Here is a 57,137-nt window from a genome sequence, read left to right as displayed (position 1 = left end):
TGCGCGCGGAACTGCTGGCGCGGGCGGCGGGCTTCGCCCCGGAGACCGCCCACGAGGTGGGCGAGGCGCCCTCCCAGCAGATGCTGCGGGTACCGCCGGGCGTGCTGGCCGTCTCGCTGCTGTTGACCGCGGCGACCTGGGTCTGGCTGCTGGTCGCCGCCGTCGCCCTGCCGCTGCTGTGGACGGCCACCCACAGCCTGTGGACGGTGCTCGCGGCCGGCATCCCCATGCTCGGCGCGGCGGGCGCGAGCAGCGTGGGCCGCTTCGTCGCCGAGTACGACTGGACGCTGGGCGAGTCGCCCGACGGCCTCCGCATCGACCACGGGCTGCTGGACCGGGCGCACGAGACGGTGCCGCCCGGCCGGGTGCAGACCGTGCGGCTGGTCGAACCGCTGCTGTGGCGGAGGCGCGGCTGGGTGCGCGTGGAGCTGGACGTGGCCGGGTCGTCCAACTCCCTGCTGCTGCCGGTGGCCCCGCGCGCGATGGCCGAGTCGGTCGTCGAACGCGTCCTGCCCGGGGTGACCGTGCCCCCGCCCGACGCGTTCTCCCGCCCGCCGCGTGGCGCGCGGTGGTGCGTGCCGGTGTGGTGGCGGGGCCACGGGCTCGCCGTCACGGACGCGGTGTTCGCCTCCCGGCACGGCCTGCTGCGGCGCAGCCTCTCGCTGGTGCCGCACGCGAAGGTGCAGAGCGTACGGCTGGCCCAGGGGCCCTGGCAGCGGGCGCACGGGGTCGCCGACGTCCACGTGGACACCGGCGCCAACGGCACCGTGACCGCCCGCCTGCGCCCCGCCGAGGAGGCCGCCGACCTGCTGCACGCCCAGGCGGAACGGTCCCGCACCGGGCGCAGGGACGCCCTGCCGGACCGCTGGATGGCCTGACCGGCGCAGACACGGGAGAGGGCCCCGCCTGGGCGGGGCCCTCTCCCACGACGGCCGCCGGTTCAGGACACCGCGCTGCGCAGTCCCTGGACGTCGATGTGCTCGGTCTCGTCGTGGGCCGTCAGGTCGATGACCTGACCGGCGCGCGGCTCCTCGGCGGCCGGCTTGTACCGCGCCTCGGCCTCCGCCTTGTGCAGCGCGAGCGCCTCCTGGCCGACGACGTCGGCGAGGTCCTCGTTCTGCACGGCGTCCAGCGCCTCGCGCCGGGCGTTCTTGGTGCCGAAGAAGTCGAACCCGTCGTCCTGCACCGGCCGCCGCACGGGCCGCGTCGGCGGGACGACCGCCACCGCGGTCGGCACCGTGAAGTGCCCGGCGGGCCGGTGCGGGGCAGGGGCGGCGGAGGCGGCCGGTGCGGTGGGGGCGGCCGCGCGCTCATGGTCGCCGGCCGCCCGGGGCTGCCCCCCGGCCTCGTCCTCCTGCGCCGGGTCGGGCTTGGGCCGCTTCGTCGGCTCCGGCCCGTCGTCCTCGGGGGTGCCGCCGCCCTGGCGAGCGGTGGTCCTCGCGGCGGGGCTCTTGGGGGCGTTCCCGGTCTTCTCGGCTCCGGGGCCGCTCTCCGCGCGTGCGGCCGGCACGGAGGTGCGCGCGGCCGTCTCCTTCGGCGCGTCGGAGTCCGCCTCGCTCTCGGTCTCCGACTCGGCCCGCGCGTCGGTGGCCGGCTTCTCCGCGAACCGCGCCAGCGCCGCGTCGGCCTTCAGGTACAGCTTCGAACCTTCCGGGGAGAAGACGCCGGAGGTCCTCTCACCCTGCTTCTCCTCCTGCCCGGCGTCCTCCGTCCGCTCCACGTCCGCCGTCACCTCGGGGGCCGTGGGTTCCGGCTCAGGCTCCGGCTCGGGCGTCGCGGGCGCGCCCGCGGGCAGGGCGCGTACCGGGACGGCCGCCTCGATCTCCAGCACCCGGCGCTCCTCGAGGACGTTCGCGCGCTCCGCCTCGGCCGCCGCGTACCGGCGCAGCAGCGCGGCGTGCTCGTTGCGCAGCCCCGCCAGTTCCGCGCGCTTGGCGCGCAGCCGCTGCTCCAGCTTCATGCGCAGTTCACGCGACTCCTCGAGGTCCGACTCCAGTTCCGCGACCCGCTCCTCGAAACGCCACTCGTCGCCGGCCCGCGCGCGCGTGAGGTCGGCGACGCGTTTGCCCGCCTGGGCGTCCCAGTGGCGCATCACGACGGCGCCCACGATCGCCGTGACCGCGGCGGCCGCGGCCAGGAGACGGAGCACCACCGGTTGGGTGAACACCCACGGCGCCAGGGCGCAGACGACGGACACGCCTGCGATCGCCGACGGGGGCAGCATCCTGTGCAGAGGCGGGGAATGACGGTGACGTCCACGTGGCATGGCCAGAAACTTACCGCGCGTAGGCGAATGATGGTGCCCCGCCCCGTAAAAAGAAAGCCACACACGATGTTTCACAGGCCGTCAGCGATCCGGGCCGCGCGTGAAAGGACAGGTCATTGAATCTTCGTCAAGATCTTTTATGAGCGCGCCCCGCGGACAACTCGCCCCCCGTGTATTCCGGTTAGCCCCTTCGCGGCCCCCGCCGGACACCCGCCCCGAGGCCCCGGCCATCCCCGCCCCCCGCGCGCCCCGGGCCCGTCCCGCCCTCCGGTTCCCCCCGCCGGCGTCCTTCCCTCCCGCCCCTTCCGAGCCGTTTCGGCGCCTCTCCCGCGACCGCTCGCCGCAGGGCGCGTCTCCCGGCGGAGATCCGCTTCTCCCCGACCCGCCGGGACCCCGTTTACGCCCCTTTCCCGCTCTCCCCGATCTTCCACGCGTCTCCTTCACAGCAATACGGTCCGAAAGGTGCCGCCAATGTCGGCGCGCGGCGTTTCCCGTGCGGCGCTTCCGCGCGGCGGGCCCGTGCGGCACCAGGCACCCTCCCTGGGCCTACGCTGAACGTATGAGCACTCACAGCGGACGCCGTCAGATCGCGGGCCTCCCCCACTGGGACCGGTGCGCGGTCATGGGAGTCGTGAACGTCACCCCCGACTCCTTCTCCGACGGCGGGCGCTGGTTCGACACCTCCACGGCCGTCAAACACGGCCTCGACCTGGTGGCACAGGGCGCCGACCTGGTGGACGTCGGCGGCGAGTCCACCCGCCCCGGCGCCACCCGCGTCGACGAGGCCGAAGAGCTCAGGCGCGTCATCCCGGTGGTCCGCGGGCTCGCCGCGGAGGGCGTCACCGTCTCCGTCGACACCATGCGCGCCTCCGTCGCCGAGCAGTCGCTCGCGGCCGGCGCCGCCCTGGTCAACGACGTCAGCGGCGGCCTCGCCGACCCCGCCATGATCGGCGTCGTCGCCGCCGCCGGAGCCCCGTTCGTCGTCATGCACTGGCGCGGCTTCCTGGAGGGCGGCAACGTCCGGGGCGTGTACGAGGACGTAGTCGCCGAGGTCGCCGAGGAGCTCCACGCGCGCGTGGAGGCCGTCCTGGAGGGCGGCATCGCCGCCGACCGCGTGATCGTCGACCCGGGTCTCGGTTTCTCCAAGGACGCCGAGCACGACCTCGCGCTGCTCGCCCGCCTCGACCGCCTGCTGGGCCTCGGCCACCCCCTGCTCGTCGCGGCGTCCCGCAAACGCTTCCTCGGCCGGGTGCTGGCGGGCCCCGACGCCCCGCCCCCGCCCGCCCGCGAACGCGACGCCGCCACCGCCGCCGTCTCCGCCCTGTCGGCCCGGGCCGGCGCCTGGGCGGTGCGCGTGCACGAGGTCCGGGCCAGCGCCGACGCCGTACGGGTGGTCCGCGCGATACAAGAGGCGCGCCCCGACGACGACCCCACATCCCCCGAGCACGGTGCGGAAGGAGCCCGGTGACCGCACCCCACACCGACGTCGAGCAGGTCGAGGCCGCCAACACCGCCTTCTACGAGGCACTGGAGCGGGGCGACTTCGAAGAGGTCGCCTCGGCCTGGCTCACCCCCGCCGACCTCGGCGTCGACGAGGAGTACCACGACCCCGCCGACGCGGGCGTCGTCTCCTGCGTGCACCCCGGCTGGCCGGTGCTCACCGGACGCGGCGAGGTGCTCCGCTCGTACGCGTTGATCATGGCGAACACCGACTACATCCAGTTCTTCCTCACCGACGTGCACGTCTCCGTCACCGGGGACACGGCCGTCGTGACCTGCACGGAGAACATCCTCAGCGGGGGACCCGCCCCCGAGGAGGGCGAGGAGCTGGGGCCGCTGGTCGGGCAGCTCGTCGTCGCCACCAACGTGTACCGGCGCACCCCGTCCGGCTGGAAGCTCTGGACCCACCACGCCTCCCCGGTCCTCGCCGAGGAGGACGACGACGAGGACGACGACACCCCGACCCCGCCCTGACCCGCACGTGGCGGAACTCACCCCACCCGTCACCGCCGCCCCCTCCGGCCCGTGAGACCCCGTTCACGCTGGGCAGACGGACGGAAGGGCCGGAGGGACCCGTCCGGCGGCCACCACCCCGGACCGCAGGGCCCGGCGCCCGCCGCGGGTAGATTCGAGAGCGGGCCGGTGTGCCGTCCGCACAGGGCACCGACCGGCCGGACCGACGACAGCAGGAGTGATTCGCGTGGATCGTGTCGCGCTGAGCGGCCTGAGGGCCCGCGGGCACCACGGCGTGTTCCCGAAGGAGCGCGAGGAGGGCCAGACCTTCCTCGTGGACCTCGTCCTCGGCCTGGACACCCGCCCGGCCGCCGCCGACGACGACCTGACGAGGACCGTGCACTACGGAATCGTGGCCGAGGAGGTGGTGGCCGTCGTCGAGGGCGAGCCCGTCAACCTCATCGAGACCCTCGCCGAGCGCATCGCCCAGGTCTGCCTGAAGCACGACGTCGTGCAGGAGGTCGAGGTGCGCGTCCACAAGCCGGACGCGCCGATCACCGTGCCCTTCGACGACGTGACCGTCACCATCATCCGGAGCCGCGCATGACCAGGCCGACCACCACGGGCCACACCGACCCGACCGTGCAGCCCGTCCCCGCCTCCGTGGTCGAGCAGGTGGACGCCGCCGACACCACCCTCCAGAACCCGAAACGGGCCGTGGTGTCCCTCGGCGCCAACCTGGGCAACCGCCTGGAGACCCTCCAGGGGGCCGTGGACGCCCTGGAGGACACCCCCGGCATCCGGGTCAAGGCGGTCTCCCCCGTGTACGAGACGGAGCCGTGGGGCGTCGATCCCGGCAGCCAGCCGTCCTACTTCAACGCGGTCGCCGTCCTGAGGACGACCCTGCCGCCGTCCTCCCTGCTGGAGCGCGCCCAGGCGGTCGAGGAGGCCTTCCACCGCGTACGGGACGAGCGCTGGGGCCCGCGCACCCTGGACGTCGACATCGTCTCCTACGCCGACCTCCACTCCGACGACCCGCAGCTCACCCTGCCGCACCCGCGCGCCCACGAGCGCGCCTTCGTGCTCGCCCCCTGGCTGGACGTCGACCCCGCCGCCGAGCTCCCCGGACGCGGTCCGGTGGCGGAGCTGCTGGACGCGGTCACCCGGGACGGAGTCACGCCGCGCGCCGACCTGGAACTCCGGCTGCCCGAGTAGCCGTTAAGGTCGAGGACGGCCACAACCCGGGCCACCGGCCGGGGGAACGCGAAGGGACACCGTGAAAGAGCTGCGCATCAGGGTGCTGGCCGGCGTCTTCGTCGTCGCCGGTGTCCTGTCCTGGGCCGGCGCCCGCCTGTGGAACTCGCTGGGGACCCTCCCGAGCGTCCCCGTGGCCGCGCCGATCGTCCTCGCCCTGATCGCCACGGTTCTCGCGGCCACCGCGCTCTCCCTGCGCGCCCGCCTCAAGGCGCAGCGCGAGCGCCGTCCGGACGCCAAGGGCGTGGACCCGCTGCAGGCGGCCCGCGCGGTGGTCTTCGGACAGGCCAGCGCCCTGGTGGCGGCCCTCGTCGCCGGCCTCTACGGCGGCACGTTCGTCGTGCTGCTGGGCTCCCTGGACATCCCCGCCCGCCGCGACCAGGCCATCTACGCCGGATTCTCCGTGGTGGCGGGCATCGCCGTGATAGCGGCCGCCAAGTGGCTGGAGCACGTCTGCAAGCTCCCGGAGGACGAGGACGACGACCACCCGGGCACGGCTCCGGCGAGCTGAGACGCCCGCACACGGAAGGGGCACGGTCCACCCGGACCGTGCCCCTTCCCTTTCTGTCTCTTCGGCGTCAGCTTCCGTCTCTTCGCCGTCAGCGCGCCATGATCAGGCTCATCGCCTCGTTGCGGGTGGCCGCGTCCCGCAGCTGGCCCCGCACCGCCGAGGTGATCGTCTTGGCGCCGGGCTTGCGGATGCCCCGCATCGACATGCACATGTGCTCGCACTCCACGACCACGATGACCCCGCGCGGCTCCAGAATCTCCATCAGGGAGTCCGCGATCTGCGTGGTGAGTCGTTCCTGCACCTGCGGGCGCCGCGCGTAGACGTCCACCAGGCGGGCCAGTTTGGACAGGCCCGTGATCTTCCCACTGGTCGACGGGATGTACCCGACGTGCGCCACGCCCCGGAACGGCACCAGATGATGCTCACATGTCGAGTACACCTCAATGTCCTTGACCAGCACCATCTCGTCGTGGCCGAGGTCGAACGTCGTCGTCAGCACGTCCTCGGGCTTCTGCCACAGCCCCGCGAAGATCTCCCGGTAGGCACGGGCCACGCGCGCCGGAGTCTCCTGCAGTCCCTCACGGTCCGGGTCCTCGCCCACCGCGATCAGCAGCTCGCGCACCGCGTTCCGGGCCCGCTTCTCATCGAACTCACCGATGGGGGCTATGCCGTCCAGCGTCACGGGGTCGGTCATGGGTGCCTCGTTCCTGTGCCTGCACGCGTGACGGGCACGCGTCTCGAACCGCGGGGTACGCAAAATGCCGCGTCCCCCAGGCTAAAACCTGGGGGACGCGGCATTCATTCCGGGCCCTGAGAGGGCTCCGAGGGCCTCGTGTCAGCTCTCGGGGCGCTCCTCCGGGGTCCGCTCCGGCTGCGGGGCGGGGTCCGTCGTGGCGCTCTTCGTGGTGGAGATGGCCGGCGTGGCGCCGTTCGCCCCGTTCGTCAGGGCCAGCTCCTTGGGGGAGAGGACCGGCGGGCGGGTGGACGGCGTACGGCGCGAGGAGCCGGTCCAGGCGGGCCTGGGCGGGCGCTTCACGATCGGCGCGAAGATCTCGGCGATCTCCTCCTTGCCCAGTGTCTCCTTCTCCAGGAGGGCCAGGACCAGGTTGTCGAGGACGTCGCGGTTCTCGACGAGGATCTCCCACGCCTCGTTGTGCGCGGTCTCGATGAGCTTCTTGACCTCTTCGTCGACCAGCGCGGCGACCTCTTCCGAGTAGTCGCGCTGGTGAGCCATCTCACGGCCGAGGAAGGGCTCGGTGTTGTCGCCGCCGAACTTGATGGCGCCGAGCCGCTCGGTCATGCCGTACTGCGTGACCATCGCGCGGGCCAGTCCCGTGGCCTTCTCGATGTCGTTGGCGGCACCCGTGGTCGGGTCGTGGAAGACCAGCTCCTCCGCCGCGCGGCCACCCAGCATGTACGCCAGCTGGTCCAGCATCTCGTTGCGCGTGGTGGAGTACTTGTCCTCGTCCGGCAGGACCATGGTGTAGCCGAGGGCGCGGCCTCTCGACAGGATGGTGATCTTGTGGACCGGGTCGGAGTTCGGTGAGGCCGCCGCGACCAGGGCGTGTCCGCCCTCGTGGTACGCGGTGATCTTCTTCTCCTTGTCGGACATGATCCGGGTCCGCTTCTGCGGGCCCGCGACGACGCGGTCGATCGCCTCGTCGAGCATCTTGTTGTCGATCAGCTTCTGGTCGCTGCGCGCGGTGAGCAGCGCGGCCTCGTTCAGCACGTTGGCCAGGTCGGCACCGGTCATGCCGGGCGTGCGGCGGGCCACGGCGCCGAGGTCGACGTCCGGGGCGACCGGCTTGCCCTTCTGGTGCACCTTGAGGATCTCGAGGCGGCCCTGCATGTCCGGGCGGTCCACGGCGATCTGGCGGTCGAAGCGGCCGGGACGCAGCAGCGCCGGGTCGAGGATGTCCGGGCGGTTCGTCGCGGCGATGAGGATCACGCCGCCCTTGACGTCGAAGCCGTCCATCTCGACGAGCAGCTGGTTCAGCGTCTGCTCGCGCTCGTCGTGACCGCCGCCGAGGCCGGCGCCGCGGTGGCGGCCGACCGCGTCGATCTCGTCGACGAAGACGATCGCCGGGGCGTTCGCCTTGGCCTGCTCGAAGAGGTCACGGACACGGGAGGCGCCGACACCGACGAACATCTCGACGAAGTCGGAACCCGAGATCGAGTAGAACGGGACGCCCGCCTCGCCCGCCACGGCACGCGCGAGCAGGGTCTTGCCGGTGCCGGGCGGGCCGTACAGCAGCACGCCCTTGGGGATCTTGGCGCCGACGGCCTGGAACTTCGCCGGCTCCTGCAGGAACTCCTTGATCTCGTGGAGCTCCTCGACGGCCTCCTCGGAGCCCGCGACGTCGGAGAACGTCGTCTTCGGGGTGTCCTTGGTGATGAGCTTCGCCTTGGACTTCCCGAAGTTCATGACACGGGAGCCGCCGCCCTGCATCTGATTCATCAGGAACAGGAAGACGACCACGATGAGGACGAAGGGAAGCAGGGACAGCAGAATGCTCACGAAGGGGTTCTGCTTCGACGGCGAAACCGTGTAGCCGTCGGAGATCTGCTTGTTCTGGAACTTGTCCTGCAGCGTGCTGGCGATGGTGACGCCCTGGTCGCCGATGTAGCTCGCCTGGATCTTCGAGCTGCCCTCGACCTTCTGGCCGTCCTTGAGCTGGACCTTGATGGTCTGCTCGTCGCCGGTGGTCAGCTTGGCCGACTCGACCCTGTTCTCGTTGATCGCCTGGACGACCTGGCCCGTGTCCACCGTCTTGTAGCCGCCGGACGAGCCGACGACCTGCATCAACACGACCACGGCAAGGACGGCCAGCACGATCCACATGACCGGCCCACGGAAGTATCGCTTCACGTCCATCCATACGGAGCGGTGCCGCCCCGTCCCTCCTGCCATAGTGAGTTTGATAAAGGCTGTTCTTCGGACGGTACCCCAGCATCGGCCCCCGACGCTGCGGGGGACAGCCGCCAATGGCGTCCACGCATGCTCCAACGCCGCGGAGCCCGCAGGGGTTCCCGATCACGTACGGCGGCCGGGGCCGCCGCGGCTCACCCGCCGTAGACGTGGGGCGCGAGCGTCCCGACGAACGGCAGGTTGCGGTACTTCTCGGCGTAGTCCAGGCCGTAGCCCACGACGAACTCGTTGGGGATGTCGAAACCCACCCATTCGACGTCGATGGCGACCTTGGCGGCCTCGGGCTTGCGCAGCAGCGTGCACACCTTGAGGGAGGCGGGCTCGCGCGAGCCGAGGTTCGAGATCAGCCAGGACAGCGTCAGGCCGGAGTCGATGATGTCCTCGACGATCAGGACGTGGCGGCCCTTGATGTCCGTGTCGAGGTCCTTGAGGATCCGCACCACACCCGAGGACTGCGTGCCCGCCCCGTACGAGGACACGGCCATCCAGTCCATCGTGACGGGGGTGGACAGCGCCCTGGCGAGGTCGGCCATCACCATCACCGCGCCCTTGAGCACGCCGACGATCAGCAGGTCCTTGCCCGCGTACTCCGCGTCGATCTTCGCCGCCAGCTCCGTCAGCTTGGCGTCGATCTCTTCCTTGGTGATGAGCACCTTCTCGAGGTCGGCACCCATGTCGTTCGCGTCCACCCGCATCACTTTCGGTCGTCCCACCGGCCGGTCCGGTCCGCCCCGCGACCTGAAGCGGTCGCTGGGGTCCGGATTCAGCCCTGCCGAATCACCAGTCTGCCACCCTGCCGACGGGCGACGACCCGGCCGGGGAGATTGATGGCCCCCTGGCCGCGCCAGCCGGTGATCAGCCGGTCGACCTCCTCGATGTGGCGGGCGAACAGCGAACCGGCCGGTGCGCCGGCCTCGATGGCGGCCCGGCGCAGCACCCGGCGGCGCACGGCGGGCGGCAGGTCGTGCAGGGCGGCGCACTCCAGGCGGCCGTCGTCGTCACGGACGCCGGCCGCTGCCTTCCCGGCCCAGGCGTCGAGGGCGTCTGCGTCGTCACGGGAGAGCTGGGCCGTACGGGCGAGGGCTTCGACGACGCCCTTGCCGAGGGCCTTCTCCAGGGCGGGCAGGCCCTCGTGGCGCAGCCGGGAGCGGGTGTAGGCGGGGTCGGTGTTGTGCGGGTCGTCCCAGACGGGCAGGGACTGGACCATGCAGGCCTTGCGGGCGGTCTGCCGGTCGAGCTGGAGGAAGGGGCGCCGGTAACGGCCGTCGGCCCCCGAGACCGCGGCCATGCCGGACAGGGAACGGATGCCGGATCCGCGGGCGAGGCCGAGCAGCACCGTCTCGGCCTGGTCGTCGCGGGTGTGGCCGAGCAGGACGGCGGCGGCGCGGTGGCGCTCGGCGGCGGCGTCGAGGGCGGCGTAGCGGGCGTCCCGGGCGGCGGCCTCGGGACCTCCGTCGCGGCCGACGGTGACGGCGACCGGCTCGACGGGGTCCAGGCCGAGTTCGCGCAGCCGGGAGGCGACCTCGGCGGCGCGCAGGTCGGAACCCGTCTGGAGGCCGTGGTCGACGGTGACGCCGCCGGCGCGCAGACCGGCGCGGGGGGCTTCGAAGGCGAGGGCGGAGGCGAGCGCCATGGAGTCGGCGCCGCCGGAGCAGGCCACGAGCACGAGCGGGGAGGAGGACCGCTCGTCGGGCGTGAGGCGGCCGGGCGTCCGGCCGTGTTCGGCGAGGATGTCGTTCAGGACGCGGCGGACCGCCAGGCGTATCGCCGCGACCGCAGGATGGGGACCCATGTCCGGTTCCCTTCTGATGATGTCCGGGGGGCTGAGCCCGGGAGTCGGTCACGCAGAGTGTGTAGATGGTGACAGAACCGGGCCGTTCCCCGAGCATTGCACGCCTGCCCGGGGCCCACGGTCCCTCGGACGGGTGATTGGCGGGGCGTCCGTCTGCCGCCGCCCGGACGCCCTGTGCGACGGGGGCGCGGCGCCTACGCCTCCGGTTTGCGGTGCACCCGTGTGATCCAGTCCGCCGGTTTGCCGATCTCCGCCTTGGTGGGGAGGGTGTTCGGCGACGTCCACACCCGGTTGAAGCCTTCCATGCCGACCTCGTCGACGACCGCGCGGACGAAGCGTTCGCCGTCGCGGTACTGCCGGAGCTTGGCGTCCAGGCCGAGCAGCTTGCGCAGCGCCATGTCCAGGCGGGAGGCGCCCTTGGCGCGGCGCTGCTGGAACTTCTCGCGGATCTCCGCGACGCTCGGGACGACCTCGGGGCCCACGCCGTCCATGACGTAGTCGGCGTGGCCCTCCAGCAGCGACATCACCGCGGTGAGGCGGCCGAGGATCTCCCGCTGGGCGGGGGTCTGCACGATCTCCACGAGGGAGCGTCCCTCGTCGCCCTCCTCGCCCTCGGGACGCCCGCCGACCAGCGACTGCGCGGCCTCGCGCACCCGCTCCAGCACGGTCGTCGGATCGACGTCGGTCTCCGCCAGGAACGCCTGGATCTCGCCCTCGAGGTGATCCCGCAGCCAGGGCACGGCCGTGAACTGGGTGCGGTGGGTCTCCTCGTGGAGCGTCACCCACAGCCGGAAGTCGTGCGGCTCCACGTCGAGTTCGCGCTCCACGTGGACGATGTTGGGGGCGACCAGCAGCAGCCGTCCGCCGCCGTTTGCCCCGGCCGGGAGGTCCCGGGTGGCGGGGGCGAACGTCTCGTACTGGCCGAGGACGCGGGAGGCCAGGAACGACAGGAGCATGCCCAGCTCCACGCCGGTGACCTTGCCGCCGACGGCGCCCATCACCACGTTGCCGGGGCTCGTGCCGCGTCGTTCCTGCATCTTGTCGAGCAGGGGTTTGAGCAGCTCGCGGAAGCCGGCGACGTTGGCCCGCACCCAGCCGGGGCGGTCCACCACCAGGAGGGGCGTGTCATGGGTCTCGGGCGTGCCGAGGCTGGTGAAGCCGCGGACGTGTTCCTCCGCGGACCGCGCGTGGCGGCGGAGTTCCGCGACGACGGCGCGGGCCTCGTCCCGGCTCACGTCGGGGCCCGGCCGCACGAGCCTGGTCGCGGTCGCGACCGCGAGGTTCCAGTCGACCATGCCGGATGAGGCAGCACCACCGATGCTCGTCATGTGTCAACGGTACGTGAGGGGTGGGGAAACGGGCAGATCCTCACGGCGATGCCCCTGCCGGGGGGGCCGGGGGGCTTCGCGCTCGGGGCGCGGGGACTTCACCCTCGAGGGCGCGGGGGCTTCGCGCTCGGGGGCGCGGGGACTTCGCGCTCAGGGGCGCGCGGACTTCGCGCTCAGGGGCGCGGGCGGTGCCTTGTGGGGGGCGCGGGGAACTGCGCGCTCAGGGGCGCGGGGAACTGCGCGAACGGGGGGTCCGGGGGCGGAGCCCCCCAAGGCGGGAGGGCAGGACGCCGCACGTCCAGGTGCGCCGGTGCAGCCGCGCGCTGCGGAGGTGAGGGACATCCCCTCGCCCATTTCGGGGGCTCCGCCCCCGGACCCCCGTCGCGCAGTTCCCCGCGCCCCTGAAGGCGTCTTCACCCACACCCCCCACAAGGCACCGCCCTCAGCCTCTGATGGGTGTCGCTGTCCCGCAGCCCCAAGGAATGCGGCCTCTCCGCTCCCCGGGAGGAAGCACCGCCGCCCGCGTCCCCCCGAGTGCGGCCCCTTCACGCCCCCCAAGGGGCGTTGCTGTCCCGCGTCGCTGAAGCCCCCTACGGCGTCCGGCAACCGCACCTTGCCAAGGCTGTCGCGGCCTTGTCCAAGGTCGTTTGGGCCGCCTCCGCCCCCGCCGTGTCGTTCGCGAGGAACGCGAACGCCAGCAGGCGGCCGTCGCGGTCCACGACCGTGCCGGCGAGCGTGTTGACGCCCGTCAGCGTGCCGGTCTTGGCGCGGACCAGGCCCGCCGCGCCGTCCGCGTAGCGGCCGGAGAGCGTGCCGGTGAAGCCGGCGACGGGAAGGCCCGTGAGGGCGGAGCGCAGTTCCGGGTGGGCGGGGTCGCCCGCCTTGACGAGGAGGGCGGTCAGCAGGTCGGCGGTGAGCCGCCCGCCGCGGTCCAGCCCGCTGCCGTCCTTGATCACGACGCCCTTCACCGGCAGCTTCAGCTGCTTCAGACGCGCGGTGACCGCCGCCCCCGCGCCGCCGAAGTCGGCCGGTTTGCCGGTGGCCACGGCGGTGTGCCGGGCGAGCGCCTCGGCGAGGTCGTTGTCGCTGTTGGTCAGCATGCGCTCGACCAGCGAGGAGAGCGGCGGCGAGGAGACCGTCGCGAGGGTGGTCGCGCGCGTCGTCGACTTCGACGGGCCGGGCGGCGTGGCCGTGATCCCGTGCTTCTTCAGCAGGTCGCCGAACGTCCGGGCGGCGTCCGCCGCGGGGTCGACGACACGCTCGACGGGTCCGCTGGAGGAGTCGTCGGTGCGGCCCTCGTCGGCCATCAGGGGGGTGACGGCGGCGAGATTCTCGTTGCGCCCGATCGGGTGGGCCGTGTCGCCCTTGTAGAGGGTCGTGTCGTACGAGAGCGTCACCTTGCGCACGCCCCGCTTGGCGAGGGCGGCCGCCGTGCGGGAGGCCAGGTCGCGCAGGCTCGCGGACCCCTTGGCGTTCTTGCGGGCGGTGAGCGTGGGATCGCCGCCGCCGACCAGCACGACCTCCTCGGTGTCGGGCTCGTAGACCGTGCGGGTGGTGAGCCGGTGGTCGGGGCCCAGCGCGGACAGCGCGGCGACCGCGGTGGCGATCTTCGTGGTGGAGGCGGGAGTGAGCGCGTTCCCGGAGTCCGCGCCGTAGAGGCGCCGGCCGGTGACGACGTCGACCACGGCGGCGGAGCGGCGGCCCAGCACCGGGTCCTTCAGCAGCGGGTCGAGGACCGCGGCGAGCGCCTTCCCGGCGGGCGCCGAACGGGCGGCGGTGGCGGTGCCGCCGAGGCCGGTGAGCACGGACGGGGCGGGCGGGGCGGCCCCCGGTCCGCGCGGCGGGGTGCCGGCGCGCGCCCGGGAGCCGTCGTGATCTGTGCCACGCGAGGCTTCCAGGGCCACGGCCCGGTGCCGCTCGGCCGTACGCTGACCCGAGGAGTCCCAGGGGCCGGCGGCGGTCGCCACTCCCGCGGCCAGCGCCAGACCGGCGGTGGCGGCGGTGGCGGTGTACCAGCCGGTTCCGGGCCGCGCGACCCGTGGGGCCTGCGGCGATCCCGGCCGGCGTCCCCTGGTGAACCACGGCCCGGTGGCCGCGGCGACCCGCGCCAGACGCGGTCGTACGGCGTCCGCGATCCGCACGACGTGCGGTCCCGCGGCCCGCCAAGGCCTCAGCTCTGGCACGACCACCAGCCCCTTTCGCGATCACACACCTGCGTGAGGGACACTTAACCACCAGAACGATGTGCTGATCATGGAGGAGCGTCCGGTGGAGTTCGACGTCACGATCGAGATCCCGAAGGGTTCGCGGAACAAGTACGAGGTGGACCACGAGACGGGTCGGATCCGCCTGGACCGTCGGCTCTTCACCTCGACCGCCTACCCGACCGACTACGGCTTCGTCGAGAACACCCTCGGTGAGGACGGCGACCCGCTGGACGCGCTGGTCATCCTGGACGAGCCGACGTTCCCGGGCTGCCTGATCCGCTGCCGCGCCATCGGCATGTTCCGCATGACGGACGAGGCCGGCGGCGACGACAAGCTGCTGTGCGTCCCGTCGACGGACCCGCGTGTGGAGCACCTGCGCGACATCCACCACGTGTCGGAGTTCGACCGTCTGGAGATCCAGCACTTCTTCGAGGTCTACAAGGACCTGGAGCCGGGCAAGTCGGTCGAGGGCGCCAACTGGGTCGGCCGGGTCGACGCCGAGGCCGAGATCGAGCGGTCCTACAAGCGCTTCAAGGAGCAGGGCGGCCACTGAGCCCCCACGCCACGGGACGTGACGACGGGCCGCACGCGTTGGCGTGCGGCCCGTCGTCGCGCTGTGTGCGCATACTGGCGGGGCAGAGGGCACACTGAAGGACGGTGTCGTCAGCAGGGAGAGAAAGGCACGTGACGGACGCGGAGGACCGCAAGCCGCAGTCGGACGAGGCGAGGAACGCCTTCCTACCCCCTTCCGGTGTCGCGGCGCCGGCCGACAACGAGTCGTCGACGACGTCCGAGTTCGCCCTGCCCGACGGGCTGGCCGTGCCGAGGACGGGGCCGGAGTCCGAGACCACTTCGGAATTCGCTCTTCCGGACGGTCTGGACGTCGCCCCGCACCCGCAGCACGAGCCGGAGGGCTCGGCGTTCAGCACGCCGAGGACGTACAGCGCCCGGCAGGCCACGTTCACCCCGCCGACCGGCGTCCCGCTGGTCCGGCTGACCAAGGACGTGCCGTGGCAGGACCGGATGCGCACGATGCTGCGCATGCCGGTGACCGAGCGGCCCGCCCCGGAGCCGGTGCAGCGGCACGACGACTCCGGCCCCGCGGTGCCGCGCGTACTCGACCTGAGCCTGCGTATCGGGGAGCTGCTGCTGGCCGGCGGCGAGGGCGCCGAGGACGTGGAGGCGGCGATGTTCGCCGTGTGCCGCTCCTACGGCCTGGACCGCTGCGAGCCCAACGTCACCTTCACCCTGCTCGCGGTCTCCTACCAGCCGTCCCTGGTCGACGACCCGGTGACCGCCTCCCGCACGGTGCGCCGCCGCAGCCCCGACTACACCCGGCTGGCGGCCGTCTACCAGCTGGTGGACGACATCAGCGACGACGAGACCCAGGTGACCCTGGAGGAGGCGTACCGGCGGCTGGCGGAGATCCGACGTAACCGGCACCCCTACCCGGGCTGGGCGCTGACCCTCGCGAGCGGGCTGCTGGCCGGCTCCGCGTCGGTGCTGGTCGGCGGTGGTCTGCTGGTGTTCGTCGCGGCGGCGGTCGGCGCCATGCTCGGCGACCGGCTGGCCTGGCTGTGCGCCGGGCGCGGGCTGCCGGAGTTCTACCAGTTCACGGTGGCCGCGACGCCGCCGGCGGCGATCGGGGTGGCGCTGACGCTGGCGCACGCGGACGTGAAGGCGTCCGCGGTGATCACCGGTGGGCTGTTCGCGCTGCTGCCCGGACGGGCGCTGGTGGCGGGGGTGCAGGACGGTCTGACCGGCTTCTACATCACGGCGTCGGCGCGTCTGCTGGAGGTGCTGTACTTCTTCGTCGGCATCGTGATCGGCGTGCTGACGGTGCTGTACTTCGGCGTGCAGCTCGGCGCCAATCTGGTGCCGGACGCCGCGCTCGGCGGCTCGGACCCGCCACAGCCGGTGCTGCAGATCGCCGCGTCCCTGGGCCTGTCGCTCGCCTTCTCGGTGCTGCTCCAGCAGGAGCGGGCCACCGTGCTGATGGTGACGCTGAACGGCGGGGTCGCCTGGGTGGTGTACGGGGCGATGCACTACACGGGTGACATCTCGCCGGTGGCGTCCACGGCGGTGGCGGCCGGTGTGGTCGGCCTGTTCGGGCAGCTGATGGCGCGCTACCGGTTCGCGTCCGCGCTGCCGTACACGACGGCCGCGATCGGGCCCCTGCTGCCCGGTTCGGCCACGTACTTCGGTCTGCTGGGCATCGCGCAGAACGAGGTGAACCGGGGGCTGACCTCGCTCACCAAGGCGGTGGCGCTGGCGATGGCCATCGCGATCGGGGTGAACCTCGGGTCCGAGATCTCCCGGCTGTTCCTGCGGATCGGCTCGGCGGAGAAGCGACGGGCGGCGAAACGGACGCGGGGCTTCTAGCCCGCGTGCCGCCCGCCGCCCGGCAGGGATCGCTCAGTAGCCGCCGTTGTACGGCTGCTGCTGGTCGTACTGCTGCTGGTCGTTGCCGTACGGCTGCTGGCGGGGCTGCTGCTGCGGGTAGCCCTTCGTCCGGCCGTTCGGGTGGCCGCCGTAGGGCGGGTGAGGCTGCTGCTGCGGGTAGCCGCCCTGGCCGCCGTACTGCTGCGGGCGGGGCTGCTGGGGAGCGGCGGCCGGGGTGATGCGGCGCAGCTGGGTGGTGGCGTCGTCCATGACCGGCGGCTGCGGGTACTGCTGCGCGGCCGGAACCTCGGCGGCGGCGCGCTTCTTCTTGCCGCGCTCGCGCAGGTACTCGACGAGGATCGGCACCACCGAGAGGAAAACGATCAGGATGAGGATCGCCTCGACGTTCTCCTTGATGAAGGAGATCTGGCCGAGCCAGTAGCCGGCGAGGGTGACGCCCGTGCCCCAGGCGATACCGCCGATGACGTTGTACGTGAAGAACGTGCGGTACTTCATCCGGCCGGCGCCGGCCACGATGGGCGCGAAGGTCCGCACGATGGGCACGAAGCGGGCCAGGACGATCGCCTTGGGCCCGTACTTCTCCATGAACTCGTGGGCCTTCTCCAGGTTCTCCTGTTTGAAGAGCCTGGAGTTGGGCCGGTTGAACAGCCGGGGCCCGAGGGTCTTGCCGATCATGTAGCCGACCTGGTCGCCGATCACGGCGGCGAGCACGATCAGCGTGCAGACCAGCCACAGCGGCTGGCTGATGTAGGTGCCCTCGGCCACGAACAGACCCGCCGTGAACAGCAGGGAGTCGCCGGGCAGGAACGCGAAGAGTCCGGATTCCGCGAAGACGATCAGCAGGATGCCGGGAAGGCTGAAGGTCTCGATGAGGTAGTCCGGGCTCAGCCACTCGGGGCCGAGCGCAAGCGTGGTCACGGGGATGTGGCTCCTGCTGCTGGGGGTCAAGGGCGGGGCTGGCTGCCCAAATTATGAACGCAGCCGTCGAAGCCCAGGTTCCGCGGGGTACCCAGGATGCACTGTGCCCCGCCCCGGGGAAAGCCGCGAGCCGGCGCCGTGGGGCGGTCGCCGCTGGTCGTGGCCCGGTGCGGCCGGGCCACGACCGGTCAGGCGGTGTGCCGTACGGCGTTGGCGAGGATCGCGTCCCGCATGTACGCGGCCAGTCCCGGCTTCGCCTGGTCGATGGTGCGGGTGAACCGCTCGTCGTTGACGTACATCTCGCCCAGGCAGGTGTGCATCTCGTGGCCACAGTCGTAGTGGTTGCGGGAGATGCCCTGCCGGTGGTCCTCGGCGGCGTCCATCGCCGCCTCGGAGTCCGCCGGCTCGCCCGCCTCCATCAGGGCGACGAAGCGCCGGGTCAGCTCGCCGGCCTCGTTCTGGATCCGCTGCCAGTCCTCCTTGGTGTAGGAGGCCGTCCGCTCCCGCGACTGGCGGTAGGCGTCGGTGTCGCCCCAGCGCTCCTGGACCTCCTCCTGGTACTGGTCGGGGTCGAAGTCGCCGAAGACCTCGAACTTCTCCTCGGGCGTCAGGTTGATTCCCATCGTGCGTGCCTCCATGGCCTGTTCCACGGCCGCCGCCATCATCTGCAGCCTCTCGATCCGGGCGGTCAGCAGCTCGTGCTGGCGGCGCAGATGCGCGCGCGGGTCCGCGTCCGGGTCGTCGAGCAGCGCGGCGACCTCCTCGAGCGGGAAGCCGAGCTCGCGGTAGAACAGGATCTGCTGCAGCCTGTCGAGGTCGGTGTCGCTGTACCGCCGGTGCCCCGCATGGCTGCGCTCGCTCGGCACGAGCAGGCCGATGGCGTCGTAGTGGTGCAGGGTGCGCACCGTGACGCCGGCGAATCCGGCCACCTGTCCCACGGACCAGCTCATGTCCGCTCCTTTCCCTTGCGCGCTCCAGGCTGGGTCCTCACGCCACGTGAGGTGCAAGCGGGTTACCGATTTATCCCTTTCACCCCCTTTATCGTGTGCGCGTGGCCCAGGACAACACGCAGCCGGCGTCCGGCACCGCCCCGGCGGCCTCGGCACGCGCCCTGCTGCCGACCGTCGTGCCCGCGCTGCTGGTCGGCGCGGTGTCGAGCCTGGTCCTGCTGGGCGTGAGCGCGGCCGCCGAGGAACTGCAGCACGCGCTCTGGCAGGACCTGCCGGACGCACTCGGCGTGGGGCGTTACTCCGTGGCGTGGATGTTCGCGATGCTGACCGCCACCGGTGTCGCGGTCGGGCTCGTGGTGTGGAAGGTCCCCGGGCACGCGGGCCCCGACCCGGCGACCACCGGCCTGGAGGCGCCGGTGCTGCCGCTCGCGGTGCTGCCCGGGCTGGTGCTGGTGACCGCGCTGGTCCTGGCCGGGGGGCCCAGCCTGGGGCCGGAGAACCCGATCATCGCCGTGAACGTCTCGCTGGCGGTCTGGTTCGGCGCCCGCGTCTTCCCGAGGACGGCCCGGCGGGGCTGGGTGGCCCTGGCGGAGGCCGGGACCATCGGCGCGCTGTTCGGCACGCCGGTCGCCGCCGCGCTGGTGATCTCCGAGGCGCTGGCCGGGCAGCGCGTCAAGGGACAGCTGTGGGACAGCCTGTTCGCCCCGCTGGCCGCCGCAGGGGCGGGTGCCCTGACCACCACGCTGGTGTCGGATCCGAGCTTCGACCTGCACCTGCCGCCGTTCGGGCAGCCCGGCTGGGCCGATCTGCTGGCGGCGCTCGTGGTGGCCTCGGCGGGCGCGCTGCTCGGCATGTGCGCCGTGTACGCCTTCCCGTACGTGCACGGCGCGTTCCGGCGGCTGCGGCACCCGATGCTGATGCTCCCGGCCGGCGGCGTGGTCCTGGGCGCGCTCGCGGCCCTGGGCGGGCACCTCACCCTGTTCAAGGGGCTCGACGAGATCGCCGAGCTGGCCGCCGACCCCGACGGCTGGACGGCGGGCGAGTTCGCCGTGATGACGGTGGTGAAGCTGGCCGCGCTGCTGGTCGCCGCGTCCTGCGGCTTCCGAGGCGGCCGGATCTTTCCGTCGGTGTTCGTGGGGACCGCGCTCGGCCTGTGCGCCCACGCGCTGGTGCCCGGGGTGCATCCGGCGGTCGGGGTGTCGGCGGCCGTCCTGGGCGTGCTGCTGGCCGTCACCCGGCAGGGCTGGGTGAGCCTGTTCGTCGCGGCCGTGCTGGTCGCCTCCCCCGGCATGCTCACCCTGCTCTGCCTCGCCTCCCTCCCCGCCTGGCTGCTCGTCACGGGCCGCCCGCACATGCAGCTGCGGCCGGACGGGACGGCCGTCGGATGACCCGCTCCCCCCGGCGGTCCCGCCCCGGGCCGCCCGACCCCCACGGAGGATCCATGCCGCTGCACCCCGGCCGGCCGGCCGGTGAGCGCCCGATGTCCGTCAACCCCTTCCTGGGGCCCGCGAACCCGGTCGGGGGGATGACCCAGGCGCCGCCCAGGCACCGCCTCCCGGACGGGCCCATGGCCCCGTCGACGGCGTACCAGCTGGTGCACGACGAGCTGATGCTGGACGGCAACGCCCGGCTGAACCTGGCCACCTTCGTCACCACCTGGATGGAGCCGGAGGCCGGCCTGCTGATGGCGGAGTGCCGCGACAAGAACATGATCGACAAGGACGAGTACCCGCGCACCGCCGAACTGGAGCGGCGCTGCGTGGCGATGCTCGCCGACCTGTGGCACGCGCCCGACCCGTCGAAGGCCGTGGGCTGTTCGACCACCGGTTCCAGCGAGGCGTGCATGCTGGCGGGCCTGGCCCTGAAGCGGCGCTGGGCGCTGCGCAACGCCGGCCGCCATCCCTCGCGGGAGGCCCGTCCCAACCTGGTGATGGGCGTCAACGTCCAGGTCTGCTGGGACAAGTTCTGCACCTTCTGGGAGGTGGAGCCCCGCCAGGTGCCCATGGAGGGCGACCGTTTCCACCTCGACCCGGCGGCCGCCGCGGAGCTGTGCGACGAGAACACCATCGGCGTCGTCGGCATCCTCGGCTCCACCTTCGACGGGTCCTACGAGCCGGTCGCCGAACTGTGCGCGGCCCTCGACGACCTCCAGGAGCGCACGGGCCTGGACGTCCCGGTGCACGTCGACGGTGCGTCGGGGGCGATGATCGCGCCGTTCCTCGACGAGGACCTGGTGTGGGACTTCCGCCTGGACCGGGTGGCGTCGGTCAACACCTCCGGGCACAAGTACGGGCTGGTGTACCCCGGGGTGGGCTGGGCGCTGTGGCGGGACGCGGCGGCGCTGCCCGAGGAGCTGGTGTTCCGGGTGAACTACCTGGGCGGCGAGATGCCGACCTTCGCGCTGAACTTCTCCCGGCCGGGCGCCCAGGTGGTGGCGCAGTACTACTCCTTCCTGCGGCTGGGCCGGGACGGCTACCGCGCGGTGCAGCAGGCCGCGCGGGACGTGGCCACGGGACTGTCCGCGCGGATCGAGGCGCTCGGCGACTTCCGGCTGCTCACCCGGGGCGACGAGCTGCCGGTGTTCGCGTTCACCACCGCGCCGGACGTGACGGGGTTCGACGTGTTCGACGTGGCGCGGCGGCTGCGGGAGAACGGCTGGCTGGTGCCCGCGTACACCTTCCCGGCGAACCGTCAGGACCTCGCGGTGCTGCGGGTGGTGTGCCGCAACGGCTTCTCCGAGGACCTCGCCGACCTGTTCGCCGAGGACCTGACCCGGCTGATGCCTGAGCTGAGGAGCCAGTCGCACCCGCTCACCCGGGACCGGAACGCGGCGACCGGGTTCCACCACTGAGCCGGCTGGTCCGGCCCCGTCCGGACGGGGCCGGACCAGCGCCCTACCCCTGATCTCCGAACCGGAGGTGCTCTTCCTGAAACGCGTCACACGTGACTACTCGGCATCGCCCGGATGCCGCTGATCCGTCGCGTACGGGTTCTCCTCGCCCTCGGCGAGCACGCCGACGAACGGCTCGCCCTCGCCGGCGAAGGTGTACGCGCCGCCCCGGATGCGTGTGATGAGGCCCCGCGTCCACGCGGCGCCGGTGTCCGCCGAGTGGACCCAGAAGTCCATGATCTCGCCGATGTGCCCCAGCCGGCCGGGCCCGTCCTCGGGGACGTAGTACTCCGTGACCGCCCTGCGCCACTCCCCGATCGACGCCAGCCGCCGCTCCAGCAGCGCGAGCGCCTCCTCGCGCTCCAGGTCGACCATCAGGCCGAGCCCGGCCGAGAGCACGTCCGGCTTCTGGTCGTAGGAGGTCAGCGCCTCGCGCAGCAGACGGAAGTACTCCTCCGTGCCCTGCTCGGTGACCTCGTACTCGGTGCGCGGCGGACCGCCGGCCGTGGAGGGGGCGGTCTCGTGCGCGACGAGCAGCCCCTGCTTGGCCATCTGCTTCAGCGCGTGGTAGATCGAGCCGGGCTTGGCGTTGGACCACTCGTGCGCGCCCCAGTACTCCAGGTCGTTGCGCACCTGGTAGCCGTGGGCCCGCCCGTGCTGGCGCACCGCGCCGAGCACGAGAAGACGGATCACTGACATGCCGACCAGCGTAGGCCGCGCCCGAACGGTGCCGGGAGCGGCCCGTGCGAACACACCGGACGGCTCGAGACCGGACGGCTCGAGACCGGACGGCTCGGAACGGGACGGCTCAGAACGGGAAGCCGCTGCGGCCGTGCTGCACCGAGATCCACTTGGTGGTGGTGAAGGCGTCCAGCATCGTGTCGCCGTTCAGCCGGCCCACGCCCGAGTGCTTCTCGCCGCCGAAGGGGACGATCGGCTCGTCGTGCACGGTGCCGTCGTTGACGTGGAACATCCCGGTGTCGATCCGCTTCGCGAACCGCACACCCCGTTCGACGTCCCCGGTGTGCACGGCGCCGCTGAGCCCGTAGGGGGTGTCGTTCACCAGGCGCACCGCCTCCTCCTCGCCGTCGAACGGGACCAGGAAGGCGACGGGGCCGAACACCTCCTGCCGCAGCAGGGCGGAGCCGGCCGGCAGCCCGGTGATGACGGACGGCTCGACCAGGTTGTTGCTGCGTCCGCCGCGCACCAGGGCGGTGGCGCCCTCGGAGAGGGCCTGCTCGACGACGCCGGTGAGGGCGTCCGCCTGCCGGGCGTTGATCACCGGGCCGATGACGGTCTCCGGGTCGCGGGGGTCGCCGGCCTTCAGCGTGCGCACCTTGGCGACGAACTTCTCGGTGAACTCGTCGGCCACCGCCCGGTCGACCAGGACGCGGTTGGCGGCCATGCAGACCTGGCCCTGGTGGACGTACCGGCTGAACACGGCCGCGTCCACGGCGTAGTCCACGTCGGCGTCGTCCAGGACCACCAGCGCGCTGTTGCCGCCCAGCTCCAGCACCGCGCGCTTGAAGAGGGAGGCGCAGACGGTCGCGACGTGCCGGCCGACCTGGTCGGAGCCGGTGAAGGAGATGACCTTCGGGACGGGGTGCTCGATGAAGGCGTCGCCTATCTCCGCGATGTCGGTGATCACGACGTTGAGCAGACCGGCGGGCAGACCCGCGTCCTCGAAGATCTTCGCGATGAGGGAGCCGCCGACGACCGGCGTGTTCTGGTGCGGCTTGAGCACCACGCCGTTGCCCAGCGCGAGCGCGGGGGCGACGGACTTCAGCGAGAGCAGGAAGGGGAAGTTGAACGGGCTGATCACGCCCACCACGCCGACGGGCACGCGGTAGACGCGGTTCTCCTTGCCGTCCACCGGCGAGGGGATGATCCGGCCCTCGGGGGCGAGCGCCAGGTGCACCGACTCGCGCAGGAACTCCTTGGCGAGGTGCAGCTCGAAGGCGGCCTTGAGGCGGGTCCCGCCCAGCTCGGCGACGATCGCCCCGGCGATCTCCTCCTCGCGCTCCTCGACCAGCCGCAGCGCCTTCTCGAACACCGCACGGCGGGTGTACGGGTTGGTGGCCGCCCAGTCCTTCTGCGCGCGGGCCGCCGCCCGGTAGGCCTGGTCGACCTCGTCGACCGTGGCGATGGTGATCGACGCGAGCTTCTCGTCGTTGTACGGGTCGAAGTCGATGATGTCCCAGGAGCCGGTGCCCGCACGCCACTCACCGTCGATGTACTGCTGAGCCAGGTCGGTGAAGTACGACGACATGTGATCCCTCGATCCCTCGCTGCGTCAGCAGAAACACGATCAGCACACCGGGGTGCGGTCACACGTCATCGTACGTGTGTGGCAAGGGAGTTGAAGGGACTCTTGGGACAGGCACCGGTGTCCTTCAGGACAGTTGCAGCAGCCCACGGAGCAGGTCGCGGCTCTCGGCGGGACCCGGGCTGTCGTGCTGCAGCTCCTTGAGCGCCTTCTCGTACTGGGCCACGTCCTCGGGCTTGTCCAGGTACAGCGCGCTGGTGAGCTGCTCCAGGTACACCACGTCCGAGAGATCGGACTCGGGGAAGCTGAGGATGGTGAAGGCGCCGGACTCCCCGGAGTGGCCGCCCATGCTGAACGGCACCACCTGGAGGCGGACGTTGGGCCGCTCGGAGACGTCGATCAGGTGCTGGAGCTGCCCGCGCATCACCGCGCGGTCACCGTACGGCCGGCGCAGGGCCGCCTCGTCGAGCACCACGTGGAACTCGGGGGCGTTCTCCGCGGCCAGGTACTTCTGCCGCTCCAGCCGCAGCGCCACCCGGCGCTCCACGTCGGCGTCGCTCGCGCTCTTCATCCCGCGCCGCACCACGGCGCGGGCGTACTCCTCGGTCTGCAGCAGTCCGTGCACGAACTGCACCTCGTAGGCGCGCAGCAGCGAGGCCGCGCCCTCCAGGCCGACGTAGGTGGGGAACCAGCTGGGCAGGACGTCCGAGTAACTGTGCCACCAGCCCGCCACGTTGGCCTCCTTGGCGAGGGAGACCAGCGAGGCTCGCTCCTGCTCGTCCGTGATGCCGTACAGCGTCAGCAGGTCTTCCACGTCCCTGGTCTTGAAGCTCACCCGGCCCAGCTCCATCCGGCTGATCTTCGATTCGGAGGCGCGGATCGAGTAGCCCGCGGCCTCGCGCGTGATCCCCCGAGCCTCACGCAGTCGCCTGAGTTGTGATCCGAGCAGCATGCGCCGCACCACCGATCCCGGCTCTCCCGCGCTCACGTTCGACAGCCTCCCCAACGTCTTCAGGGCCCGCAGTCTGCCACTAAAACACTCCGAGCAGTACTCGCCCGATTACACAAACGGAATTCGGCCGCTCGATCCGGTCAGGAAGCGGCACGGAACGGGCACCGCCACACAACGAGGGGGCAAGAGAACAGCCAGGAGGAGACGCGGGGATGACGGAAAAATTGCCCAACAAACCAGAACGGTAGGGCGTATTTCGGTCAGCTGCACGTGCATCTGCCCTTGCATCTGCCGTGCGCATCCGAAACCATGGGCCCCGCACCACCGCAGCCTCGCCACGACCGCGATTCCCGGGAGTGCCTCGCATGGGAACGAATGGATCGACCATGCTCGAGCCGTTACGGCAGGGCCTTCCGCCGCTGAACCTCGCGGCCGCATCCGACGCCGCCTCCTGCGCCCTGCACGCCCGCTACGAAGCGGTGCGCGAGGCCCGGCAGTTCACCCGGGGCACCCTCGACCAGTGGCACCTCGGCGAACGGTTCGACGACGTCTGCCTGGTGGTCTCCGAACTCGTCACCAACGCCCTGCGTCACGCCCTGCCGGTGAACACCCCGCGACTCGCCGCTCCCGAGCCCCCGGTGCGGCTGCACCTGATGCGGTGGACCGGACGGCTGGTCTGCGCGGTGCGCGACCCCAGCGACGAGGTCCCGGTCACCCGGGAGCCGGACGACCTGTCCGAGGACTGTTCCGCCGAGTCGGGACGCGGACTGTTCCTGGTCGACTCCTTCAGCGACAGCTGGGGCTGGCACCCGCTGGCCGGCGCGCTCAGCGGCAAGGTGGTGTGGGCGCTGTTCCGGCTCCCGCAGCCCTGATCCCCGTACGGCGCACGCGCGCGCCGCTTGTCTACGCGCGTCGCGCCCGACGGGCCCGCGGGCCGCGGACGCCCGAGCCCTCCGCGGTCAGCTCACGACCAGGTGGTCGAACTCGCCGTCCTTCACACCCAGCAGCATGGCCTCGATCTCCGCGCGGGTGTAGACGAGCGCGGGGCCGTCCGGGAAGCGGGAGTTGCGCACCGCGACCTCCCCGCCCGGCAGCCGGGCGAACTCCACGCAGGACCCCTGCGAGTTGCTGTGCCTGCTCTTCTGCCAGGCCACACCGTCCAGCCGCGTGGCCGCCATGCCGTTGTACACGCCGGACGCGCCGGCACCGTCGTGCCCGTCACCGTCGTACACGTCGTGGTCCACAGGTCGCTCCCCGCTGGTGCACTGGCTGGTGTGGCCATTGATGCAGTGGTCAACTGACCCGGATCATAGCTTCGTTCACGTGCATATGCATGGGCAGATGCACGTGCACGCGGGGTGGTGGGGCGGTTACAGCCCCACTCGCCGCACGGTGCCCGCTTTGACGGACGTTTTACCGAGCCCCGCTGCCTTAGAGACGCAAGCGGGGGCGATTGTGTTCCCTCCTGTGCCCTTCCGGTGGGTGGCCGGTGATGTGTTCCGGGCGGGCCGGGGTCGAGGGTGCGAGGTCCGTCACGCACCCCTGGCCGGGCGCGGGGCGGTTCCTGTTAGCTGACACCGGTCGTCCGGCCGCCCGGGCCGGAACCAGGGGGGGGGACCAGAGGTGACTGTGGAGGTTTCGGTGGAGCGCACAGGTCCGGCACACACGCGCGGAGGGCGTTCCCGGCGGTTCCGGTGGACGGCCGCGGCCGTGGGTCTGGCCGGCGCGCTGACCCTGACGGCGTGCGGCGGCGACGACGGCGGCTCGGACGACGCCTCGGCCGAGCCCACCCCGTCCGTCACACGGACCGCGGACTCCGGCGGCGGCACGGGCGGCTCCGAGAACGCCCCGGCCGGCGGTCTCCAGGGCAGCTGGCTCACCACCGCGGACGGCAAGGCGGTGGTCCTGATGGTCAACGGCGAGGAGGCGGCCCTCTTCGCCACGGGCGGCACGGTGTGCAGCGGCACGGCGAAGGGGGACACCGAGCCGACGATCACCCTGAAGTGCCCGACGGGCAACGGCGACCGCGCGGAGGGAAAGGTGACGTCCGTCGACGGGAAGTCCCTCACGGTCACATGGGAGGGCGCGGCAGGCGAGGAAACGTACACAAAGGCAGAGGGCGGCTCGCTGCCCCCGGGCCTGCCGACGGAGGGCCTGGGCTCGTAGGCGCCCTACGCCGTCCGCCGCCCGCGCGCACCCGCACCGCACCGCCTGCGGGCAGTAGCACCGCCGCCGTCCGCGGGCACCCGCACCGCACCCCTTTCGGGCAGTCGCGCCGCCGCCGTCCGCGGGCACCCGCACCGCACCGTCTCCGCGCAGCCGCGCCACTGCCGCCCGCGGGCAGTCGCACCGCCGCCGTCCGCGGGCACCCGCACCGCAGGGCGGCAGGGGTGGGCCAGACGGCGCCCGCAGACGGCGACGCGCGGCACCCCGACGTCAGCGGCGCCGCCCCAACCGCCCTCGCGTCGCGGTCACCGCCTCCTCGGCCGCACGGGCCCCTTCCTCCCACCCCGCCACGTCACTCACCCCCCGCAACCGCGTAGTCGTCGTGGACGGGAACAACCGCTCCACCCGCTCCCCCACAGCGACCTCCCGCGACGCCAGCACAGGCAACAGCTCCTCCCCCACCGGCACCTCGGCCGCGGCAGCGGCCAACCGCACCCCCACCCGGTGGGCGTACGCCGCCAGGAAGGACTGCCGAAACGTCTTCGTCCGCTTCCGACCGCCCGCCCGCTGCGCCGCCTCCGCCTCGGTCATCGCACCGGCCGCCTGCACCAGCAGCGAGGTGTAGAGCAGCTCGACCGCCTCGAGGTCGGACGCGAACCCCACCACCGTCGAGAACCCGAACGCCTCGTTCCACACCGCCCGGCAGTGGTTCGCCGAGGCCACCGCGTCCAGCAGCACCGCCTTGGCCCGCTCGTACGGCGGGTCCACCCCGATCCGGACGGCGTCCGGCCCCTCCGCGACCGCCCCCTGCGCGGCGAGCAGCGCCTCGTCGACGCTGTGCCGCGCCATCAGCTCCTGCGCCTTGGCGCTCAGCGCCTCCGCCTCCTCCGGGAACCCGGTCGCCTCGGCCTTCGCCAGCAGCGCCCGGATACGCCCGAGCATGCGGGACTCCGGCTTCCACTCCCGCCCGCCGGACGGTGACGCCCCCGCCGCCTGGTCGAGCGGCTCCAGCGCGGGCAGCCGCAGCAGCAGCCGGTACAGCTCCAGGACGGCGGTGGCGTACGAGAACCGGTCACCTCGCGCGGCCGCGTCGGACGACGGCACCTCGGCGACCTGCGCCTCCCACCGCGCACCCCGCGCCCGCCCGTCCCGCCGCGCCTGGGCACGGATCAGCGAGCCGGCCAGACGGACGTGCGTCTCGTCCAGTTCCCGCCGCACCACCCGGACGACGTCCGCGGGCTGCCACCCCCGCTGCCAGGCGGACGCGACGAAGTCCTCCCCACGGCGGGCGAGTTCGGCGTCCGCCGCGGGATCGGCGGCGAGCAGGGAGGCCCCCGCGTCGAGGGTGTCGTCACCCGTGTCGTAGAGGGCGGAGCGGAAGGCGCTGTCGACGGTGCCGGACGTACTCACAGGGCCGATCGTGCCACGCCGCGACCTGTCACCCTCAAGTGTCAACGACGGGTTGACACCCTCCCACTGTCAACTTACGGTTGACACATGACGACGAACCCCGCCATCAAGTCATCCGTCCGTCTCGACGACCTCATCGCGGCCATCAAGACGGTCCACGACGAACCGCTCGAACAGCTCCAGGACGCGGTGCTCGCCGGCGAGCACCTCGGCGACGTCGCGGACCATCTGATCGGCCACTTCGTCGACCAGGCCCGGCGCTCCGGCGCCTCCTGGACCGACATCGGCAAGAGCATGGGCGTCACCCGGCAGGCCGCCCAGAAGCGCTTCGTCCCTCAGGGCGGCAACGACCTCGATCCGAGCCAGGGCTTCAACCGCTACACGCCCCGCGCCCGCAACACGGTCATGGCCGGGCACAACGAGGCGCAGGCCGCCCGCAACGCCGAGATGGCCCCCGAGCACCTGGTCCTCGGGCTGCTGGCCGAACCGCAGGGCCTGGCCGCCAAGGCGATCACCGAGCAGGGCGTCACCGTGGAGGCGGTCCGCGAGGCCGCGCGCGCGGCGCTGCCGCCCGCCGCCGAGGACGCCCCCGAGCTGGTGCCGTACAACTCGGCGGCCAAGAAGGTGCTGGAACTCACCTTCCGCGAGGCGCTGCGCCTCGGCCACAACTACATCGGCACCGAGCACATCCTGCTCGCCCTCCTGGAGCACGAGAACGGCACCGGTGTGCTCAGCGGCCTCGGCGTCACCAAGGACGCCACCGAGCGGTACGTGGCCGAGATGCTCGCGCAGTACGTGGAGACGAAGACGGGGGACGAACCGGCTCGGGAGGGCTGATCCGCGGCCCGGCCGGCCCGCTCCCACCAGGCCGTTGTCACACCCCCCTGCGACACTCGCGTACATGGCCGGCCGGTGGGCGCTCGCTCCGGCCGAGGACGGTGGCGTGGACGTCGCCCCCCTCGGCCCGGACGGGCTGCCCTCGGGCCCGGTGCGGCGCGAGGCGGACCTCGCCGAGGCCGTACGGAGCCGTCCGGGCGTCGCCCGGTGGGTGTGGCGGTCCACGGCCGAGGTCTACCCGCGTCTGCTCGCCACGGGGGTGCGAGTGGAGCGGGCGTACGACGTCGAGGCCGCCGAGACCCTGCTCCTCGGCCACGAGGGGCGGTACGGGGAGCCGCGTTCGGCCGCGGCCGCGCTGGCCCGGCTGCGCGGCGGACCCGTGCCGCCCGACCCGCCGCAGCGGCACGCGGACCCCGGCGCCCAGTCGTCGCTCTTCGACCCTCAGGCGGCCCCGCTGTCGCCGGCCGACCTGCTCGCGGTCTACGCCGAGCAGCAGCGGCGCACCGACGCCACCGCGCACCCGGACCGCATGCGCCTGCTGACGGCCGCCGAGTCGGCGGGCATGCTGATCGCCGCCGAGATGAACCGCGCGGGGCTGCCCTGGCGGGCGGACGTGCACCGCGCGCTGCTGCACGACCTGCTGGGCGAGCGGTACGCGGGCGGCGGCGAGCCGCGCCGGCTCGCCGAGCTGGCCGACGAGGTGTCCGCCGCCTTCGGGCGCCGGGTCCGGCCCGACCTCCCGGCCGACGTGGTCAAGGCGTTCGCGCAGGCCGGTATCAAGGTGACGTCCACGCGCCGCTGGGAGCTGGGGTCGGTGGACCATCCGGCGGTGAAGCCGCTCCTGGAGTACAAGAAGCTGTACCGGATCTGGGTCGCGCACGGCTGGTCCTGGCTCCAGGACTGGGTGCGCGACGGCCGCTTCCGCCCCGAGTTCCTCGCGGGCGGCACGGTGACCGGCCGCTGGGTCACCCACGGCGGGGGCGCCCTGCAGATCCCCAAGGTGATCCGCCGCGCGGCGGTCGCCGACCCGGGCTGGCGGCTCGTCGTCGCCGACGCCGACCAGATGGAGCCGCGGGTGCTGGCGGCGATCTCCCGCGACCCCGGGCTGATGGAGGTGGCCGGCCGGGAGAGCGACCTCTACCAGGCGGTGTCCGAGCGCGCCTTCTCCGGCGACCGCGACCGCGCCAAGATCGCCGTCCTGGGCGCGGTGTACGGGCAGACCTCCGGTGACGGCCTGAAGAACCTCGCCGCGCTGCGCCGCCGCTTCCCCAAGGCCGTGGCGTACGTCGACGAGGCGGCGCGCGCGGGAGAGGAAGGGCGACTGGTCCGCACCTGGCTGGGCCGCACCTGCCCGCCGGCCGCGCGGACGACGGACGACGCGGTGGAGGAGGCGGGCATCCCGGTGGCGCGGGACGAGCCGGACTCCGAGGCCCGCCCGTGGGTTCCCGGCCACGCCTCGACCGACGCCCGCGCCCGGGGCCGTTTCGCCCGCAACTTCGTGGTGCAGGGCAGCGCGGCCGACTGGGCGCTGCTGATGCTCGCGGGACTCCGCCGGGCGCTGACCGGCATGGCGGCGGAGCTGGTCTTCTTCCAGCACGACGAGGTGATCGTGCACTGCCCCGAGGAGGAGACGGAGGCCGTGACGGCGGCGATCCGCGAGGCCGCCGAGCAGGCGGGGCGGATCGCGTTCGGACAGACGCCGGTGCGCTTCCCGTTCACCACCGCCGTGGTGGAGTGCTACGCCGACGCGAAGTGACACCCCGCCGGGGAGTGCCCGCAGGGTTCCGCCGCCCGTTCGCGGGCGTAGTCCCGCACGAGGTCGTACGGCTCGAAGCGCCCGTACGCGGTCTCCTCCAGCAGGGCCACGTCGGCCAGCCGCTCCAGCGCAGCCTCGGCCCGCGCCGCGTCGACGCCCGTGAGGCGGGCCAGCGACGGAGCGTCGCAGAACGGCAGGCCGAGGGCGCCGATGTGGCGCAGGACGAGGGCCGCGTCCTGGTCGGTGCGGCGGTCGGAGGCGGTGAGCGCGCCGAAGGCGGCGTCGAGTGAGCGGCGGACGCCGAGGTCGTCGTAGTCGAGGAGGTCCAGCCTGCTGTCGGCGGCGGCGAGCTGTGTGGCGAGGGCGTCCGGAGTGAGGGCCCGGCGGGCGGCGAGCCGGGCCGCGACGACGCGCAGCGCGAGCGGGAGCCGCCCGGTGAGGGCGACCAGCGGATGCCGGGCGGTGATGTCGTCCCTCCCGGACGCGGCGCGCAGCAGCGCGGCGCTCTCCTCGTCGCTCAGCGGCCGGAGGGGGAAGCGGGCGGCGCCGTCGAGGGCGGTGAGGGATGACCGGCTGGTGACGACGACGCCGCACCCGGGCCCGGCGGGCAGCAGTGGCCGCACCTGGGCGGCGCTCGCGGCGTCGTCCAGCACGAGCAAGGTACGGGTGGGGGCGAGCAGGGACCGCAGCAACGCGGAGGCGGCGTCGGGATGCCCGGGGACGTCGCCGGAGGGGACGCCGAGGTCGCGGAGGAGCGAGGCGAGGGCCTCCTCGACTGTCAGCGGCGCCGAACCGGGTTCCGTGGCACGCAGGTTGAGGTGGAGCTGGCCGCCGCTGAAACGTTCCTCCAGGGTATGCGCGACCCGGAGAGCGAGGGCGCTCTTCCCGACGCCGGCCGTGCCGCTGACCACAGCAACCCCGCCCCCGACCGTCCCGGAGAGCGCCCGGGCGATTCCCTCCCGGACATCCGCGCGCCCGACGAAATGGGCGGGCGCGGGCGGCAGTTGTGCGGGCCGCACCCATCTGGACGCGCCGTCCCGCGTACCGCTCCCCCGCAGCACCTCGACGTGCGCCTCACGCACGGGCTTCCCCGGCTCCACACCGAGTTCGTCGGCGAGGCGGGCGCGCAGATCACGGTGGACGACGAGGGCCTCGGCCTGACGGCCGGTGCGGTGCAGGGCGAGCATGAGCTGACGGTGGTAGGCCTCCCGCAGCGGATGCTCGGCGGCCAGGGCTGACAGCTCGGGCACGAGGTCGGCCAGGCCGTCGTCGCCCAGGGCGAGTTCGGCGTCGTAGCGCCACTCGTGGAGCAGCAGCCGCGCCTCCTCCAGGCGGCGCACGAGGGCGTACCCGCCCACCTCGGGGGCCAGCCCGCCCAGCGGGCTCCCCCGCCACAGCCCGAGCGCGGCCCGGCACTCGCCGCGCACCCGCTCCCAGTCGCCCTCGGCGCGGGCGGCACGGGCGGCCGAGACGTGGGCGTCGAAGACCCACACGTCGAGTTCGCCGTCGTCGACGCGGAGGACGTACCCCGTAGGCACGGTGAGGAGCCGGCCGGGCTCGTCGAGGAGGCGGCGCAGCCGGGCGACGTGGTTGTGCAGCGAGGGCAGCGCGGAGACGGGCGGCTCCCCGCCCCACAGGGCGTCCTTCAGCACTTCGACGGAGACGACCCGTCCGGCGTCGAGCAGCAGGGCGGCGAGGAGGGTGCGGAGTTTGGGGCTGGTGACGGGGAGGACGGGGGCGCCCCCGCGTGTGCAGGGGGCGTGAGGGGGTACCGCGTCACCGGGACCCGCCCCGTCGGAGGAGGGCTCGCCGGGGGGCGGCTCACCGCCGTAGAGGACAGGCGTCCCCAGCAGTCCGAAGCGCAGGCCGCGCCGTGTCACGCCCCACCCCTGCCTTCCGGGTGACCCATGGGGAATCCATTGGCCTCATGTTAGCCATCCGTTGGCAAGGTTTGATGTGATCACTACATCGGATCCGGCCCGGGGGTGCGCGCGTCACGCGCAACTCGGGGGAGTGTCGCCGCCGGCCGATCCGCTTCACGAGGACCCGGTCGCCAGAGGTGAACGACCGGGGCCTCGTTCTTTTCGGCCGCCGTACCCGTCAGCCGGCCCGCGACGGCACCTCCGTGGCGGCGAGCCCTTCGACCGCCTGCTTGTGCTCCTTCGGGTACCTGTCGGCGCCCGGCACGGCCAGGGCGACGCGGAACTGCTCCCGGGCCTCGGCGGGCCGCCCCGCCGCCCGGTAGGTGCGGCCCAGCCGACAGCGCAGGTCCATCTCCCGCCGGTCGTGGTCGGGATCGTCGAGCGGGCCCGGCGTCCCGTGCTGGGCAAGGGCACGGCGGAACACCTCGGCCGCCGCGTCCAGGTTCCCCGCCTTGTGCTCCGCCGTGCCGAGCCTGGCCAGCGTGAGGGTGTGGAGCAGGACGTCGCCGGTCCGCCGGATCAGGTCGGCCACCCGGCGGAACAGAACCCTGGCCGCCGACGGGTCGAGATAGAGGTGCAGATCGAGATTGGAGGTCAGCGCCCTGCTCAGGGCACGCGGCCGTCCGATGGCCCGGCCGCGGGTGTGGGCATCACGGAAGCAGGCCAGCGCCTCCTCGTCCCGGCCCTGGCGGTGGCGGACGAACCCGAGGGCGAAGGAGGCCATCGCGACGAGCCAGTGGTCGTCGTACCCCTCGGCGAGCTCCCTCCCCGCGACGAGCACGGACACCCCCTCCTCGACCTCGTCGGCGTCCGGTCCGGCGGCCCCCAGCCCGGTCATCGCCCCCAGCCCGACGAGGGCCCGCCCTTCCTCGTGCCGCTCCCCGCGCTCACGGCTCAGGTCCAGCGCGGTCCGCAGATGACGGCAGGCGTCGGGGAAGCGCGCCCGGTGGGTGAGCGTGTAGCCGAGGCAGTTGTGCAGGGCGGGCGCCATGCGCCGGTCCGCCGCGGCGTCGACGTACGGCAGCGCGGTCTCGAGGGCCGCCTGGCACTCGTGCAGGCGGCCACGGCCGACGAAGTGGTCCGTCAGGGCCTCGGCGATCCAGCAGGCGTGGTCCACCTCGCCGGACGCCACCGCGTGGCCGACGACGTCCACCAGTTCCCCGCCGGCCTCGTCCAGCCACACCGCGGCCTCCCGCCAGCCGGAGAACGACGCCCCTGACCGCCCGGGACCGGTGGGATAGCCGCCGGCGCCCCAGTCGCTGGCCACGCGGGCCGCGTCCAGATAGAGGCGCAACGCCGCCTCCCGCGCCGGTCCTGCCTCGGCGTGCGCGGCCTCGGCCAGCCGGCGCGCGTGGACCCGCACCAGGTCGTGCATCCGGTAACGGCCCGGCCGCGGCTGCTGCAACAGGCTGGTGTCGACCAGGCTCTCCAGGATCCGCTCGGCGTCACGGGCGGGCCGGCGGAGCATGGCCGCGGGGGTGCGCAGGTCGAACTCCACCGTCGGCGCCAGCCCCAGCGTCCTGAAACCCCGCCGCTGCTCCGGCGGCAGCTGGTCGTACGACAGCCGGAAGGCGGCCTCCACGCTGCGGTCCCCCGTGCTGAGTTCGCCCAGACGCCCCTCGTCGTCCGCCATCCGCTCCACCAGGTACGCCAGCGTCCAGGCGGGCCGGGTCTGCAGGCGCGAACCCACGATGCGCAGCGCCAGCGGCAGTCCGGCGCACAGCCGGACCAGGTCCCTTGTCGCCTCGGGTTCCCGGTCCGTGCGCTCCCGGCCGACGATCTGCCGCAGCAGCGAGGTCGCCTCGCCGGGGCCGAGAGTCTCCAGGGTGGCCCGGCGGTCGGCGTCCAGGCCCGCGAGCCGCTGCCGGCCGGTGACGATCACCCTGCTGCCGGGCCCCGCGGGGAGCAGCGGGCGGATCTGACGGGTGCCGGCGGCGTCGTCGAGGACGAGCAGCAGTCGCAGCGGGCTGGTGACGGTCCGCCAGGCGGTCATGAGGTCGTCGAGGTCGTCCGGCACCTCGCTGCCGTCCGCCCCGAGGGCGCGCAGCAGCCGGCGCAGCACGCTTTCCGGTGCGGGCCTGCCGCGTTCGCGGCTGTGGGCGTGCAGGTCCACGAAGAGGCACCCGTCGGGGTAGCGGTCGCGGATGCGGTGGGCCGCCCGCACGACGAGGGCCGTCTTGCCGACCCCGGCGGGACCGTCCACGGCGACGACGGAGACCGCGTCGTCGGGGCCCGGGGCGGTCAGGACGGACAGCTCGTCCTCCCTCCCGACCAGTTGCCCGGTGTCGCCCGGCAGTTGGTTGACGAGGTGCCGGCGGGCAGGCGGCTGCACGGTGACGACTTGGCGCTCCGTGGCCCCGAGGAGCGCGGCGTCGTCCTGACGCAGCACGGCCTCGTGGATCCGGCGCAGTTCCTCACCGGGGTCGACGCCCAGCTCGTCGGCGAGGCGCCGGCGCATGTCCTCGTAGGCGTGGAGGGCCTCCGCCTGGCGTTCGCAGCCGTAGAGGGCGCGCATGCGCAGCGCCAGCACCGACTCGTCGTACGGGTCGGCCTCGGGAAGAGGGGCCAGGTCGTCCAGGGCGTCGCCGTACCGCCCGAGGTCGACCAGACAGGAGAGCCGGGCCAGCCGCAGGGTCCGCCGCCGCTCCGAGAGGCGCTCCCGCTCGGCCGCGGCGAACGGCCCGGAGAGCTGGGCCAGCGGTTCGCCCTGGAACAGCGCGAGGGCCTCGGTCAACTGCTCGGCGGCGCCCCCGAGATCACCGGACGCCTTGGTCCGCAGCCCGCGGTCGCCCAGCTCGGCGAGGTCCGCGAGATCGAGGCGGACGTCGTCCAGGACGAAGCGGTACCACCCCTTCCCGCTGCGGATCACCGACTCCGTATGACGGGTCCCCGCCCGGTCGAGCGTCCTGCGCAGCGGATTGACGTGACTGGCCAGCACCTTGGTGCCGGACGCGGGCGGGTCGGCTCCCCAGACGCCGTCGAGCAGTTGCTCGTGGCTCACCACCGCGCCGTCCCGGAGCAGCAGGGCTGCCAGCACGGTCTGCCGTCTGACGGGCCCCAGCGCCAGGGGGCCTCCGTCCCGCCACGCCCGCAACGGGCCGAGGACCTCGATACGCAGCCGCTGAGATTCCCCGCCCAACCCGAGCCTCCGCTCCCGCACTTCATCGCCAGTTCATCAGCATTGCAGCACCTGCGGACACAGTGACCGGTGCGAACGCGCACAACCCGCACATCCGAAGGGACCCATGGTGACCGGAGCGGAACTGGTGGCCACCGCGCTGACCACCGGAGCGGCGGCCGGACTGACGGGCACGGCCCGCGGAACCGTCCACGACCTGCACGACGCGCTGAGGCAGGCGGTCCGCCGACGCCTGACCGCCCCCGACGGCACGGGAGGAACCTACGGCGTCCGTGTCCTCGACGCCCACGCCACGGACCCGGACGTGTGGGGGACCCGACTGCTCCGCGTGCTCGTCGCCTGCGGTGCGGGAGAGGACGAGGACGTCCTCCGGGCGGCCCGCGCGCTCCTCCGCGCGGAACGCGGCCCGGCCGGACGAGCGACGGACGCGTCCCTACGACGATCTTCTCTGCCGTGACCCGTCGCCACCCGGGTCAGGCCGGCGGCATCCCGCGCTCCGCGATGCCGCTCTCGTAGGCGACGATGACCAGCTGGGCGCGGTCGCGGGCGTTCAGCTTCGAGAGCAGGCTGCTCACGTGGGTCTTCACGGTGGGCAGGCTGATCACCAGCCGGTCGGCGATCTCCGCGTTCGACAGGCCCTTGGCGATCAGCACGAGCACCTCCTGTTCGCGCCGGGTGAGCCCGACGAGCCGGGGGGCCGGCCGGGCGGCCGTGTCCCGGTGGGAGAAGTTCGCGATGACGCGACGCGTGACCGAGGGGGCCAGCACGCCCTCGCCGGTGGCGATGACACGGATGCCCGCGACGAGGTCGTCCGGCGAGGCGTCCTTCAGCATGAAGCCGCTCGCGCCCGCCTGGAGGGCCGGGTAGACGTACTCGTCCATGTCGAACATCGTGAGGGCCAGCACCCGCACGCCCGCCATGGACGCGTCCGAGCAGATCTCGCGGGTGGCGGCGATTCCGTCCATGACGGGCATCCGCAGGTCCATCAGGACCACGTCCGGCGTCAGTTCGCGGGCGAGCGCGACGGCCTCGGCGCCGTCCCCCGCCTCCCCCACCGTCTCCATGCCGGGAGTCGAGTCGACGAGGACCCGGAAGCTCCCGCGCAGCAGCGCCTGGTCGTCCGCGATCAGGACCCGGACCGCCTCGGCCATGCCGCATCCCTCGTACCTCGGGTCGCCGCCGTGTCCGGCGGTCCGACGCCTCGTCAGCCTGTATCCCCCGCACCTTATCGGCCGGGCCGGCGGCCGCCGTCAGGTTTCCGCCGCCACCAGTTCCCCCGTCCCGTCGTCCCCGACGGTGACGGTGACGCCGTGGGGCTCCGCGAGCCGCGCGAAGTCGGTGAGGATCTCCTTGGCGTCGACCGGACCGGCCAGCCGGGGCCGTCCCCGCCGGTGCACGGGCTGCCCGAAGCCCAGGTCGACCGGGTGCAGCCGGGCGCCGGTGAAGACCCCGTCGTCGAAGGTGAGCACCGGCACGAGCGACTGCCAGTACCGGCGGTGCGGGGCGAACATCCGCCGGCCGTGGGCGGTGATCCGCTCGAAGTACCCGCCGGGGGTCAGGGACTCGTCCGTGCCGGCCCGCGCGTAGTCCTCGGCGGGGATGCGGTCGGCCAGTTCGATCTGGCTGACGATGTTCCCCAGGCTGTGGAAGACGGGCCGGCCCCGGTGGAGCTCCACACCGCGCAGCATGTGCGGGCCGTGCCCGACCACGGCGTCGGCGCCGGCGTCGATCACCGCACGGGCGAAGTCCCGCAGGAACTCGGCGGGGGTCTCGGGCGTCGGGCCGGGTTCGTGGGAGTGGACGCTGACCAGGACCAGGTCCGCGCGGCGGCGCGCCTCGGCCACCCAGCGGGTGATGTCGTGGACGTCCCGGGGGTCGCAGGCGGTGGTCAGGCCCGGGGTGTCCGCGGTCTCGAACCGGGTGCCGAACAGCGCGAGCCGGCCCGGTCCGGGCATGGCGGGGTCGAACCCGAGCAGGGTGCGCGCCTCGGCCCGCCGGGACCGCAGCCCGGTGGCGCCGTCGATCTCCCGCAACGCCTCCAGCTGCGCGGCCGTCACCCGGAGCGTCACGCCGTGCCGCAGCGGGCTGAGTCCCGGCCGGCCCGGCAGGTCGGGGGACGGGGCGGCCGCCTCCTGCCCGTCCCGGAACGTGGCGGTGCACGCGATCAGCGCCAGGCTGCCGGCCGGCCGGTCCACGTAGACCGGGCGCCGGGCCGCGGTGAGGTCGGCGCCGATCCCCGCGAACGGCACCCCCTTGGCGCGCAGCAGGTCCACCGTGCCGAGGACGCCCTCCGTGCCCAGGTCGAGGGCATGGTTGTTGGCGCAGCTCAGGGCGGAGAAGCCCATCCCCGTCACGTCGTCGAGAACGGCGGGGTCCGCGATCAGGCCGCCTCCGCTGGCCGCGTCGGGTACGGGGTGGCCGCGTCCGGTGGCGGGCGCCACCTCCAGGTTGGTGAAGGCGAAGTCGGCCGTGTGCAGCACCTCGCCCAGTCGGCCGGCGGCGGGGTCGGAGGTGACGGGCGCGCCCCGCGTCATCATGCAGTCCCCGGTCAGCGCCACGGTGAGGCGGCTCATGAACGGCTCTCCTCCACCGCTCGCACGAACGCCTTCGCCCGGTCGGGTCCGGAGAGGTCCACGCGCTTGCCGGCCACCTTCACGGTCGGGGTGAGGGCCACCCCGCGGGAGGCGGCGACCTCGGACACGTACGTCACCCAGGGCCGGTACGTGCCGTCGCGGACGCACCGCTCGAAGGACGCGCCGGTGATGCCGACGTCCCGGCCGAGGGCGACCAGGCGGTCGGTGTCGAGGCCGGGGCCCTGCTCCGGCGGCTGCTCGTCGAAGAGCGCCGCCGTGTAGGGCTCGAACTTGTTCCGGTCAGCGGCGCAGGCGGCGGCGGACGCGGCCCGGGTGGAGTAGCCGGCGGGGGCGCTGCGGTCGTCGAGGAAGGCGACCGGGTGGTGGACGACGCGCACCTCTCCGCGTTCCTGCATCTCCCTCAGTTCGGGCGCGAGGGCCTTCTCGGTGATGCGGCACTCGGGGCAGAGGTAGTCGAGGTAGAGGTCGACACGGACCGGACCCTCGGACGTGACGAGTCCGGCCCGGTCGGCGGCCACACCGGCGGGCACCTCCTCGGGCGCATCGCCGGGCTCGGTGTCGGTGGCCCGGACCAGGCCGGCGCCGACGAGCGCGGCGCCGAGCACCGTGACCACCGCCGCGAGCGACACCAGCACAGTGCGGCGGCGTCGCCGGCGCCGGTGGACCATTTCCCGGACCTGGGCGTCCGTCGACGGCTGCATGTCTATCGCTCCTTCGTTTCCAGGACCCAGCGGTCCAGGGCGTAACGGGTCCGCGGGCGGGTGATCAGGAACGCGGCGGCGCCGAGGAAGGCGAGGTCGCGCGCGATGTCGACGACGTAGCCCCGTTCCGCGCCGCCGGTGAGGGTGCCGCCGCTGCTGAAGCAGCCGCAGTCGATGGACATCCCGCGCGCCCACACCGAGGCGATGGCCGCGATGTACGTGACCATCAGCAGGGCGGTGACGACCGCCACGGCGCGGGTGGCGAGCCCGGCGAGAAGCAGCAGGGCCAGCGCCAGCTCGACGAACGCCACGGCGGCGCCGACGAGTTGTGCGCTTTCCTCGGGGACGAGCTGGTAGAGGGCGACGGTACGGCCGGCTCCCGTGAGGTCCTGGACCTTCACCCAGCCCGCGTAGCCCAGGACCGCCGCGAGGACGATCCTGGCCGCGGTGCCCGCCCATGTCCGCACGAACGTCACGGCCGGCCCCCTTTCACTGCGCCCGGGAGAACCGGTAGGTGGCGAGGCCCAGTACGGCGGCGGTGAGGGCGGCCAGCACGCCGAGTTCCGCGTACACGGGCGGGTTCCAGTCGCCGAGCATCAGCCGGGTCTGCTCCGAGGTGAGGACGTCGGGGCCGGGCAGTGTCCGGCGCACGGCGTCGACGCCGTAGGTCAGCGGGTTCAGCTTGACGACGGTGTCGAGCCAGCCCGGCAGCCCGTTGGGCGGGAACATCGCGCCGGAGAAGAACATCAGCGGCATGAGGCTGAGGTTCACCACGATCTGGAAGGTGTCGACCTGCCGGATGGTGACCGCGGCGAGAAGGCCGAACGAGGTGAAGAGCAGGGAGACCAGGAGCAGTTCGACGAGGACGACCAGCAGCATCGGCGTGTACCGGACGCCCGCGATGCCTCCGACCGCGAGCAGGGCGAGGCCGTAGACGGCGCCCGTGGTGGCTCCGCCGAGCGCGAGGCCGAGGACGATGCTCGACCGAGGGAACGGGGAGACGAGCATCTGGCGCAGCATGCCGAGCCGGCGGTCCCAGACGAGCGAGATGCCCACGGCGATGGCCGGGGCCTGCACGGACATCACGAGCGCGCCCGGGAACAGGTAGGCCCGGTAGTCGTTCAGCTGGGCCTTGCCGAGCGTGGACGACGCCGCTTCCAGCCCCGTGCCCAGCACGACGAGGAACAGCAGCGGGGTGACCAGACCCATGACGAGGCGCAGCGGATTGTGCCGCAGCCGGGTCATCTCACGCCGCCACAGCAGCGCGTAGGGCCGTACGGTGTGCCAGGTCCGCCCCTCGGACGAGGGCGGGGCCGGTTTCGTCACGGTGACGCTCGGCGGGATGTCGGTCCGGGTCATCGCAGTCCCTCCCCGAGGCTGTCGAGCGAGCGGGCGTCGGACCCGCTGTCCCTGATCGCGGTCCCGGTGTGGTGCAGGTAGACGTCGTCGAGCGAGGGCGGGGTGACGGTCACCGACCGCACGCCCAGGCCCAGCCCGGTGCACAGGCGGGGCACCATGGAGGCGCCGTCCTGCACCCTCAGCCGCAGTCCGCCGGGGGTGTTCTCGGCCGTCAGGCCGAAGCGGTCGGACAGCAGGTCCACGGCCAGCCGGTCGTCATCGGTGCGCAGGTCGACGACGTCGGCCCCGATGACGGACTTCAGCTCCGCGGGTGAGCCCTCCGTGACCAGCTTGCCGCGGTCGAAGATCGCGATGCGGTCGCAGTGCTCGGCCTCCTCCAGCTGGTGCGTGGTGAAGAAGACCGTGATGCCCTGCTCCTCGCGGAGCCGGTCCAGGTGGTGCCAGACGGCCGCACGGGTCTGCGTGTCGAGGCCGGTGGTCGGCTCGTCGAGGAAGAGCACGCGCGGGGAGCCGAGCAGGCCGCGGGCGATCTCCAGGCGTCGGCGCAGGCCGGTGGAGAAGTGCCGCACGGGGGTCCTGTCGCGTCCCGTCAGCTCCATCATGTCGAGCATCGCGGCCACCGCGGCGCGCGCCTCGGCCCGGCCCAGACCGCACAGGTCGGCCTGGAATCGCAGGTTCTCGGTCGCCGTGAGTTCCAGGTCGAGCGTCGACTCCTGGAAGACGATGCCGATCCTGCGCCGCACCTCGGCGGCGTGCGTGGTGACGTCGAACCCGGCCACCTCCGCGCGGCCCGCCGTGGGCCTGAGCAGCGTGGTGAGCATGCTGATGGTGGTGGTCTTGCCGGCGCCGTTCGGCCCCAGGAACCCGAAGGTGGCCCCCTCGGGGACGTTCAGGTGGAGGCCGTTCACGGCCGGCGTGGTGCCGTAGTACGCGTAGAGGCCCTCGGCCCGGATCGCCGTCATGAGCCGCCTCCGGTGCGGCGCACGGCCAGCACGGTGCGGAACACGCCGACCTCTCCGGGCTCGTCGACCGGGCGGCCGCCGGCCTCGACCCAGGCGTGCGCGGCGAAGGGCTGCACCCGGAAGCCGGTGCACCAGTCGGCCCACCTGCCCCGGACGCGGAGCAGCAGCACGGTGGCGACGGACCGCTGGAGGCAACCGAGGCCCGCGCAGCGGGTGCTGACCGAGACGACGGACCGCCGGGCCCGCGCCACCTGGGCGTATCCGGCGGGCCGGGAACCCTTGCTCAGGACGCGCAGCACCCGGTGCAGCCGGGCCGGGGGCAGCCTGACCAGCAGACGGGCGGCGCCGGCCGCGCATCTGGGGGCGATCTGCCGGTGCAGCGGGAGGCGCGTGGCCTGTTCGGCGACGGCGGGCGTGGTCACTGTGTCACCTCCACGAGGTCGGCCTCGCTCAGCGAGCGGACCAGGGCCAGCACGTCCTGGTGCACCCGCTCCTCGCTGACGGGGGCGGACTCCGACAGGCTCGCGGCGGCCGCGGCGGGAGTGTCGCCGTCGAGCAGCTTGTGCAGGATCGCGGAGCCGGAGGCGTTCAGCTGGTAGTAGCGTCCGCGGCGGCCGTCGAGCAGGACCGCCCCGGAATCGACGGGCGTGAGGGTGACGTCGCGGGCAAGACTCAGTTTCATCGGTTCTCTCCGGTGTCCTGGGGGTGCGCCCGCAGCCAGCTCTCGCACGCCACCGTGGTCTGGATCGGCTGGAGGTGATGGGACATCGGCCCGGGGTTGAGCACCGCGGACCGGAAGGCGTGCGGGTCGACGAGGCCGAGCCGGGCCAGGAGCGAGTCCTCGCAGAGGTCCAGGATCCGGTCCCGGTTGCGTTCGATGCCCCGGAACGTCTCGGCGCTGAACTCTCCCTTGTCGCGACGGGCGAGGAAGTCGTCGGGCACGAGGCCCCGCACGGCGGTGGTCAGCAGCGGCTTGAACCGTCCGGCGGCCAGCCGCTCGTCGATCCGGGTGGCGAAGGCCGCCTCGAGAACCCGGTCGTCGAGGAACGGCGCCTCCCAGACCAGGCCGGTGCCGGCGACGGCGGTGTTGACCTGCCGGACGGTGTTCCCCTCGAACACGATGGAGGACAGCGCCTGGTGCCGGGCCCGGTCGGCGTCCAGCGGTTCCGGGGTCCGTTCGGCTGCCATGGTCAGCAGGTCCCGCACGGCGGCCACCGCGTCCGGGGTGGCCCAGGCGGGCATGCGCGGCGCGAACACCCAGCCGAAGTCGGGCTCGTTGACCGGCGGGGGCGGGGCGGTGATCCGCCCGGCGACCTCGGTCAGGTTCTGCGCGAACGTCGAACGGTCCGCGAGCTGCCGCAGGGTGCTGCGCCAGGGCCAGCGGTTGGCCAGCCGGTAGCGGTTCACCAGCCGCAGGCCGTCGGCCGGGCGGAGGCGGGCGAGGGACCAGGCGCAGGCGGGCATCCGGCCGAAGAGTTCGTCCCCGCCGAACCCGGACAGGTGCAGGGCCGCCCCCTCGGCGGTGGCCCGCCCGGCGAGGTCCCGGATGTGCGCGAGTCCGGAGGCCCACGTCGAGGGGCCCTCGGGGGCCGCGTTGACGGTGTCGGCGGTGTAGCCGATGTCGAACAGGTTGGCGGCGCGGTCCGCGGCGAGCATGTGGTGGCGGGCGTGCGGCAGATGCGCGGCGGCCTTGCGGGCCCATGCGGTGTCCTCGTTGGCCTCGTCGAGCGGCATGACGTGGTAGGTGACCAGGTCGGCGCCGGCCGCGTCGGCGAGGAAGCACAGGGTGGTCGAGTCGAGTCCGCCGGAGAGGTCCGCGCTGACCGTGCGGTGCGGGTCCACACGGGTCGCGAGGGCGTCGGTGAGCGCGGAACGGACGGCCCCGGCACCCTCCTCCAGCGAGAGGGTCGCCTCGGGCAGTTCCCACCAACGGACGCTGCGGGCCCGGCCGTCGGCGCCGAGCTCCAGCCAGTGGCCGGTGGGCAGCGCGTCCACGCCGCGGCGGACCGGGCGCGGCGAGAGCGGCCAGGGCGCCCCGCCGGGCGCCAGCAGCCGCGCGGCCAGCAGGGTCTCGTCGAGTCCCGCGCCGGTGAGGCGCAGCAGCGGGTCCACGGCGCTCGCGGCGACCGTCACCCCGTCGACCCGGGCGGTGAAGACCTGCCGTACGCCGGCCACGGAGCCCTGGAGGCGGACCGCGCCGTCCAGGGAGGCCGCGAGGTGGAAGACCCCGGGCAGCCGGGACGCGACCCGGTCGACGTCGTGCAGCGAGCGCATCCGGCCGAGCGCGGAGGCCGTTCCCGCGTCGTCGGGCCGGGTGTGTCCGAACACCGCCAGGCGGCGGGTGCCGGCCTCGGTCACCGTCGTCCCGCCCTCGGGCCAGTCCCCCACGATCCAGGGCCGTCCCGACGCGTGGTCGATCCGCTTCGGCGCCGCCACCCGGTCCGCCAGCGCGGCGCCGGCGGGACAGTCCGGAAGCACTGTGAATTCCATGTCGCCTCACTCCCCCGGGCGGTGCCGGTGTGCCCACGAGGGGCACACCGGCACCGGTGCGATCACCAGAAGCAGACGACGGCGTAACCGCAGCCGGCGAAGTCGTTGCAGCTCCCGATGCCGAGGCACTTGGTGAGCTCGTCGAAGTCGCCGATCTCCTGCAGGGCGGGCGGCTCGTAGATCGCGGTCATGGTTCCTCCCGTGGGTCGAACGGCCCGGGCCGACCTTTTCGGCCCCGTGACCTGTCCGGGAACCTACGAGGGGCCATGTCCCACGCGCATGGGGCACATGCCTCAGGCGCGTCCCGTCACCCGTCCCACGAACGGTGCCGGAGCCAGCCGGCCGTCAGGGCGGCCGCGGTCCACGCGAGCAGCACGACGAGGCCGGTGAGGGCGTCGCCGGAGTCGACGGTGAGCATCTGGGCGCCGGCCCGGTCGGGGAACCAGCGCGCCACCTCCTTGGTCGCCCCGATGACGGACAGGATCTGCGAGCCGACCAGCACCAGCGGCAGCAGCACGGCCAGCGGGAGGACGGCACTGCGGGCGGCGGCCGCCACCCCTACGGCGAGCAGGCTCATGAGGGTCAGGTAGACGACCGCGCCGGCCAGGGCGCGCGGGACGCCGTCCGCGTCGAGCGTCGACCCGTGGGGGCCCAGGGCGAGTTGGCTGACCAGGTACGACACGACCGTGACCGGAAGGGCGACGGCCAGGGCCGCGACGGCGGTGACGGCCGTCTTGGCCAGGTAGAGCCGGCCCCGCCGGGGCACCGCGAGCAGCGAGACCCGCATCATGCCCGAGGTGTACTCGCCGGACATCATCAGCACCCCGAACACGATCAGGGCGAGCTGGCCGTAGAGGATGCCGTCCAGGCCGGCCTGCTCGGGCGTGAAGTCGGAGCGCAGCCCGGGATTGCCGGACTCGATCGCGCCCTTGGCGGACCAGCCGCCCAGTGCGGCGATGAACACGCTGACGGCGACGAACAGCAGCAGTGCGACGGACGTGGCGCGCACCGCCCGCATCTTGGTGAACTCCGCCCGCGCGGCCGCGAGGGTCTCAGACATGCGTGGGATCTCCTCCGTCGTCGACGAGCTTGAGGAAGGTCTCCTCCAGCGAGCCGGTGTGGGTGCTCAGTTCCTCGACGGGGACACCGGCCGCCGCGGCGATGCGGTTCACCTCGCCCGCCGGCAGGCCGTCCACCTCCAGGCCGCCGTCCGCGGCCCGCCGCACCGAGGTGGCGCCCTTCGCCTGGAACTCCTGCGCGGCCCGCAGCGGTTCGGAGGTCCGGACCCGTACGAACGTCCGGCCGTGGCGTCCGAGGAACTCCGACACGCTGGTCTCGGCGAGGAGCCGGCCCCGGCTGATCACGATCAGCTCGTCGGCGACCTGCGCCATCTCCGCCATCAGATGGCTGGAGACGAGGATGGTGCGGCCCTCGGCTGCCTTGGCGCGCAGCAGTTCGCGCAGCCACCGGATGCCCTCGGCGTCGAGCCCGTTGACCGGCTCGTCGAGCACCAGGACCGGGGGGTCGCCGAGGAGGGCAGCCCCCAGGCCGAGGCGCTGTCCCATGCCCAGGGAGAAGGTGCCGACCCGTTTACGGGCGGCTTCCGTGAGACCGACCGCGTCGAGCACCTCGTCCACCCGCCGGCGGGGAACGCGGTTGCTGCGCGCCAGCCACGACAGATGGCCGACGGCGGTCATGCCACGGTGCGGGGCCGACGTCTCCAGGAGCGCGCCGACGTGCCGGAGCGGGTAGGTCAGGTCGCGGTAGGCGCGTCCGCCGACGGTGGCCGTGCCGCCGTCGGGGCGGGTCAGGCCGAGCATCATCCGCATCGTCGTGGACTTCCCGGCGCCGTTGGGCCCGAGGAAGCCGGTGACGACACCTGGTCGCACCGTGAAGGACAGGTCGTCGACGACGGTGGCGGGCCCGTACCGCTTGGTCAGTCTCTCGGCAAGCATCACGTGTCGAGTCTCGCGGCGCGCACCCCGCGACCGCATCGGTCCGCGGTCGGGAACCCGGCGCGGTGCCGCGCGGGCGCCCCTCATACCCGAGGATGAGCCGGCGTCCGTCAGGTCCTAGAACGGCAGGGTGGCCGTCACCCGGAAGCCGCCGCCGGGCCGGGGGCCGGCGGCGAGGGTGCCGCCGTGCGCGGCGGCCCGCTCCTTCATGCCGACCAGCCCCATCCCGCCGCCGGGCACCGTGGTCCGGCGTCCGGGGCCGGGGCCGTCGTCGGTCACGTCCACCGTCAGCACGCCCTGCCGCGCCGTGACGTCCACCCGGCAGCCGGTCGGCGCGGCGTGCTTGAGCACGTTGGTGAGGGACTCCTGGACGATGCGGAACGCCGCCAGCGCGACACCCTCGGGCGGTTCCTGGTCGTAGCGGGTGCGCAGTTCGACGCGGACGCCTGCCGCCTCGGCGGTCTCGAGCAGCGCGGGCAGGTCCGCGAGGCCGCGGGCGGGCCGCAGGTCCCCGGCCTCGCTCCGGTCCTCACCGCGCAGCACGGTCAGGGTGGCGCGCATGTCGCGCAGCGCCCGGCGGCTGACGTCCTCGATGACCGCCAGGGCCTCCTTGGCCTCCTCGGGGCGGGTGGCCACCACGTGGTTGGCGATGCCGGCCTTGACGGCGATGAGTCCCACGCTGTGGGTGACGACGTCGTGGATGTCGCGGGCGATGCGCAGGCGCTCCTCGGTCTTCGCCTGCTCGGCGGCGTGCTCGATGGCGCGCCGGGTACTGCGTCTGCGCTCCCTGACCGCCGAGCCGGCCGCCCAGGTCGCGCCGAGCACGAGGAGGCCGAACACGGCCTGCACGGCGGTGCTGCCACCCTGGTAGGACTGCCCGCCCGACAGCGTGAGGAGGGCGGCGACCGCCGCGCACAGCCCGGCGACGGCGACGGCCGACACCCCGGGGTCGCGCCGCCGGGTGGTGGCCACCGTGTGGACGGCGTAGGCGGCGGCCAGGAACGAGGCGGGTCCGAGGCCGGCGGCCAGCGCCCCGCAGGCGGCGGCCAGGACGAGGACGAAGACCGGGACGGGCCACAACCGCCTTACGGCGAGCGGGAGTCCGGCGGCCAGGGACAGCGTCCACAGGAGGCCGCCGCCCGTCCCGCCGTCGACGGCCGGCCGCAGCAGCGACACCTGCGGCAGGAGCGTGAACGCGCAGGCCGCCGCCGCGTCCAGCACGATCGCACGCCTCCGGGGCCCCTCACCCATGCCGTCGAACGTAAGCGCTCGCTCCACGGCCCGTCCAACGGGCGCAGGGCCGGACGTCCGCGTGTCGCGCCGGGCGGTGACCGTTTCGGACAGTGTCGTCCGCCCCGCACCACGGCCCACACGGGCGCGCGGTCCTGCGGGTCGCGCGCCCGGAGCCGCCCCCACCACCGCCGACGCCGGAATCGCGGTGGTTCGGCGGGATCCGGCCGATACTCACCCCTCGGACGACACGGGTGCGTTGGCGACCTTGCGTTCTCTCCGGACGCGTCCACATACTCGGCACCACGAGCGCCTTGCGCGCTTTCGATGCACCACCATGCCTGCGCCGACAGGTCATGGCCACGGGGGCCGCTGAAAACCACAACTGACCACGTCACGCCCGGAGTCGGTCGCCTACGGACCGACCCTTCGTCGCGTGTGCCCCCGGGGACCTTCCGGCGCCGTCCGCACCACGTCGACGCATTTCTGGGGGATGTACGAGATGACCGTCAACCTGTTCGTGGTCAGCGACAACGCGGTGTCCCTCGCCGGGCTCGAAGCGATTGTCGATCAGGATGAGGAGTGCGCTCTTGTCGGCCGTGCCACGGACGACTCGGACGACCTCCGACGTCTGTCGGACCTGGCCGGCACCGCCCTCCACCCCGACGTGGTCGTCCTCAGCGAACCGTCCTCCAGCAGAACCGTCTCCGCACGCGTCCGGCACATCGCCTCCGCCTTCCCCGACGAGGCGTCCCGGCCGCACACGATCGTGGTGGCGCAGAACGACGACGACGAGATGATCGTCTCGGCCCTCCGCGCGGGTGTCAACGGCTACCTCTCCCGCCTCGGTTCGGCCGACGAACTGCTCCGCTCCCTGAAGGTCGTCGCCCGGGGCGGCGCCGCCTTCTGCCCCAGCGTCGCGGCCCGCATGAGCCGCTACTTCTCCGCCATGCAGGGCCTGCACGACGGCGCCGGGTTCCCGGGGCTCACCAGCCGCGAGCTGGAGATACTGGAGCTCCTGGCCGGCGGGATGGGGAACCGGCAGATCGCCCGCCGGCTCTTCCTGGCCGAGAAGACCGTCCGCAACTACGTCTCACGCATCTTCGCCAAGCTCGAGGTGCACGACCGGGCGACGGCGGTGGTGATGGCCCGGGACGCGGGCTTCGGCGAGCCCGCCGGGGAACTGGTCCGGAACGGGGCGTGAGCAGCACCGGAACGAGAAAGCCCCGCTCAGACACTGTCTGCGCGGGGCTTGAAGAAGAGCCGCCTTCGGGATTCGAACCCGAGACCTACGCATTACGAGTGCGTTGCTCTGGCCATCTGAGCTAAGGCGGCGCGCCGTGTGCACCATGGTGCGATCAGCGACGTCGGTAAGTCTACACAGTTTCCGGGGGTGCTTCGTACCGCCCCCGGAGGCGGGGCGGAACCCTCGCCTCCGGAGGTGGCCGTACCGGCTACGAGCAGCGCTTTCCGTCCGCCGGAGGGGTGCCGTCGATCAGGTACGTGTTGATCGCCGAGTCGATGCAGGAGCTGCCGCGGCCGTACGCGGTGTGGCCGTCGCCGTCGTAGGTGAGGAGGCGGGCCGAGGAGAGCTGGCCGGCCAGGCCCTTCGCCCAGCGGTACGGGGTCGCCGGGTCCCGGGTGGTGCCGACGACCACGATCGGCGCCGCGCCCTTCGCTTCGATGCGCCGCGCCTCGCCCGTGGCCCGCACCGGCCAGTACGCGCAGTTCAGCGCGGCCCAGGCGAGTCCCTCGCCGAACACCGGGGACGCCTTCTCGAAGTCGGGGAGCGCCTCCCGCACCTGCTCCGGGGCTTCGAAGGCGGGCGGCAGGTCGAGGCAGTTGACGGCCGCGTTGGCGGACATCAGGTTGCTGTACGCACCGCCCGCTTCCCGCTCGTAGTAGCTGTCGGAGAGGACGAGCAGTCCCGCGCCGTCGTTCTCCTTCATCGCCGACGTCAGCGCCTCGCGCAGCCGCTGCCAGGCCGCCTCGTCGTACATCGCGGCGATCACGCCCATCGTCGCCAGCGACTCGGTCAGCTCGCGGCCGTCGGCGTCGCCGGCGGGCAGCGGGCGGGCGTCGAGCTTCCCGAAGAACGTCTTCAGGTTCTCGCCGACCCGCTCCGGGCTCGTCCCCTTGCCGCCCAGGGGGCAGTCGCTCCGCCGCACGCAGTCCTTCGCGAACGCCGTGAACGCCGTGGCGAAGCCCTCCGTCTGCTCCAGGTTGAGGCGGCGCGCGCTCAGCGACGGGTCCATCGCACCGTCCAGCACCAGCCTCCCGGTCCGCTCCGGGAACAGCCCCGCGTACGTCGCCCCCAGCAGCGTGCCGTACGACGCGCCGACGTACGTCAGCTTCTCGTCGCCCAGCACCGCCCGCACGATGTCCATGTCCCGGGCCGTCTCGACGGTCGACACATGCCGCAGCAGCTTCGGCGCCTTCGCCCCGCACCCCTCGGCGAACGTCCGGTACGCGGAGACGAGCGCCTCGGTCTCCTTCTCGTCGTCGGGCGTGGTGTCCGTGCGGGTGTACGCGTCCATCGCGCGTCCGTCCAGGCACTCGACGGGCTCGCTGCGGGCGACGCCGCGCGGGTCGACGGCCACCATGTCGTAGCGGGCGCGCACCTCCTCGGGGTAGCCGATGCCCGCGTACATCTGGAGGTAGTCGACCGCCGAGCCGCCGGGGCCGCCCGGGTTGACCAGCAGGGAGCCCAGCCGCTTGCCGGGTCCGGTGGCCTTCTTGCGGGCGACGGCGAGGCGGACGTCCCCGGCGGACGGTTCGGCGTAGTCGAGCGGGGCCCTGACCGTGGCGCACTGGAACTCGGGGACGCCGCAGTCGCGCCACGCCGGTTCCTGTGCGTAGTACCCGGCGAGGGCCGCGGGGGTCGGGCCGGGCAGCGGGGCGAGGGCGGCGGCCGCTCCCGCCACCGGCGAACTGGCCGTGCTCGTCGAGGTCCCGGAGGAGCAGCCCGCCAGCGACAGCGCGGCCGCGGTGAACAGGGCTGCTGCGGTACGGGTCCTGCGTGGGGTGCGCCGTGTGTGCATACCGGGAGCGTAACGGTGAGCGACCGCACGGACGCTCTGCGCACGCGCCGTGGCCCGGATGAGTGACAAGCTCCTCTCCCGTGCGGCCGGCTCAGCCCGCCCTGAGCGCCATCGTCATCGCCTCCACCGCCAGCAGCGGCGCCACGTTCCGGTCCAGCGCCTCACCGCAGGCCGCGATCGCCTCGATGCGGCGCAGGGTGGACTCGGGCGTGCTGTCGCGGGCCAGGCGCTCCAGCGCGTCCTCGGCGTCGGTGTTGGCGAGGGCGATGCGGGAGCCGAGCTGCAGGGCGAGGACGTCGCGGTAGAAGCTGGTGAGGTCGGCGAGGGCGACGTCGAGGCTGTCGCGCTGGGTGCGCGTCCTGCGCCGCTTCTGCATGTCCTCCAGGTCCTTGACCGCGCCCGCCGTGCCGCGCGGGAGACGGCCGCCCTGGGCCGCGCCCAGCGCCGCCTTCAGGTCCTCGGTCTCCTTGCCGTCCATCTCCTCGGCGAGCTGCTTGGCGTCCTCGGCGGCCGCGTCGACCAGCTCCTGGGCGGCCCTCAGCGCGCCGCCGACATCCTCGACCCGCTGCGGCAGCTTCAGCACGGAGGCGCGACGGGCGCGCGCGGCCGGGTCGGTGGCCAGACGGCGCGCCCGGTCGACGTGGCCCTGGGTGGCGCGGGCGACGGAGGCGGCGACGTCCGGCTCGATGCCCTCGCGGCGGACGAGCATGTCGGCGACGGCCTCCACCGACGGCGTGCTCAGGACGAGGTGGCGGCAGCGGGAGCGGATCGTCGGCAGGACGTCCTCGACGGACGGGGCGCACAGCAGCCACACCGTGCGCGGGGCGGGCTCCTCGACGGCCTTGAGGACGGCGTTGGCGGACTTCTCGTTGAGCCGCTCCGCGTCCTCGACGAGGATCACCTGCCAGCGGCCGTTCGCCGGGGCGGTGAACGACTTGCGGACGGTGTCGCGCATGTCCTTGACCAGGATCTCCGCGCCGACGGCGGCCACCGTGGAGACGTCGGCGTGGGTGCCGACGAGCGCGGTGTGGCAGCCGTCGCAGAAGCCGCAGCCGGGGGCGCCGCCGAGGGCCCGGTCGGGGCTGACGCACTGGAGGGCGGCGGCGAAGGCGCGCGCCGCCTGGTTGCGGCCCGCGCCGGGCGGGCCGGTGAACAGCCACGCGTGCGTCATGCGGGACGCCTCGGGCGGTGGCGCGTCGCTCGCCGCGGCGGTGACGAACGCGTCGGCGTCCCGGGCGGCGGCCGCGAGCTGCTCGCTCACCCGTTCCTGCCCGACCAGGTCGTCCCACACGGTCATGGGTCAGCCCGCCCTTCCGTCGCGTAGTGCTGTGCCGGATCCATTGTGCGGGTCGGGACCGACACCACCGTCCCGGCCGGCACCCGGAGCTGGTTTCCACCGGACACGAAGAACAGCGCCGGGCGCGCCCGGAGGCACGCCCGGCACGGCACAGCCGCGTCTCAGCGCCGGCGCCACCGTCCGCCGCCCCCGCGGCCGTCGTCGTCGCCGTGGTCGTCCTCCTGCGGGCCGAGCAGTTCGTCGGCCAGCGACGGCAGGTCGTCCAACGGGGTCTCCTCCGCCCAGTCGGGACGCTCCCGGCGACGCGGGACGCTCTCCGCGTCGACCTGCGGCAGCTCACGCGTACGGTCCTCGGGCTCCTCGGCGCCGCCCGCGGGAGCGGGCTCGCCCTCGCGCACCGGCGGCAGCACCGCCGTCTCGTCGGCCGCGCCCGGCGGGACGGGAGGCAGCACCGCCGTCTCGTCCGCCGCGCCCGGCGCCTGCGGCCGGGGCAGCTCGGTCGTCACCTCGGCGTCGGCCGGCGCCGGGCGGTCCGCGTCCCGCGCGGCCTCCTCGTCCCGTACGCGCGGCAGGACGGCCGTCTCGTCCACGGGGCCGCCGGTCGCGTTGGTCGGCGTGACCACCGGCGTCGGCACGGTCATCGCCTCGTCGGCGTCCTGACCCGGGGCGGGCCGGGCCGGGGCCTCGGAGGGGGTCGCCGCGGTGCGCGGGCCCGCCTCCGCCGCGGCCGCCGCGCGCTCGGCGAGCTGCCGGGCCTGCTCGGCGCGCAGCAGGGCCTCCTCGGCCTTGCGCTGCTTCTCCAGGCGCTGCGCCTCGGCCTCGGCGCGCAGCCGTGCCTCTTCCTCCGCCTGCTTGCGACGGCGCTCCTCCTCGGCCTTGCGGCGCGCCTCCTCCTCGGCGCGCGCCTTCTCCTCGGCGAGCAGCCGCTGACGCTCCTCCTCCGCGCGGCGGCGGGCCTCCTCGGCGCGCTGCCGGGCCTCCTCCGCCTGGCGCTCGGCCTCACGCCGCTGCGCCTCCTCCAGCTCGCGCCGCTTGCGCTCCTCCTCCTCGGCGCGCAGCTTGGCGAGCTGCTCCTGGCGCTCCCGCTCCAGGCGCTCCTCCTCGGCCTTCCGGGCCGCCTCCTCCTCCGCCTTGCGGCGGGCCTCCTCCTCGGCCTTGCGGCGCGCCTCCTCACGGGCGGCGATCTCGGCCTCGGACAGCGGCAGGACGCGGTCGAGCCGGTGCCGGATCACCGTGGTGACGGCCTCCGCCTCCTGACCCGCGTCGACCACCAGGTAGCGGCCGGGGTCGGCGGCGGCCAGGGTGAGGAAGCCGGAGCGCACGCGCGCGTGGAACTCGGCGGGCTCCGACTCCAGCCGGTCCGGCGCCTCGGTGAACCGCTCCCTGGCGGTCTCCGGCGACACGTCGAGCAGCACCGTCAGGTTCGGGACGAGCCCTGCGGTGGCCCAGCGGTTGATACGGGCGATCTCGGTCGGCGAGAGGTCCCGTCCGGCGCCCTGGTAGGCGACGGAGGAGTCGATGTACCGGTCGGTGATGACGACCGCGCCGCGCTCCAGCGCCGGGCGCACGACGGTGTCCACGTGCTCCGCGCGGTCCGCCGCGTAGAGGAGGGCCTCGGCGCGGTGCGACAGGCCGGCGCTGGAGACGTCCAGCAGGATCGAGCGCAGCCGCTTGCCGACCGGGGTCGCCCCCGGCTCGCGGGTGAGGACGACCTCGTGACCCTTGGAGCGGATCCAGTCGGCGAGGGCCTCGGCCTGGGTGGACTTGCCCGCGCCGTCGCCGCCCTCCAGGGCGATGAAGAAGCCGGTGCCGGCGGACGCGGGGGCGGGGTCGTCGCCACCGAGCAGCGCGTCCCGCAGGTCCTGCCGCAGCGGGACGCCGGAGCGGTCGTCGACCTTGGCCAGCACCAGCGCGGCGACCGGCAGCAGCAGGGCGCCGACGAGCATGAGCGTGAAGGCGGCGCCGCCGTGGGCGAAGACGAACTTGCCGTTCTCCAGGCGGTGCGGGCCGATCGCCGCCGCCACGACGGGGGCGATCACCGCACCGAGTCCCACGTACACGCGGACGGCCGCGTGCAGGTGCTCGGTGACCCGGGACCGGCGCTGCTCCTCGGTCTCCTGGTCGAGCAGGGTGTGCGCGATGTTGGCGGACATGCCCGCCCCGGCGCCGGCGAGCGCCAGGATCAGCAGCACGCTGGTGACGTCCGGGACGAGCCCGGCGGCGAGCAGCGCGAGGCCCGTGAAGGCCAGGGTGAGGGCGAGCATCCGCCGCCGGGAGAGCGACGGCAGCAGGGCGGACGCCGTACGGATGCCGACGACCACGCCGCCGGTGAGCGCGCCCACCATCAGGCCGAACAGGACCGGCCCGCCGCCGAGGTCCTTGGCGTGCAGCACGGCCACGGCGACGGCGGCCGCCACGGCCCCGGCCACGGACGCGCCCGCGACGACCAGCAGCGCCAGCGCGCCGGTGCGGCCCTTGTCGGGTCCGGCGGCGTGCCGCGGGCGGCGCAGGCCCTCCAGCGGCGAGCGCGGGCGGGGCGTGCGGGTGCCGGGCAGTTCGAGGAAGGTGACGACGGACAGCGACGCGGCGAACAGTCCGGCCGCGACGTACGAGGCGAGGGCCGCCTGGTGCCGGCCGAACCACTCGATGCCCGTGCCCAGCAGGTTGTTGCAGAGGGCGGCGACGACGAGCGTCAGGGCGGCGAGCGGTATCGCCACGAAACCGGTGCGCAGCGACAGGCGGCGCAGAGCGTCCAGATGGTCGGGCAGCGGCCGGATGCTGGCGCCCTCGGGCGGCGGACCGGGCAGCAGCGCGGGCGCGGCGCCCTCACGGGACACCGTCCAGAAACGCTCGGCGACGCCGGCCACGAACGCGGTGACGAGCAGGAGCGCCAGGGCGTTGTCGGGCGTCCAGTCGATCCACAGCGGCGCGACGATCAGCAGGGCGGCGCGCAGTCCGTCCGCGCCGACCATGGTCCAGCGGCGGTCCAGCGGCCCGTCCTGCGAGGTGAGCGAGGTGAGCGGGCCGAGGAGCACGGCGCCGAAGAGCAGCGTCGCGAGGATCCGCACGCCGAAAACGGTCGCCACTGCGAACGCCGCTCCGCGGTACCCGCCGCCGAACGCCTGCTCGGCGACCGACGCCTGGAGGACGAGAAGCACGAGCACGAGGAGGGCGAGGACGTCGCCGACCCCGCCCACGAGCTGTGCGCTCCACAACCGTTTCACCTGCGGTCGGCGCAGCAGGGCGCGGACGGCACGCTCGCGGGAGTCCGCGACCAGGGCGTCGTCGGGGGCCGGTGGGGAGGCCGTGGGCTGCTCGGCTCGCGTCATGCGTTCAGCCTATCGGCCCGGGAGGACACCCCGGGGCCGACGCGCCTGACATGCACACGTCCCGACACAGAACCGTGCCGGGACGTTCGCATTCCGAACGCCGGGCGGTGGAACCCGGCGTCAGGTGACGGAGGTTCCACTGCCCGGCGGGACGGAGATCAGTCCTCCGCGCCGTTCGCCGCGGCCGTCTTCTTGGCGGCGGTCTTCTTCGCCGTCGTCTTCTTGGCGGCCGTGGTCGTCTTCGCGGCGGTCGTCTTCTTCGCCGCCGTCTTCTTCGCCGGGGCCTTCTTGGCCGTCGTCTTCTTGGCGGTCTTCTTCGCCGTCTTCTTGGCGGGACCCTTGGCGCGCTTCTCGGCCAGCAGCTCGAACCCGCGCTCCGGCGTGATCGTCTCCACACTGTCGCCCGAGCGCAGCGTCGCGTTGGTCTCGCCGTCGGTGACGTACGGGCCGAAGCGGCCGTCCTTCACCACGACCGGCTTCTCGCTGACCGGGTCGGTGCCCAGCTCCTTCAGCGGCGGCTTGGCCGCGGCCCGGCCACGCTGCTTGGGCTGCGCGTAGATCGCCAGAGCCTCCTCCAGCGTGATGGTGAACAGCTGCTCCTCCGCCGTCAGCGACCGCGAGTCCGTGCCCTTCTTCAGGTACGGGCCGTAGCGGCCGTTCTGCGCGGTGATCTCCTGGCCCTCGGCGTCCACGCCGACCACGCGCGGCAGCGACATCAGCTTCAGCGCGTCGTCGAGCGTCACCGTGTCCAGGGACATCGACTTGAAGAGCGAGGCGGTGCGCGGCTTGACCGCGTTCTTGCCGGTCTTCGGTGTGCCCTCGGGCAGGATCTCCGTCACGTACGGGCCGTAGCGGCCGTCCTTGGCGACGATCGTGTGCCCGGTCGCCGGGTCGGTGCCCAGCTCGAAGTCGCCGCTCGGCTTGGCGAGCAGCTCCTCGGCCAGCTCGACCGTCAGCTCGTCGGGCGCCAGGTCGGCCGGGATGTCGGCACGCTGGTGCTCGTCGGTGTCCTTCTCACCGCGCTCGATGTACGGGCCGTAGCGCCCGACCCGCAGCACGATGCCGTTGCCCACCGGGAACGACGACACCTCGCGCGCGTCGATCGCGCCCAGGTCGGTCACCAGCTCCTTGAGGCCGCCGAGGTGGTCCCCGTCGCCGTTGCCCGCGTCGGCGGCGCCGCCGTTGCCCGCGCCCTCGCCGAAGTAGAAACGCTTCAGCCACGGCACGGCGCGGGCCTCGCCGCGGGCGATGCGGTCGAGGTCGTCCTCCATCTTCGCGGTGAAGTCGTAGTCGACGAGCCGGCCGAAGTGCTTCTCCAGCAGGTTGACCACGGCGAAGGAGAGGAACGACGGCACCAGGGCCGTGCCCTTCTTGAACACGTAGCCGCGGTCGAGGATCGTTCCGATGATCGACGCGTACGTCGACGGGCGGCCGATCTCCCGCTCCTCCAGCTCCTTGACCAGCGAGGCCTCGGTGTAGCGGGCCGGGGGCTTGGTGGCGTGGCCGTCGACCGAGATCTCCTCGGCGCTCAGCGCGTCGTCCTCGGCGACCTGCGGCAGCCGGCGCTCCCGGTCGTCCAGCTCGGCGTTCGGGTCGTCGGCGCCCTCGACGTAGGCCTTGAGGAAGCCGTGGAAGGTGATGGTCTTGCCGGACGCGCTGAACTCGACGTCCCGGCCGTCCGCGGCGGTGCCGCCGATCTTCACCGTCACGCTGTTGCCGGTCGCGTCCTTCATCTGCGAGGCGACGGTCCGCTTCCAGATCAGCTCGTAGAGCTTGAACTGGTCGCCGGTCAGACCGGTCTCGGCGGGCGTGCGGAAACGGTCCCCCGAAGGACGGATCGCCTCGTGCGCCTCCTGCGCGTTCTTGACCTTGCCGGCGTAGGTGCGCGGCTGGGGCGGCAGGTAGTCGGCTCCGTACAGCTGCGTGACCTGGGCGCGGGCGGCGGCGACCGCCGTCTCGCTCAGGGTCGTCGAGTCCGTACGCATGTAAGTGATGTAGCCGTTCTCGTACAGCTTCTGCGCGATCTGCATCGTGGCCTTCGCGCCGAAGCCGAGCTTGCGGCTCGCCTCCTGCTGCAGCGTCGTCGTACGGAACGGCGCGTACGGCGAGCGGCGGTACGGCTTGGACTCGACCGAGCGGACCGCGAACCGCGTGTCCTCCAGGGCGGCGGCGAGCGCACGGGCGTTCGCCTCGTCGAGGTGAAGGGTGCCCGCGCTCTTCAGCTGTCCCAGCGAGTCGAAGTCGCGGCCCTGCGCGACCCGGCGTCCGTCGACCGTCTGCAACCGCGCGACCAGCGTCGACGGGTCGCTCGCGTCACCGGCGCGGCCGGT

General features: G+C 73.4%; 49 protein-coding genes and 1 tRNA gene (2 of these 50 only partly in view). 16 read left to right on the top strand and 34 right to left on the bottom strand.

The annotated features are described in order from the left end of the window. On the top strand, window positions 1-878 hold the 3' portion of the coding sequence (locus MTR79_RS01620) for a PH domain-containing protein (RefSeq protein WP_244788876.1). The gene continues 457 nt to the left of window position 1, outside the view; 878 of the gene's 1,335 nt are visible here — the last part of the coding sequence; its start codon lies off the left edge, out of view; it ends in the stop codon at window positions 876-878. Window positions 879-940: 62 nt separating this feature from the next. Here MTR79_RS01620 and MTR79_RS01615 read toward each other — a convergent pair whose 3' ends face one another. Beyond that, the gene (locus tag MTR79_RS01615; protein WP_244788874.1) at window positions 941-2,224 is read right to left on the bottom strand and encodes a hypothetical protein; all 1,284 of its coding nucleotides are present in this window, start codon (window positions 2,222-2,224) and stop codon (window positions 941-943) included. Between the two features lie 601 nt (window positions 2,225-2,825). Between MTR79_RS01615 and folP the strand changes: the two genes are divergently transcribed. The 5 genes from folP to MTR79_RS01590 all read left to right on the top strand — a co-directional run bounded on the left by folP (window position 2,826) and on the right by MTR79_RS01590 (window position 5,984). Beyond that, a complete protein-coding gene (folP, locus tag MTR79_RS01610; protein WP_048459531.1) occupies window positions 2,826-3,734 on the top strand; it encodes a dihydropteroate synthase in 909 nt (302 codons plus the stop codon). After that, complete coding sequence (locus MTR79_RS01605) at window positions 3,731-4,240, top strand: nuclear transport factor 2 family protein (protein ID WP_048459530.1); 510 nt, start codon at window positions 3,731-3,733, stop codon at window positions 4,238-4,240. The genes folP and MTR79_RS01605 overlap by 4 nt, the downstream gene beginning before the upstream one ends. Before the next feature lie 226 nt (window positions 4,241-4,466). Then, a complete protein-coding gene (gene folB / locus MTR79_RS01600; RefSeq protein ID WP_086701028.1) occupies window positions 4,467-4,826 on the top strand; it encodes a dihydroneopterin aldolase in 360 nt (119 codons plus the stop codon). Continuing rightward, entirely contained in the window at window positions 4,823-5,434 is a 612-nt protein-coding gene (folK, locus tag MTR79_RS01595) for a 2-amino-4-hydroxy-6-hydroxymethyldihydropteridine diphosphokinase (protein WP_086701029.1), read from the top strand. Before folB ends, folK begins: the two co-directional genes overlap by 4 nt. Before the next feature lie 61 nt (window positions 5,435-5,495). Continuing rightward, window positions 5,496-5,984: a DUF3180 domain-containing protein gene (locus tag MTR79_RS01590; RefSeq protein WP_048459527.1), complete on the top strand. Its 489-nt coding sequence runs from the start codon at window positions 5,496-5,498 to the stop codon at window positions 5,982-5,984. 88 nt (window positions 5,985-6,072) lie between these two features. Here the strand turns inward: MTR79_RS01590 and folE are convergent, their stop codons facing one another. The 6 genes from folE to dacB all read right to left on the bottom strand — a co-directional run bounded on the left by folE (window position 6,073) and on the right by dacB (window position 14,222). Further along, window positions 6,073-6,678, bottom strand: coding sequence for a GTP cyclohydrolase I FolE (gene folE, locus MTR79_RS01585; protein WP_048459526.1), 606 nt, complete (start codon window positions 6,676-6,678; stop codon window positions 6,073-6,075). 141 nt (window positions 6,679-6,819) lie between these two features. Further along, window positions 6,820-8,859, bottom strand: a complete 2,040-nt coding sequence (ftsH, locus tag MTR79_RS01580; RefSeq protein ID WP_048459525.1) for an ATP-dependent zinc metalloprotease FtsH — start codon at window positions 8,857-8,859, stop codon at window positions 6,820-6,822. A 188-nt stretch (window positions 8,860-9,047) separates the two neighbouring features. Beyond that, window positions 9,048-9,608: a hypoxanthine phosphoribosyltransferase gene (gene hpt / locus MTR79_RS01575; protein ID WP_033274920.1), complete on the bottom strand. Its 561-nt coding sequence runs from the start codon at window positions 9,606-9,608 to the stop codon at window positions 9,048-9,050. 68 nt (window positions 9,609-9,676) lie between these two features. Then, entirely contained in the window at window positions 9,677-10,705 is a 1,029-nt protein-coding gene (gene tilS, locus MTR79_RS01570; protein ID WP_086701031.1) for a tRNA lysidine(34) synthetase TilS, read from the bottom strand. Window positions 10,706-10,899: 194 nt separating this feature from the next. After that, entirely contained in the window at window positions 10,900-12,033 is a 1,134-nt protein-coding gene (locus MTR79_RS01565) for a zinc-dependent metalloprotease (protein WP_244788872.1), read from the bottom strand. Window positions 12,034-12,623: 590 nt separating this feature from the next. After that, window positions 12,624-14,222, bottom strand: a complete 1,599-nt coding sequence (gene dacB / locus MTR79_RS01560) for a D-alanyl-D-alanine carboxypeptidase/D-alanyl-D-alanine-endopeptidase (RefSeq protein WP_244788870.1) — start codon at window positions 14,220-14,222, stop codon at window positions 12,624-12,626. Between the two features lie 79 nt (window positions 14,223-14,301). Here dacB and MTR79_RS01555 point away from each other — a divergent pair, with 79 nt between their 5' ends. Beyond that, complete coding sequence (locus tag MTR79_RS01555) at window positions 14,302-14,793, top strand: inorganic diphosphatase (RefSeq protein ID WP_006132604.1); 492 nt, start codon at window positions 14,302-14,304, stop codon at window positions 14,791-14,793. Window positions 14,794-14,924: 131 nt separating this feature from the next. Then, on the top strand, window positions 14,925-16,622 hold the full coding sequence (locus tag MTR79_RS01550; protein ID WP_189363889.1) for a threonine/serine exporter family protein: 1,698 nt from the start codon (window positions 14,925-14,927) through the stop codon (window positions 16,620-16,622). A gap of 33 nt (window positions 16,623-16,655) precedes the next feature. Here the strand turns inward: MTR79_RS01550 and MTR79_RS01545 are convergent, their stop codons facing one another. Both MTR79_RS01545 and MTR79_RS01540 read right to left on the bottom strand, forming a co-directional pair. Continuing rightward, window positions 16,656-17,561 carry a VTT domain-containing protein gene (locus MTR79_RS01545; RefSeq protein ID WP_244788868.1) on the bottom strand — a complete coding sequence of 302 codons (906 nt, stop codon included), beginning with the start codon at window positions 17,559-17,561 and terminating at the stop codon, window positions 16,656-16,658. A gap of 188 nt (window positions 17,562-17,749) precedes the next feature. Then, window positions 17,750-18,511: a MerR family transcriptional regulator gene (locus MTR79_RS01540; RefSeq protein WP_244788866.1), complete on the bottom strand. Its 762-nt coding sequence runs from the start codon at window positions 18,509-18,511 to the stop codon at window positions 17,750-17,752. Between the two features lie 101 nt (window positions 18,512-18,612). On the opposite strand from MTR79_RS01540, the gene MTR79_RS01535 reads away from it, so the two are divergent. Both MTR79_RS01535 and MTR79_RS01530 read left to right on the top strand, forming a co-directional pair. Beyond that, window positions 18,613-19,899: an ion channel protein gene (locus MTR79_RS01535; RefSeq protein ID WP_244788846.1), complete on the top strand. Its 1,287-nt coding sequence runs from the start codon at window positions 18,613-18,615 to the stop codon at window positions 19,897-19,899. 53 nt (window positions 19,900-19,952) lie between these two features. After that, window positions 19,953-21,362, top strand: a complete 1,410-nt coding sequence (locus MTR79_RS01530) for a glutamate decarboxylase (protein ID WP_189363885.1) — start codon at window positions 19,953-19,955, stop codon at window positions 21,360-21,362. A gap of 96 nt (window positions 21,363-21,458) precedes the next feature. Here MTR79_RS01530 and MTR79_RS01525 read toward each other — a convergent pair whose 3' ends face one another. From MTR79_RS01525 to MTR79_RS01515, 3 genes are all read right to left on the bottom strand, one after another. After that, a complete protein-coding gene (locus tag MTR79_RS01525; protein ID WP_048459516.1) occupies window positions 21,459-22,100 on the bottom strand; it encodes a PadR family transcriptional regulator in 642 nt (213 codons plus the stop codon). 109 nt (window positions 22,101-22,209) lie between these two features. Next, the gene (locus tag MTR79_RS01520; RefSeq protein WP_244788844.1) at window positions 22,210-23,670 is read right to left on the bottom strand and encodes an aldehyde dehydrogenase family protein; all 1,461 of its coding nucleotides are present in this window, start codon (window positions 23,668-23,670) and stop codon (window positions 22,210-22,212) included. A 124-nt stretch (window positions 23,671-23,794) separates the two neighbouring features. Next, window positions 23,795-24,619 carry a helix-turn-helix transcriptional regulator gene (locus tag MTR79_RS01515; protein WP_086705184.1) on the bottom strand — a complete coding sequence of 275 codons (825 nt, stop codon included), beginning with the start codon at window positions 24,617-24,619 and terminating at the stop codon, window positions 23,795-23,797. Between the two features lie 386 nt (window positions 24,620-25,005). Here MTR79_RS01515 and MTR79_RS01510 point away from each other — a divergent pair, with 386 nt between their 5' ends. Then, window positions 25,006-25,491: an ATP-binding protein gene (locus MTR79_RS01510; protein ID WP_086705181.1), complete on the top strand. Its 486-nt coding sequence runs from the start codon at window positions 25,006-25,008 to the stop codon at window positions 25,489-25,491. 87 nt (window positions 25,492-25,578) lie between these two features. Here MTR79_RS01510 and MTR79_RS01505 read toward each other — a convergent pair whose 3' ends face one another. Beyond that, complete coding sequence (locus MTR79_RS01505) at window positions 25,579-25,863, bottom strand: DUF397 domain-containing protein (RefSeq protein WP_048459513.1); 285 nt, start codon at window positions 25,861-25,863, stop codon at window positions 25,579-25,581. A 466-nt stretch (window positions 25,864-26,329) separates the two neighbouring features. Here MTR79_RS01505 and MTR79_RS01500 point away from each other — a divergent pair, with 466 nt between their 5' ends. Continuing rightward, entirely contained in the window at window positions 26,330-26,785 is a 456-nt protein-coding gene (locus MTR79_RS01500) for a hypothetical protein (RefSeq protein ID WP_244788842.1), read from the top strand. A 270-nt stretch (window positions 26,786-27,055) separates the two neighbouring features. Here the strand turns inward: MTR79_RS01500 and MTR79_RS01495 are convergent, their stop codons facing one another. Further along, window positions 27,056-28,195 (bottom strand): DUF2786 domain-containing protein, encoded by a 1,140-nt coding sequence (locus tag MTR79_RS01495; RefSeq protein WP_244788840.1) that lies wholly within the window; start codon window positions 28,193-28,195, stop codon window positions 27,056-27,058. An 87-nt stretch (window positions 28,196-28,282) separates the two neighbouring features. On the opposite strand from MTR79_RS01495, the gene MTR79_RS01490 reads away from it, so the two are divergent. Next, on the top strand, window positions 28,283-29,032 hold the full coding sequence (locus MTR79_RS01490; protein WP_048459510.1) for a Clp protease N-terminal domain-containing protein: 750 nt from the start codon (window positions 28,283-28,285) through the stop codon (window positions 29,030-29,032). 64 nt (window positions 29,033-29,096) lie between these two features. Then, complete coding sequence (locus MTR79_RS01485; protein WP_086704730.1) at window positions 29,097-30,788, top strand: bifunctional 3'-5' exonuclease/DNA polymerase; 1,692 nt, start codon at window positions 29,097-29,099, stop codon at window positions 30,786-30,788. Here the strand turns inward: MTR79_RS01485 and MTR79_RS01480 are convergent. Both MTR79_RS01480 and MTR79_RS01475 read right to left on the bottom strand, forming a co-directional pair. After that, window positions 30,770-32,668: an AfsR/SARP family transcriptional regulator gene (locus MTR79_RS01480; protein ID WP_348538670.1), complete on the bottom strand. Its 1,899-nt coding sequence runs from the start codon at window positions 32,666-32,668 to the stop codon at window positions 30,770-30,772. The two genes, MTR79_RS01485 and MTR79_RS01480, sit on opposite strands and share 19 nt — an antisense overlap. Window positions 32,669-32,888: 220 nt before the next feature. Beyond that, complete coding sequence (locus MTR79_RS01475; RefSeq protein WP_244788838.1) at window positions 32,889-35,849, bottom strand: BTAD domain-containing putative transcriptional regulator; 2,961 nt, start codon at window positions 35,847-35,849, stop codon at window positions 32,889-32,891. Window positions 35,850-35,955: 106 nt separating this feature from the next. Here MTR79_RS01475 and MTR79_RS01470 point away from each other — a divergent pair, with 106 nt between their 5' ends. After that, on the top strand, window positions 35,956-36,306 hold the full coding sequence (locus MTR79_RS01470; RefSeq protein WP_122215948.1) for a hypothetical protein: 351 nt from the start codon (window positions 35,956-35,958) through the stop codon (window positions 36,304-36,306). A gap of 16 nt (window positions 36,307-36,322) precedes the next feature. On the opposite strand, the gene MTR79_RS01465 is transcribed toward MTR79_RS01470, so the two are convergent. The 13 genes from MTR79_RS01465 to MTR79_RS01405 form a co-directional block, all read right to left on the bottom strand. Next, the gene (locus tag MTR79_RS01465; protein WP_086700777.1) at window positions 36,323-37,000 is read right to left on the bottom strand and encodes a response regulator transcription factor; all 678 of its coding nucleotides are present in this window, start codon (window positions 36,998-37,000) and stop codon (window positions 36,323-36,325) included. A gap of 99 nt (window positions 37,001-37,099) precedes the next feature. Further along, window positions 37,100-38,422 (bottom strand): lasso peptide C-terminal Trp epimerase, encoded by a 1,323-nt coding sequence (mslH, locus tag MTR79_RS01460; RefSeq protein WP_244788836.1) that lies wholly within the window; start codon window positions 38,420-38,422, stop codon window positions 37,100-37,102. After that, entirely contained in the window at window positions 38,419-39,144 is a 726-nt protein-coding gene (locus MTR79_RS01455) for a thioredoxin domain-containing protein (protein ID WP_086700780.1), read from the bottom strand. Before MTR79_RS01455 ends, mslH begins: the two co-directional genes overlap by 4 nt. A 2-nt stretch (window positions 39,145-39,146) precedes the next feature. Then, window positions 39,147-39,620, bottom strand: a complete 474-nt coding sequence (locus MTR79_RS01450; protein ID WP_244788834.1) for a MauE/DoxX family redox-associated membrane protein — start codon at window positions 39,618-39,620, stop codon at window positions 39,147-39,149. Between the two features lie 13 nt (window positions 39,621-39,633). Continuing rightward, window positions 39,634-40,503 (bottom strand): ABC transporter permease, encoded by an 870-nt coding sequence (locus tag MTR79_RS01445; RefSeq protein ID WP_086700783.1) that lies wholly within the window; start codon window positions 40,501-40,503, stop codon window positions 39,634-39,636. Next, window positions 40,500-41,465: an ATP-binding cassette domain-containing protein gene (locus tag MTR79_RS01440; protein WP_086700784.1), complete on the bottom strand. Its 966-nt coding sequence runs from the start codon at window positions 41,463-41,465 to the stop codon at window positions 40,500-40,502. Before MTR79_RS01440 ends, MTR79_RS01445 begins: the two co-directional genes overlap by 4 nt. After that, window positions 41,462-41,887, bottom strand: coding sequence for a lasso peptide biosynthesis B2 protein (locus MTR79_RS01435; protein ID WP_048459500.1), 426 nt, complete (start codon window positions 41,885-41,887; stop codon window positions 41,462-41,464). Before MTR79_RS01435 ends, MTR79_RS01440 begins: the two co-directional genes overlap by 4 nt. Next, window positions 41,884-42,147, bottom strand: a complete 264-nt coding sequence (locus MTR79_RS01430; protein WP_037640857.1) for a lasso peptide biosynthesis PqqD family chaperone — start codon at window positions 42,145-42,147, stop codon at window positions 41,884-41,886. Before MTR79_RS01430 ends, MTR79_RS01435 begins: the two co-directional genes overlap by 4 nt. Further along, window positions 42,144-43,955 (bottom strand): lasso peptide isopeptide bond-forming cyclase, encoded by a 1,812-nt coding sequence (locus tag MTR79_RS01425; RefSeq protein ID WP_244788832.1) that lies wholly within the window; start codon window positions 43,953-43,955, stop codon window positions 42,144-42,146. Before MTR79_RS01425 ends, MTR79_RS01430 begins: the two co-directional genes overlap by 4 nt. Before the next feature lie 62 nt (window positions 43,956-44,017). Further along, entirely contained in the window at window positions 44,018-44,146 is a 129-nt protein-coding gene (locus MTR79_RS01420; RefSeq protein WP_106963308.1) for an aborycin family tricyclic lasso peptide, read from the bottom strand. A gap of 116 nt (window positions 44,147-44,262) precedes the next feature. Beyond that, window positions 44,263-45,015, bottom strand: coding sequence for an ABC transporter permease (locus MTR79_RS01415; protein WP_189363879.1), 753 nt, complete (start codon window positions 45,013-45,015; stop codon window positions 44,263-44,265). Then, entirely contained in the window at window positions 45,008-45,910 is a 903-nt protein-coding gene (locus MTR79_RS01410) for an ATP-binding cassette domain-containing protein (protein WP_244788830.1), read from the bottom strand. The genes MTR79_RS01415 and MTR79_RS01410 overlap by 8 nt, the downstream gene beginning before the upstream one ends. 117 nt (window positions 45,911-46,027) lie before the next feature. Then, the gene (locus MTR79_RS01405) at window positions 46,028-47,161 is read right to left on the bottom strand and encodes a sensor histidine kinase (RefSeq protein WP_189363878.1); all 1,134 of its coding nucleotides are present in this window, start codon (window positions 47,159-47,161) and stop codon (window positions 46,028-46,030) included. Between the two features lie 481 nt (window positions 47,162-47,642). On the opposite strand from MTR79_RS01405, the gene MTR79_RS01400 reads away from it, so the two are divergent. Further along, window positions 47,643-48,344: a response regulator transcription factor gene (locus MTR79_RS01400; protein WP_189363877.1), complete on the top strand. Its 702-nt coding sequence runs from the start codon at window positions 47,643-47,645 to the stop codon at window positions 48,342-48,344. 57 nt (window positions 48,345-48,401) lie between these two features. On the opposite strand, the gene MTR79_RS01395 is transcribed toward MTR79_RS01400, so the two are convergent. From MTR79_RS01395 to topA, 5 genes are all read right to left on the bottom strand, one after another. Further along, window positions 48,402-48,475 (bottom strand) — tRNA-Thr (locus MTR79_RS01395). 119 nt (window positions 48,476-48,594) lie between these two features. Next, window positions 48,595-50,181: an alpha/beta hydrolase gene (locus MTR79_RS01390; RefSeq protein WP_244788828.1), complete on the bottom strand. Its 1,587-nt coding sequence runs from the start codon at window positions 50,179-50,181 to the stop codon at window positions 48,595-48,597. Between the two features lie 91 nt (window positions 50,182-50,272). Beyond that, entirely contained in the window at window positions 50,273-51,478 is a 1,206-nt protein-coding gene (locus tag MTR79_RS01385) for a DNA polymerase III subunit delta' (protein ID WP_086700794.1), read from the bottom strand. A 161-nt stretch (window positions 51,479-51,639) separates the two neighbouring features. After that, window positions 51,640-54,807 (bottom strand): dTMP kinase, encoded by a 3,168-nt coding sequence (gene tmk, locus MTR79_RS01380; protein WP_244788826.1) that lies wholly within the window; start codon window positions 54,805-54,807, stop codon window positions 51,640-51,642. Window positions 54,808-54,965: 158 nt separating this feature from the next. Further along, window positions 54,966-57,137 carry the 3' portion of a type I DNA topoisomerase gene (gene topA, locus MTR79_RS01375; protein WP_244788824.1) on the bottom strand. 657 nt of this gene lie beyond the right edge of the window, so the window shows 2,172 of its 2,829 coding nt (coding positions 658-2,829); its start codon lies beyond the right edge, outside the window; it ends in the stop codon at window positions 54,966-54,968.

This window comes from Streptomyces sp. BJ20 (genome assembly GCF_022869105.1).
Lineage (GTDB): Bacteria > Actinomycetota > Actinomycetes > Streptomycetales > Streptomycetaceae > Streptomyces > Streptomyces griseoincarnatus.
Note: the sequence above shows the minus strand (reverse complement) of the source record. Positions and strands in the feature narration are given on the sequence as shown.

Coding starts and splice junctions, on each gene's coding strand:
- MTR79_RS01615 (WP_244788874.1), bottom strand. CDS start 2,224: ATGCTGCCCCCGTCGGCGATCGCAGGCGTGTCCGTCGTCTGCGCCCTG.
- folP (WP_048459531.1), top strand. CDS start 2,826: ATGAGCACTCACAGCGGACGCCGTCAGATCGCGGGCCTCCCCCACTGG.
- folK (WP_086701029.1), top strand. CDS start 4,823: ATGACCAGGCCGACCACCACGGGCCACACCGACCCGACCGTGCAGCCC.
- folE (WP_048459526.1), bottom strand. CDS start 6,678: ATGACCGACCCCGTGACGCTGGACGGCATAGCCCCCATCGGTGAGTTC.
- ftsH (WP_048459525.1), bottom strand. CDS start 8,859: ATGGACGTGAAGCGATACTTCCGTGGGCCGGTCATGTGGATCGTGCTG.
- hpt (WP_033274920.1), bottom strand. CDS start 9,608: ATGCGGGTGGACGCGAACGACATGGGTGCCGACCTCGAGAAGGTGCTC.
- tilS (WP_086701031.1), bottom strand. CDS start 10,705: ATGGGTCCCCATCCTGCGGTCGCGGCGATACGCCTGGCGGTCCGCCGC.
- MTR79_RS01565 (WP_244788872.1), bottom strand. CDS start 12,033: ATGACGAGCATCGGTGGTGCTGCCTCATCCGGCATGGTCGACTGGAAC.
- MTR79_RS01540 (WP_244788866.1), bottom strand. CDS start 18,511: ATGAGCTGGTCCGTGGGACAGGTGGCCGGATTCGCCGGCGTCACGGTG.
- MTR79_RS01530 (WP_189363885.1), top strand. CDS start 19,953: ATGCCGCTGCACCCCGGCCGGCCGGCCGGTGAGCGCCCGATGTCCGTC.
- MTR79_RS01525 (WP_048459516.1), bottom strand. CDS start 22,100: ATGTCAGTGATCCGTCTTCTCGTGCTCGGCGCGGTGCGCCAGCACGGG.
- MTR79_RS01520 (WP_244788844.1), bottom strand. CDS start 23,670: ATGTCGTCGTACTTCACCGACCTGGCTCAGCAGTACATCGACGGTGAG.
- MTR79_RS01515 (WP_086705184.1), bottom strand. CDS start 24,619: ATGCTGCTCGGATCACAACTCAGGCGACTGCGTGAGGCTCGGGGGATC.
- MTR79_RS01510 (WP_086705181.1), top strand. CDS start 25,006: ATGCTCGAGCCGTTACGGCAGGGCCTTCCGCCGCTGAACCTCGCGGCC.
- MTR79_RS01490 (WP_048459510.1), top strand. CDS start 28,283: ATGACGACGAACCCCGCCATCAAGTCATCCGTCCGTCTCGACGACCTC.
- MTR79_RS01485 (WP_086704730.1), top strand. CDS start 29,097: ATGGCCGGCCGGTGGGCGCTCGCTCCGGCCGAGGACGGTGGCGTGGAC.
- MTR79_RS01470 (WP_122215948.1), top strand. CDS start 35,956: ATGGTGACCGGAGCGGAACTGGTGGCCACCGCGCTGACCACCGGAGCG.
- MTR79_RS01465 (WP_086700777.1), bottom strand. CDS start 37,000: ATGGCCGAGGCGGTCCGGGTCCTGATCGCGGACGACCAGGCGCTGCTG.
- mslH (WP_244788836.1), bottom strand. CDS start 38,422: ATGAGCCGCCTCACCGTGGCGCTGACCGGGGACTGCATGATGACGCGG.
- MTR79_RS01455 (WP_086700780.1), bottom strand. CDS start 39,144: ATGCAGCCGTCGACGGACGCCCAGGTCCGGGAAATGGTCCACCGGCGC.
- MTR79_RS01445 (WP_086700783.1), bottom strand. CDS start 40,503: ATGACCCGGACCGACATCCCGCCGAGCGTCACCGTGACGAAACCGGCC.
- MTR79_RS01440 (WP_086700784.1), bottom strand. CDS start 41,465: ATGACGGCGATCCGGGCCGAGGGCCTCTACGCGTACTACGGCACCACG.
- MTR79_RS01430 (WP_037640857.1), bottom strand. CDS start 42,147: ATGAAACTGAGTCTTGCCCGCGACGTCACCCTCACGCCCGTCGATTCC.
- MTR79_RS01425 (WP_244788832.1), bottom strand. CDS start 43,955: ATGGAATTCACAGTGCTTCCGGACTGTCCCGCCGGCGCCGCGCTGGCG.
- MTR79_RS01420 (WP_106963308.1), bottom strand. CDS start 44,146: ATGACCGCGATCTACGAGCCGCCCGCCCTGCAGGAGATCGGCGACTTC.
- MTR79_RS01415 (WP_189363879.1), bottom strand. CDS start 45,015: ATGTCTGAGACCCTCGCGGCCGCGCGGGCGGAGTTCACCAAGATGCGG.
- MTR79_RS01410 (WP_244788830.1), bottom strand. CDS start 45,910: ATGCTTGCCGAGAGACTGACCAAGCGGTACGGGCCCGCCACCGTCGTC.
- MTR79_RS01405 (WP_189363878.1), bottom strand. CDS start 47,161: ATGGGTGAGGGGCCCCGGAGGCGTGCGATCGTGCTGGACGCGGCGGCG.
- MTR79_RS01400 (WP_189363877.1), top strand. CDS start 47,643: ATGACCGTCAACCTGTTCGTGGTCAGCGACAACGCGGTGTCCCTCGCC.
- MTR79_RS01390 (WP_244788828.1), bottom strand. CDS start 50,181: ATGCACACACGGCGCACCCCACGCAGGACCCGTACCGCAGCAGCCCTG.
- MTR79_RS01385 (WP_086700794.1), bottom strand. CDS start 51,478: ATGACCGTGTGGGACGACCTGGTCGGGCAGGAACGGGTGAGCGAGCAG.
- tmk (WP_244788826.1), bottom strand. CDS start 54,807: ATGACGCGAGCCGAGCAGCCCACGGCCTCCCCACCGGCCCCCGACGAC.